38 protein-coding genes (1 of these 38 running past the window's edge) are annotated in these 57,671 nt (G+C 30.8%); 13 read left to right on the top strand and 25 right to left on the bottom strand.

Going from position 1 to position 57,671, the window contains the following annotated elements; genetic code table 11:
* On the top strand, positions 1 to 995 hold the 3' end of the coding sequence (locus G4D72_RS00190) for a lantibiotic dehydratase family protein (protein WP_166075560.1). Its footprint begins 1,222 nt before the window's first position; the window shows 995 of its 2,217 coding nt (coding positions 1,223-2,217); its start codon lies beyond the left edge, outside the window; it ends in the stop codon at positions 993 to 995.
* Positions 988 to 1,875, top strand: coding sequence for a thiopeptide-type bacteriocin biosynthesis protein (locus G4D72_RS00185; protein WP_166075559.1), 888 nt, complete (start codon positions 988 to 990; stop codon positions 1,873 to 1,875). The genes G4D72_RS00190 and G4D72_RS00185 overlap by 8 nt, the downstream gene beginning before the upstream one ends.
* 89 nt (positions 1,876 to 1,964) lie before the next feature.
* Here the strand turns inward: G4D72_RS00185 and G4D72_RS00180 are convergent, their stop codons facing one another.
* From G4D72_RS00180 to G4D72_RS00170, 3 genes are all read right to left on the bottom strand, one after another.
* Entirely contained in the window at positions 1,965 to 3,623 is a 1,659-nt protein-coding gene (locus G4D72_RS00180) for a peptide MFS transporter (RefSeq protein ID WP_166075558.1), read from the bottom strand.
* A gap of 84 nt (positions 3,624 to 3,707) precedes the next feature.
* Positions 3,708 to 5,618, bottom strand: coding sequence for a peptide MFS transporter (locus G4D72_RS00175; RefSeq protein ID WP_235922414.1), 1,911 nt, complete (start codon positions 5,616 to 5,618; stop codon positions 3,708 to 3,710).
* A 32-nt stretch (positions 5,619 to 5,650) separates the two neighbouring features.
* Positions 5,651 to 7,822: a S9 family peptidase gene (locus G4D72_RS00170; RefSeq protein WP_166075557.1), complete on the bottom strand. Its 2,172-nt coding sequence runs from the start codon at positions 7,820 to 7,822 to the stop codon at positions 5,651 to 5,653.
* Between the two features lie 184 nt (positions 7,823 to 8,006).
* Between G4D72_RS00170 and G4D72_RS00165 the strand changes: the two genes are divergently transcribed.
* The 6 genes from G4D72_RS00165 (at position 8,007) to G4D72_RS00140 (ending at position 20,300) form a co-directional block, all read left to right on the top strand.
* Positions 8,007 to 14,429 (top strand): PAS domain S-box protein, encoded by a 6,423-nt coding sequence (locus tag G4D72_RS00165; RefSeq protein ID WP_166075556.1) that lies wholly within the window; start codon positions 8,007 to 8,009, stop codon positions 14,427 to 14,429.
* Between the two features lie 39 nt (positions 14,430 to 14,468).
* Positions 14,469 to 15,773 (top strand): hydroxymethylglutaryl-CoA reductase, degradative, encoded by a 1,305-nt coding sequence (locus tag G4D72_RS00160; RefSeq protein ID WP_166075554.1) that lies wholly within the window; start codon positions 14,469 to 14,471, stop codon positions 15,771 to 15,773.
* Between the two features lie 17 nt (positions 15,774 to 15,790).
* Positions 15,791 to 16,720 carry a GYDIA family GHMP kinase gene (locus G4D72_RS00155; RefSeq protein ID WP_166075553.1) on the top strand — a complete coding sequence of 310 codons (930 nt, stop codon included), beginning with the start codon at positions 15,791 to 15,793 and terminating at the stop codon, positions 16,718 to 16,720.
* Positions 16,721 to 16,742: 22 nt separating this feature from the next.
* A complete protein-coding gene (locus G4D72_RS00150) occupies positions 16,743 to 18,245 on the top strand; it encodes a peptide MFS transporter (protein ID WP_166075552.1) in 1,503 nt (500 codons plus the stop codon).
* Positions 18,246 to 18,304: 59 nt separating this feature from the next.
* The gene (locus G4D72_RS00145) at positions 18,305 to 18,763 is read left to right on the top strand and encodes a thioredoxin family protein (protein WP_166075551.1); all 459 of its coding nucleotides are present in this window, start codon (positions 18,305 to 18,307) and stop codon (positions 18,761 to 18,763) included.
* A gap of 253 nt (positions 18,764 to 19,016) precedes the next feature.
* Complete coding sequence (locus G4D72_RS00140) at positions 19,017 to 20,300, top strand: S8 family peptidase (RefSeq protein WP_166075550.1); 1,284 nt, start codon at positions 19,017 to 19,019, stop codon at positions 20,298 to 20,300.
* Between the two features lie 2 nt (positions 20,301 to 20,302).
* Here the strand turns inward: G4D72_RS00140 and G4D72_RS00135 are convergent, their stop codons facing one another.
* From G4D72_RS00135 to G4D72_RS00045, 19 genes are all read right to left on the bottom strand, one after another.
* Positions 20,303 to 22,312: a ComEC/Rec2 family competence protein gene (locus G4D72_RS00135; RefSeq protein WP_166075548.1), complete on the bottom strand. Its 2,010-nt coding sequence runs from the start codon at positions 22,310 to 22,312 to the stop codon at positions 20,303 to 20,305.
* 6 nt (positions 22,313 to 22,318) lie between these two features.
* Positions 22,319 to 22,990, bottom strand: coding sequence for a C40 family peptidase (locus G4D72_RS00130; RefSeq protein ID WP_166075547.1), 672 nt, complete (start codon positions 22,988 to 22,990; stop codon positions 22,319 to 22,321).
* Positions 22,991 to 23,026: 36 nt separating this feature from the next.
* A complete protein-coding gene (lpxB, locus tag G4D72_RS00125; protein ID WP_166075546.1) occupies positions 23,027 to 24,142 on the bottom strand; it encodes a lipid-A-disaccharide synthase in 1,116 nt (371 codons plus the stop codon).
* A 21-nt stretch (positions 24,143 to 24,163) separates the two neighbouring features.
* On the bottom strand, positions 24,164 to 24,508 hold the full coding sequence (locus G4D72_RS00120; RefSeq protein WP_166075545.1) for a HepT-like ribonuclease domain-containing protein: 345 nt from the start codon (positions 24,506 to 24,508) through the stop codon (positions 24,164 to 24,166).
* Positions 24,498 to 24,785, bottom strand: coding sequence for a nucleotidyltransferase family protein (locus tag G4D72_RS00115; RefSeq protein WP_166075544.1), 288 nt, complete (start codon positions 24,783 to 24,785; stop codon positions 24,498 to 24,500). Before G4D72_RS00115 ends, G4D72_RS00120 begins: the two co-directional genes overlap by 11 nt.
* A 25-nt stretch (positions 24,786 to 24,810) precedes the next feature.
* Positions 24,811 to 26,127, bottom strand: a complete 1,317-nt coding sequence (locus G4D72_RS00110) for a serine hydrolase domain-containing protein (protein ID WP_166075543.1) — start codon at positions 26,125 to 26,127, stop codon at positions 24,811 to 24,813.
* A 107-nt stretch (positions 26,128 to 26,234) separates the two neighbouring features.
* Positions 26,235 to 26,897: a methyltransferase gene (locus G4D72_RS00105; RefSeq protein WP_235922413.1), complete on the bottom strand. Its 663-nt coding sequence runs from the start codon at positions 26,895 to 26,897 to the stop codon at positions 26,235 to 26,237.
* On the bottom strand, positions 26,897 to 28,420 hold the full coding sequence (locus G4D72_RS00100; protein ID WP_166075541.1) for a B12-binding domain-containing radical SAM protein: 1,524 nt from the start codon (positions 28,418 to 28,420) through the stop codon (positions 26,897 to 26,899). Before G4D72_RS00100 ends, G4D72_RS00105 begins: the two co-directional genes overlap by 1 nt.
* Complete coding sequence (locus G4D72_RS00095) at positions 28,420 to 29,142, bottom strand: class I SAM-dependent methyltransferase (RefSeq protein WP_166075540.1); 723 nt, start codon at positions 29,140 to 29,142, stop codon at positions 28,420 to 28,422. Before G4D72_RS00095 ends, G4D72_RS00100 begins: the two co-directional genes overlap by 1 nt.
* Positions 29,135 to 30,208, bottom strand: coding sequence for a polysaccharide biosynthesis protein (locus G4D72_RS00090; RefSeq protein ID WP_166075539.1), 1,074 nt, complete (start codon positions 30,206 to 30,208; stop codon positions 29,135 to 29,137). Before G4D72_RS00090 ends, G4D72_RS00095 begins: the two co-directional genes overlap by 8 nt.
* Before the next feature lie 58 nt (positions 30,209 to 30,266).
* Positions 30,267 to 31,310: a glycosyltransferase gene (locus G4D72_RS00085; RefSeq protein WP_166075538.1), complete on the bottom strand. Its 1,044-nt coding sequence runs from the start codon at positions 31,308 to 31,310 to the stop codon at positions 30,267 to 30,269.
* 1 nt (position 31,311) lies between these two features.
* Positions 31,312 to 32,232, bottom strand: a complete 921-nt coding sequence (locus tag G4D72_RS00080) for a GNAT family N-acetyltransferase (protein WP_166075537.1) — start codon at positions 32,230 to 32,232, stop codon at positions 31,312 to 31,314.
* Between the two features lies 1 nt (position 32,233).
* Complete coding sequence (locus G4D72_RS00075) at positions 32,234 to 33,220, bottom strand: polysaccharide deacetylase family protein (RefSeq protein ID WP_166075536.1); 987 nt, start codon at positions 33,218 to 33,220, stop codon at positions 32,234 to 32,236.
* Positions 33,220 to 34,626 carry an ArnT family glycosyltransferase gene (locus G4D72_RS00070; protein WP_166075535.1) on the bottom strand — a complete coding sequence of 469 codons (1,407 nt, stop codon included), beginning with the start codon at positions 34,624 to 34,626 and terminating at the stop codon, positions 33,220 to 33,222. The genes G4D72_RS00075 and G4D72_RS00070 overlap by 1 nt, the downstream gene beginning before the upstream one ends.
* Before the next feature lie 85 nt (positions 34,627 to 34,711).
* Positions 34,712 to 35,830, bottom strand: coding sequence for a hypothetical protein (locus G4D72_RS00065; protein ID WP_166075534.1), 1,119 nt, complete (start codon positions 35,828 to 35,830; stop codon positions 34,712 to 34,714).
* Positions 35,827 to 37,206, bottom strand: coding sequence for a B12-binding domain-containing radical SAM protein (locus G4D72_RS00060; RefSeq protein ID WP_166075533.1), 1,380 nt, complete (start codon positions 37,204 to 37,206; stop codon positions 35,827 to 35,829). The genes G4D72_RS00065 and G4D72_RS00060 overlap by 4 nt, the downstream gene beginning before the upstream one ends.
* Positions 37,203 to 37,973: a class I SAM-dependent methyltransferase gene (locus G4D72_RS00055; RefSeq protein WP_166075532.1), complete on the bottom strand. Its 771-nt coding sequence runs from the start codon at positions 37,971 to 37,973 to the stop codon at positions 37,203 to 37,205. Before G4D72_RS00055 ends, G4D72_RS00060 begins: the two co-directional genes overlap by 4 nt.
* Complete coding sequence (locus tag G4D72_RS00050; protein ID WP_166075531.1) at positions 37,963 to 39,408, bottom strand: B12-binding domain-containing radical SAM protein; 1,446 nt, start codon at positions 39,406 to 39,408, stop codon at positions 37,963 to 37,965. The genes G4D72_RS00055 and G4D72_RS00050 overlap by 11 nt, the downstream gene beginning before the upstream one ends.
* Positions 39,401 to 40,303: a nucleotidyltransferase domain-containing protein gene (locus tag G4D72_RS00045; RefSeq protein WP_166075530.1), complete on the bottom strand. Its 903-nt coding sequence runs from the start codon at positions 40,301 to 40,303 to the stop codon at positions 39,401 to 39,403. Before G4D72_RS00045 ends, G4D72_RS00050 begins: the two co-directional genes overlap by 8 nt.
* 235 nt (positions 40,304 to 40,538) lie before the next feature.
* On the opposite strand from G4D72_RS00045, the gene G4D72_RS00040 reads away from it, so the two are divergent.
* The 3 genes from G4D72_RS00040 to G4D72_RS00030 all read left to right on the top strand — a co-directional run bounded on the left by G4D72_RS00040 (position 40,539) and on the right by G4D72_RS00030 (position 48,253).
* Positions 40,539 to 43,853, top strand: coding sequence for a hypothetical protein (locus tag G4D72_RS00040; protein WP_317165214.1), 3,315 nt, complete (start codon positions 40,539 to 40,541; stop codon positions 43,851 to 43,853).
* 111 nt (positions 43,854 to 43,964) lie between these two features.
* Complete coding sequence (locus tag G4D72_RS00035; protein ID WP_166075528.1) at positions 43,965 to 47,435, top strand: T9SS type B sorting domain-containing protein; 3,471 nt, start codon at positions 43,965 to 43,967, stop codon at positions 47,433 to 47,435.
* A 71-nt stretch (positions 47,436 to 47,506) separates the two neighbouring features.
* Positions 47,507 to 48,253 carry an enoyl-CoA hydratase/isomerase family protein gene (locus tag G4D72_RS00030; RefSeq protein ID WP_166075527.1) on the top strand — a complete coding sequence of 249 codons (747 nt, stop codon included), beginning with the start codon at positions 47,507 to 47,509 and terminating at the stop codon, positions 48,251 to 48,253.
* A gap of 169 nt (positions 48,254 to 48,422) precedes the next feature.
* Here G4D72_RS00030 and G4D72_RS00025 read toward each other — a convergent pair whose 3' ends face one another.
* On the bottom strand, positions 48,423 to 49,025 hold the full coding sequence (locus G4D72_RS00025) for a 2OG-Fe(II) oxygenase (protein ID WP_166075526.1): 603 nt from the start codon (positions 49,023 to 49,025) through the stop codon (positions 48,423 to 48,425).
* Positions 49,026 to 49,090: 65 nt separating this feature from the next.
* Here G4D72_RS00025 and G4D72_RS00020 point away from each other — a divergent pair, with 65 nt between their 5' ends.
* Both G4D72_RS00020 and G4D72_RS00015 read left to right on the top strand, forming a co-directional pair.
* The gene (locus G4D72_RS00020) at positions 49,091 to 49,543 is read left to right on the top strand and encodes a 6-pyruvoyl trahydropterin synthase family protein (protein ID WP_166075524.1); all 453 of its coding nucleotides are present in this window, start codon (positions 49,091 to 49,093) and stop codon (positions 49,541 to 49,543) included.
* Complete coding sequence (locus G4D72_RS00015) at positions 49,544 to 50,488, top strand: tRNA dihydrouridine synthase (protein WP_166075523.1); 945 nt, start codon at positions 49,544 to 49,546, stop codon at positions 50,486 to 50,488.
* A gap of 88 nt (positions 50,489 to 50,576) precedes the next feature.
* Here the strand turns inward: G4D72_RS00015 and G4D72_RS00010 are convergent, their stop codons facing one another.
* Together G4D72_RS00010 and G4D72_RS00005 are read right to left on the bottom strand one after the other, a co-directional pair.
* Positions 50,577 to 56,537 carry a GEVED domain-containing protein gene (locus tag G4D72_RS00010; RefSeq protein ID WP_166075522.1) on the bottom strand — a complete coding sequence of 1,987 codons (5,961 nt, stop codon included), beginning with the start codon at positions 56,535 to 56,537 and terminating at the stop codon, positions 50,577 to 50,579.
* A 202-nt stretch (positions 56,538 to 56,739) separates the two neighbouring features.
* Positions 56,740 to 57,671 (bottom strand): OmpA family protein (locus G4D72_RS00005; protein WP_166075521.1); only part of this gene is annotated, 932 nt, incomplete at its 5' end.

Below are 57,671 nucleotides of genomic sequence, written 5' to 3'. Positions count from 1 at the left end.
CGAAAATTGACTATATTTTAGAAAAAAAATTAAAAAAAGCAATTTCAAATTCAGATAGTGAAATAATTTTAACAGAAAAAGATTTCGATTTTAACGAAAGTGAAATACAAAATATTCCAGATACTTTTTCCGTGCTTATTGAAGTTATCTTAGAAAATGAAAATGAAATCATTTCGATAGAATCTTCCGGAAATTATAGCGCCGCAAAACTAATTGGAAGATTTTGTAATGGAGATGAAGCGATTCATAATTTAGCAAAAGAAATTGTTCAAAAAGAAACAACGCTTAATTCAAATAAAATTTTAGCTGAAATTGTTCATCTACCTCAGTCAAGAACCGGAAACATTTTACGTAGACCAAACTTAAGAACATACGAAATTCCGTATTTAGCAAATAGTCTGGTAGCAAAAAAAAATCAAATAAATAGTGAAGATTTGTATTTAAGTATAAAAAACAACGCTGTTGTTTTAACATCAAAAGCATTTCAAAAAGAAATTATTCCATGTTTATCAAATGCTCATAATTATTCCCATAACTCAATTCCTGTTTATCATTTTCTATCGGATTTACAAGGACAAACCAAACAGTTACTCCCGAGTTTCAGTTGGGGCATTTTAGAAAATCATTACAATTATTTTCCGAGAGTTTCTTATTCAAACGTTATCATATCCAAAGCAAAATGGATTATTGAGTACAAAGAAGTAGAACGTTTTACAAAAATTAACGATATAAAAAAGGCTTTTCCTGATTTTATAACATGGAAAAACAACAAAAAAATGCCGAAATATGTCAACATAGTAAACGGCGACAATACTCTTTTAATTGACATAGAACTTGAAATTGGTTTCACAATTTTTTTAAACTCTATCAAACCAAAATCTAAAATTATTCTAGAAGAATTTTTATTCGCAAATAATTCTCCTGTGAAAGATGTTGACAATAATTCTTTCGCAAATCAATTTATATTATCTTTTTATCAATCAAAAAATGAGTAGAATATTAAGTTTAGGCAGTGAATGGATTTATTTTAAATTATATTCTGGCTATAAAACAGCAGATATCATTCTTCTTAACTTTCTGAAAGAAAAAATTGAAGAATTACTTACCCAAAAAATAATAAAAAAATGGTTTTTTATAAGATATAATGACACCGACAGTCATTTAAGAATTCGTTTCCAGCTTCTTAATTCAGATGATGTTTCTTATGTTATTAAAGAATTACATCCCATTTTTAATGAATTATTAGCAATTAATTTTGTTTGGAAAATTCAAAGCGACACGTATTTAAGAGAAATTGAACGCTATGGTTTGGAAACTATGGAAGATTCTGAACAACTTTTTTATTTTGATAGTAAAATGATAATGAACTATTTAAACATAAAAAATAATTTTAAAAACGAAACTGTTCAACTTCTCTTTAGTTTACTTGCTATCGATTCATTTTTAAATAGTTTTTCTTTATCAATTGATGAAAAATTTATTTTACTTTACGATATGCAACAAAGCTTTAAAAATGAGTTTAAGGCTACTAAAGTTTTGAGAAGTGAGCTTGATATTCATTATAGAAGTTTAGAATGTGACATTTTAGATTCTTTTAGTAAAAATTTAAACTCCAATTTACATGCACTTTATACAACAATATATGAAAAAGAAATACAAATAAAACCAATTGCTGAGACCTTGAAAAAGAAACTTCAAATTAACATGAATTCCTTTTTATCAAGCCATATTCATATGATGATAAATCGGCAATTCACCTCTCGTCAAAGACAATACGAAACTGTAATTTATGACCATTTATACCGTTATTATAAAACTTGCCGCTTCAGCAAAAAAACAACTTCAAGCTTAAAATTAGAAGAAATTGAAAGCTAATACTTAGTTTTTTCACTAATACCTTCATAAAAAAAGAACGATAAGTGTTGTACCTATCGTTCTTTGAAAATTATATTTAAATTTAAAATTTAATTAATTCCGTGATCTTTCATTACTTTATTTAAGTTTTTAACTAACGCAAACATTAAAAGTGTAGCAAATAATAACAATCCGAAATTTACCCAAAAGAAATTGGCTTTATCTTCATAAGTATCCCACATACTCGCTAAAACTCCCGATAATTTATTTCCAATGGAAGTTGCCAAAAACCATCCACCCATCATTAAAGCTGTAATGTTTTTTGGAGATAGTTTGGAAACAATAGACAATCCCATCGGACTTAAAAAGAGCTCCCCGATTGTAATTACACCATAATTCGCAACTAACCACCAAACAGATACTTTTTCGGTTCCATTATTTCCAATATGAACAGCGGCTACCATTACTAAAACAGATAAAGCAGAAATTAATAATCCAAAGGCAATTTTAGTTGGTGTGGTAGGTTCTTTCTTTCTACTTCTCAAATAAGTAAAAAAAGCGACAACTAGTGGAGTTAAAATAATTACCCAACCCGGATTTATAGATTGACTGATACTAGTAGCCCAAACCGAAATGGTTTCGCCTTCTTTAGGTAAAGTTTCTTTTGCAGAGTTTCTAAAATAAACAGGATAATCTATAACTTTTTTAACTTCACCATTTTCTTTTTGAAGTCGGAAACTGGAATCGTATAATTCTGTAGAATCTTTAGAATATTTTACTTCTTTAGATTGTACTAATTTTTTAAATACTTGTTCAGTTGTACCGGTAACTTGTCTATCTGTATATCTATCTGCCCAAGTTGTTAACGCCGAACCATTTAATTTAAAGACAGCCCAAAATAATATAACTACGGCAAAAATGGAAAGCAACGCTCCAATTGGTTTTTTCTCTTCAGTTTTCGCTTTAAAATATAAACTTCCATAAAAATATACTACCGGAATACAAGCAAATATAAACGCATCAGTACTATCTGAACCAAAAATTGCACTATCTAAATTTACATCAGAAGCTACGCCTTTTAATAACCAACCAATAATTCCAAATATTACCGAAGGAACTAAAATGTAAAGAACGATTTTAGAAAAAGGCATATCTCCTTCTTGAATTCCTTTTTTATCTGTTTTATTTCCGTAATGTTTGGTTCCTAATAAAAATACAAGTACTCCAATAAACATTCCTAAACCAGCGGCCATAAAGGCATATTGCCAACCTAATAAAATTTGCAATGCAGCACCAAAAAAGTTACAAATGAACGCACCTACATTAATTCCCATATAGAAAATATTATAGCCTTCATCTTTCTTAGCCAAATATTTTTCTTCATTATAAAAGTTACCTAATAAAGTTGAAATATTAGGCTTAAAAAATCCATTTCCAATGATAACAAGAGTCATCGCAACATATAGCATCGGTAAATTATGAATTCCCATCATAAAATATCCGGCACCCATCATTATTCCACCTAGTACAATAGATTTTTTATATCCTAAATATCTATCTGCCACTAAACCTCCAATAAAAGGAGTAAGAAAAACTAATGCAATGAAAGTTCCATATAAATCAGCGGCTTCCTTTTCTGTCATGGCAAAGCCTGATTTTACATCTTTAAGATATAGCGTAAAAATTCCAATCATTAGATAATAACCGAAACGTTCCCACATTTCAGACAAGAACAAGTAAGGCAATGCTTTTGGGTGTGACTTCCACATAATATTTTTGATTTATTAATTATAAAAAAAAGCCCCGATTACTTCGAGGCTTGAAAGATATAAAAATATTTTGATTTGTGCTACTTATACTCCGTTCATCATTTTTTGTAATCGTGGAGAAATAATAGCTAAAATAACTGCAGCTATTCCACATAATATTACAAATACCATAAAAAACTCGAATAAATTTTGGATACTAAAACCTGCAAAAGTTTTATGTTCGCATTTAATAAGTTCTTCAGATTTGATTTTGTTTAAATCTTCATCTGAAGGGTACTTTAATTTTGATAAATCTGTTTTGAATGTCTCTTTTGATTTTGATTCTTTTTGTTTACTTTCAAAATCTTTTTTCTGATTTTCAATAATTTTTGCGTTTTCAGACATTATTTTTTTCATGCTTTTTTGGAAAACTTTATCCTCTCCAAAACTTGTTTCAACAACATTTGCTTGAGCTAATAAAAACAATTCTTTGGAAGTAGGTTCGTACGTTTTATCTAATACTTTTTGCAGATCAATACTTTGTTCGGCTGCTGCTAAAAATTTGTCGCCTGTAGCAGGCATGATAGCACCCAAAGAACCAGCTAATGCATAACCTGCTGCATTTGCAATAAAAAATACGCCATATAATAAAGAAGCAAATCGTTTTGGAGCTAATTTACCAACTAATGACAAACCAATTGGCGATAAACATAATTCACCCATAGTTTGAATAAAATATAATAAGACTAACCACTTGATCGCTAATAATCCAGAATTCCCTAAATCTTTCACATTATAAGCAATAATTAAATAACTTATTGCGATTAACGCTAATCCCATGGCTTGCTTCATTGGAGATACTGGTTCTTTATCTTTGGCTCTTAATTTATCCCACATTAAACTAAAAGGCACAGCTAAAATTACAACGAAAAGGCCGTTAAAAATTTGAACCATTGAAGCTGGCATTTCCCAACCAAACAAGAAAGTTCTATCTGTTTGATTAGAAGCGATAAAGGTTAATGAAGATCCTGCTTGTTCAAAAGCAGCCCAAAAGAAAATAATAAAAAAAGAAACAATGTATATTACCCAAATTCTTTCTCTTTCAATTTTATTTTCTGCAGAACTCATAATTAAGAAAGCTAGTGAAATTCCTGCAGCATAGATAATTGGATAGATAATCCCTTTTACTAAAGTTCCTATTTCAAAATTACTAAATCCAATTTCAGAAACTAACAAATATCTGAAAGTAAAAAATAAAATCACAAACAATACTGCTGCAATACCAATGGATTTGCTTGAAAATTTAGCTTGTTCTTCTACTTCTCCATTTGCACTATTTTTATTTGGTTTAGCGCCAATTGGAAGTCCTTCTGGAGAAATAACATATTTATCTTTTAAAAAGAAAAACACTAAAGTTCCAAGAACCATTGCAACACCCGCCATTAAATATCCCCATTTGAATACTGTTGGATCTTGAACACCATTTACTTTTACGTCAGCAAAAAGCGGTACAAAATACTGACTAAGTAACGCGCCAATATTAATTCCCATGTAAAAGATTGTAAAGGCCGAATCTAATTTACTTTTCTCTTGAGGTGGATACAAACTTCCAACCATTGATGAAATATTTGGTTTAAAAAAACCGTTTCCAAAAATAATTACAAACAATCCTAACCAGAACATTCCTTTAGAAAAATCTAAGTTACTATCATAAATAGTAGCACTGTAAAATAAGGAAAATTGCCCTATAGCCATAAGAATACCACCTAACATGATACAACTTCTATTTCCTAAATATTTATCAGAGATAAAACCACCTAAAAGAGGTGTTAGATAACAAAGGGCTAAAAAACCTCCGTATATAATTGATGCATTTGATTCTCCTAACATTAAGGCATTTACCATGAATAATGTTAAAATTGCTCGCATTCCGTAGAAATTGAAACGCTCCCACATTTCTGTTCCAAATAATACCCAAAGTCCTTTTGGATGTCCTTGTTTAACTGTTTCGCTCATTTGTTTTTAATTTATTTGTAATATTGGTTAGTTTATAGTTTTTCTAAAATAAAGTTAGTCATTTTGGTATATAACTGTAAGCGTGTTTTACCACCTGAAATTCCGTGGTTTTTATCTGGATAAATAGCCCAATCGAACTGTTTGTTGGCTTGTACTAAAGCTTCAACCATTTTCATAGTGTTTTGAACGTGTACATTATCATCTGCTGTCCCATGAACTAATAAAAAGTTTCCTTTTAATTTATTTACGTGTGTAATTGGCGAATTGTTATCATACCCACTTGCATTTTCTTTTGGTGTTTGCATGTATCTTTCTGTATAAATACTGTCGTAATACCTCCAAGAAGTAACTGGTGCAACTGCTATGGCTGATTTAAAAACATCTGCACCTTGAAAAATACAATTAGAAGCCATAAATCCACCATAAGACCAACCAAAAATTCCGATTCTTGATTTGTCAACATAAGTGTATTTTCCAAAAACTTTTGCAGCATCAATTTGATCTTCTACTTCATATTTCCCTAATTCTTTTTGTGTACATTTTTTAAATTCTGCACCTTTAAAACCTGTTCCTCTTCCGTCTACACATGCAACTATATAGCCTTTTTGTGCTAACATCATAAACCAATAATCATTAATCCCATTCCAAGTATTGGCTACTTGTTGTGAACCTGGACCAGAATATTGAAACATAAATACTGGATATTTTTTTGTAGGATCAAAATCTTTAGGCTTAATCATCCAAGTATTTAAAACATGTCCTTTTTCAGTGGTGATAGTTGAGAATTCTTTTGGAGATACATTGTACTTAGCTAACTTTTCCTCTACCGCTTCGTTAGATTGAATTTTCTTAATTTCTTTTGAAGTTTTAGAATCATTTAAAGAATAATATGGCGCTGAAGTTGCACTAGAATAAGTATTGATAAAATATTGGAAGTTCGGACTAAAAGTAGCATTATTAGTTCCTGTTTTTACTGATAATCTTTTTTTAGATTTTCCATCAATTGAAATTGAATAAACATCTCTATTAATTGAACCATTTTCAACCGACTGGTAATAAATTGTTTTGTTTTTTTCGTCGAAACCGTAATAGGCAGTAACTTCCCATTTTCCTTTTGTAATTTGATTTTTCAGCTTTCCAGATTTATCATAATGATAAATGTGATTGAAACCGTCTTTTTCAGAAGTCCAAATAAAACTGTTATCTTTTAAGAATGTTAAGTTATCCGTAACATCAACATAAGCCTTGTCTTTTTCGTTTAAAACGACTTTTTTAGCTCCAGAATTCCCATCTATAAATAACAAATCTAAATTATCTTGATGGCGATTTAACACTTGAGCACTTAAAACATTCGCGTCATTTGTCCATTTTAATCTTGCGATATAAAAATCACTATACGTACTTAAATCTATTTTTTGAGTTTTAGAGGAAGTTACCTCGTAAATATGCAAAGAAACCTCAGCATTTTTTTCACCAGCTTTTGGATATTTGAAAACAGTTTGTGTGGGATAATCACCTTTCAAATACATGTCCATTGAAAATTCTGGAACATGGGTTTCATCAAAACGGATGTAACCTATTTTGGTACTGTTTGCGTTCCAATCGAAAGCACGAACAAAAGCAAACTCCTCTTCATAAACCCAATCTGTAATACCATTAATTACGAAATTTTTCTTTCCATCAGTAGTAATTTGAGTTTCCTTATTGGTTAGAAAATCGAAAACATATAAATTGTTTTCAAAAGCATAAGCCACTTTTGTGCCATCAGGTGAAAAAGTAGGTTCTTGAATGGCTTTCTCAGTAAATTTTGATAATTTTTTTGAAGCAATATCAAAAACAAAGTAATTCGCTGTAAATGAACGTCTAAAAATCTGACTGGAATTGGTAGCAATTAAAATCTTTTTTTCTGCATGGTCAAACGTATAGCTATCAATTGACTCTAAAACTTTAAAATCTTTAGTATCAATTAAAGTTGCTGTCTTAGTTAATGTAGCATAATCATACAAATCTATCTGTTGGGTTCGAGCAGCTCGATCTGTATTTAAAATCGTATATTGATTGGAATTTTTCATGGCATTTAATTCATTCATGCCTTTGGTTCTGAAAGCGCCGCTCCAGATTTCTTCTAAAGTTAGTTTTTCTTGTGCAACTACTGATATAGAAGTTGTTAGTAAAAGTACAGCTACTAATATTCTTTTTTTCATGTATTTTGATTGTAATTAACCCCCAATTTTAGTGAAAATTTACGACATATCCATAAAAAAGACTCATATTTTGAATTTTAACATTTTTTTTATACATTTATCAGTTCAACACTCACAAAACTAAATGACCCAATTTTATAAATATATTCTTCACCTGTTTTTAATTTTTCTGGTACAATTTACTGTGGCCCAAGAATTTAAATTTGATGTCATAAACCACGAAAAAGGTTTGTTCTCATCAAGTGTCAATAAAATTTATAAAGACAGCAGAGGTTTACTATGGGTAGGTGGCGATGGGGCTGGATTATTTAGTTATAATGGTAATGAATTTAAAAACTATAACAAAATAAATAAACATGAAAATTTATTTATTAAAGACATCATTGAAAACGACAAAAAACAGCTTGTTTTATCCTCGGATTTTGTTGGAATTTTATTTTTCGAAGGGTCAAAATTCATAAAAGTTACAAGATTAACCAGGACTGACACTGAAACTCCAACACATATTGCAAAGTTTTCTAAAACAAAAAAAGGAATAGTTGGATTTAGCACGCTCAACATTTACTTCATTGATAAAAACAACATAGTTACACAAAAGAAAGACTTAAAAAAACTATCAATTTCTGAAATAACTGCAGCAGAAACTATCAATGAGAACACGATTTTATTAGCCACAAATGTAGGTTTATTTCGATACGATATTCAAAAAAACAGCATTCATCGTGTTACTGAATTTAAAAATCAGGTTACTATATGTAAAGGATTACAAAACACAGTTTTAGTGGCTGACCTTGAAGGAAACATTTTCAAAACCACTTTTAAATCGAACATTTTACATCAAAAAAAATTGATGGCTACCATAAAATCTAAAAATGGTGGCGTTTTTGGAATTACAAACATTTTACAAAATTTAAATGGAAATATTTGGTTTACAGGAAACAAAGAAACCGGTATAGGCATTTTATATGACGAAAATAATTATACTGTTTTAGACCAAAAAAACGGTGTGCCATCCGCAGAATATTTATGCATTTTATCTGATAATGGTATTGTAAATATTGGGACCGATTATTTAGGTTTTTTTCAATTTGGCAAACAAAGCTTTATTAAGTATAATGCTACACCTGAATTAAATAGTCCTTACTTATTTAATATAATCGATGTAAAAGACAAACTTTACATTGTAGCTGACAAAAAAGGAATTCTTGAATTTGACAATTCTAACCTAACCGACTTAGAATATAACAAAACAATTCCTACTACTGAACGAATTGCTGAACTATACAAAAATAACGAAAACACACTTTTTACAGCCTCTAAAAGCGGAATTTCGGCCTATGACGGAAAAAAATTAAATGTAAAATTTAACCAACCAACTAATTGCATTTATCAAGACCCCACAAGTAAAAATTACATAATTGGTACACCGGGTAAAGGTATTTATGTTTTAGATGAATCCTTTAAAATTACTGATCAATACATTAATAAGAAATCAAATATTGTTTACATTTATTCGATACAACCCTATCAAAAAAATCAATATTTAATTGCTACAAATACAGGTGTTATTTTATTTGAATACAGAAACAAAAAATTAAATTATGTAAAATTAATTACTGATAAATTTACTTTTTTAAAATGTAAAGACCAATACGGCACTTTTTGGTATTCGTCTGAAAACTCAATAATTTCAATTAACAACAGACTTGAGGTTAAAAGTTTTTCAACAACAGACGGCTTGTCTTCTACTCTAATTTATAGTTTAAATTCATTTAAAGAATATTTATATGTAGGCTCTAATAAAGGAATCGATAAAATTGAAATCACTAAAAATGGTGCCATTAATAAAATCGAAGCATTAAATAATACCAACGGTTTTGATGGTTTAGAAACCAACTTCAATTCTGGTTATGTAGACAAATATGGTAATGTATATTTTGGAACCATCAAAGGTTTATACAAATACATCACTTATGTTTATCCTAAAAACAACAACAAAAACAATTTAAAAATAACGTCTTTATCTGTATTTAACGACGAATATATTAAAGACAACTATTGGTTTAATGTGCCAAAACAAAATTATCAGTTTGAAAGCAATCAGAATTTTTTAACCTTTAAAATAGGCCAATCTACTAGTGAAGTTAATAAAAAAATACACTACTCCTACAAATTAGAAAACTACAATAAACAGTGGAGCCAACCACAATCTGACAATGAAATTTCTTTCAACAATTTATCTCCTGGCTACTACATCTTAAAAATTAGAGAAGCCGATTTATTTTCTAACCATTTAGGCGTTATTTCAACGTATTCGTTTTCTATAAAAGAACCTTTTTATGCTACTTGGTGGTTTTTTTCCATATTAGCACTTATTTTCGGTGGAATATTAAATTTCGCATTTCAGAAATCATTAAAATTTAATAAAGAATATGTAAAATCACTTTCAGATAACAACTTTATTGAGTACAAAAGAAACTATTTATTATATTATGGAATAATTGTAATTGTAACAGGTGCTTTCTATTTTTTACTAAAAATCTTAAATGAAAACGAACTTATAACCCGAATACTTTTTGGTTCTTCCTGCTTAATCATGTATTTTTTATCTAATTACAGTATAGTACTTAAAAATTTAAAATACATTTTTATAAGTTACTTTGTTTTACTTACAGCTATCTGTTTCCAAAAACTTTCATTAAACTCTATTCCAACCTATGTAACTATAGAATTTTTAATGATTTTATTTTTTGCCTATAATGTATTTGATAAATTTAAAACATACATTATTTTTTCAACACTAATTTTATTTGCACTATTTGTCTTATTCTTTAAAATTAAAACGAATAGAGACATATTTTTAATTCTAATTATTGCTAATGTAATCATCTTAATTATTAACTTTTCTCGACGCTCTTACTTATTAAATGCTAATGAAAAACTCATCTTTACCAACAACATCATTAACCAATCTAACACGATAACATTGGCATGTGATAGTTTGGGAAATGTAAAGTTTTGTAGTGACTCCATTACCAAAATATTAGGGTTTTCACCACAAGAAGTTTTAGATAAAAGATTCTGGCTATTAACAGGTGACGCAGAGTTTAAAGATATAGATTACAATCAAATTTTTAAACCAAATGCGGTTTATGTTAGAAAAGTGAAAACGAAATCTGGCGAAACAAAATACATTCAATGGAGCGATTCAAAATATAGTGATAACCTTTTTATTGCTTCTGGTTATGATGTAACCGAGAAAGTAGAAGTTGAAAAACAATACCAAAATTTAATTCAAAACGCATCAGATGTAGTTTACGAAACGAATGTGGAAGGCTATTTTACATATGTAAATCCGTATGGTTTAAATTTATTGGGGTATGAAGCATCAGACGTTGGAAAATATCATTTCTCTGAAATAATTGATCCTAGCTATAAAAAAGAACTTTACAATATCTATTTAACAATAAACCAAGATAAAAACGAATTTGATAATGTACAATTTCCTGTTTTATCTAAAACCAATAAATTAATATGGTTGTCTCAAAAAGTTCGAATTAAAAGAAACGACCAAAATGAAATTACAGGTTTCTCTGCCATTGCACGTGACATTACTAAAGAAAAAGAACTCGAAATTAAAAACAACCTCAAGAAAGAACGAATTGAAGAGTTTAACAAAACACTTAACGTCTTAACGTCAAAAAAATTCAAAGACGAGCAATCTATCGAAAATATTATTTTAGAAATTTTTGAGGAAACTTACAAAACAATTCGTGTAGACACCTTAAGCTTCTGGAAAAATTATGAAGATAAAATTGAGCTACAATGTATTTTCAATAATGACAATATCACTCCAAAAGATAAATTTACATTCTATAAAAAGGATTCTGTAGAATACTTCCAAGCTATTGAAGAGCAAAATTATATTGAAATCAATTCATTTGAAAAATTTCCGGAAGAATCATTTTTTGTTAAAGAATATGTTAAAACATTTAACGTTAAATCATTATTAGATTTCCCTATTTATTTACAAGGTACTTTACAAGGTATTTTTTGCATGGAAACCACTAAAAACGAGTACCATTGGGACGAAGATGAAATTAATTTTGCCAGAACAATTTCAGATATAGTTGCCATTTCTATAGAATCATTTAACAGAAAAGCTCTAGAAAAACAAGCTATTTACAAAAGCGAAATTTTATTAGAAGTTGCCAAATTTACAGAACAGCTTTTAGCTAGTAATGACATCTTACAAGTATTTAAAAATGCCAATAGTTTTATTGGAGATGTAATTAAGGCAGACCGTTTTTATTATTATGAAAATGATGAAAACAATTTACTTAGTCATAAGTTTGAATGGATAGCCAAAGGCAATACTTTTGCCATAGACGATCCAGAATATCAATTGGTTCCACATTCTTATTATCCAGAATTTATTGATGTTATTTTAGCTAACAAACCCTACAAAGCTTTGTGGTCTAAAATAGAAAAAAATGGTGTAATGTATAATTTCTTCAAGGAAAACAATATTAAATCTAAACTTATCATTCCTATTTTTAGAGATGATACTTTAATTGGATTAATTGGCTTTGATGATATGAAAAATGAGAGAGATTGGACAGAAGAAGAAGTGCATACTTTACAAATTTTAGCCAATAACATATCGTCTACAATCATAAAAATTAAAAATGAAAAAATTCTTAAAGAAAGTGAAGAAAAATTTAAGCTTTTAGCCAATAATATTCCCGCTACAGTATATCTAATTAAAGAAGACGAATCGAGAAATATTGTATTTATTAACGACGAAATTGAAGTTTTAACTGGCTATTCTAAACAAGAAATTTTAAATACTAATTTCCATATTTATAATTTATATCATCCAGAAGATAAAAAAAATGCAATAAAAATTATTCAAAAGGCATTAAAAGAAAAAAAACCCTACAAAGTATCTTGTAGAATTATCAGAAAAGATGGCGGAATTGTTTGGATTGAAGAATATGGTGAAGGGATTCTTAAAGACGGGAAAGTAGAATATTTAGAAGGCGTATTAATTGATATTACAGAAAGGAAACAAGCTGAAAAAGCTGTAATCGAAAAAGAATTAGCCGAATCATCCAATAAATCTAAATCGGAATTTTTGGCCAATATGAGTCATGAAATCCGAACACCTTTAAACGGAATTATCGGATTTAGTCAACTTCTTTTGAACACCGATATAGACATGCTGCAAAAAGAATATTTACTTACAGTTAACCAATCTGCTGAATCATTGTTAGATATTGTTAACGATATTTTAGATATTTCGAAAATTGAAGCTGGAAAACTAGCATTAGATTTAAAGAAAAACAAATTATATCCAATTGTTTATCAGGCCATAGATTTAATTAGATTTAATGCCAATGTGAAAAATATTGAACTAATAGTTGACATTAAAAATAATGTGCCTTGCGATATTATTGTAGATGACATCAGACTGAAACAAATTTTAATCAACCTTTTAAGTAATGCCGTAAAATTTACGCATGAAGGACAAATTGAATTAATCATATCCAATCAAGGTCAAATTAATGATAAAACCAAACTAAAATTTGAAATTATAGACACGGGAATTGGAATAAAACATGAAAATACCGATAAAATTTTAGATGCCTTTTCACAAGAAGATTCTTCAACTACCAGAAATTATGGCGGAACTGGTTTAGGGCTTTCAATTACCAACAGATTATTAGATTTAATGGGTTCTAAATTAAAAATTGAAAGCAAAATTAATCAAGGAAGTAATTTTAACTTCGAAATAGCCGTGGAAGCTAAATTTTGTAAATCGCACAATAAAACAGAAAACATCAGCATTCAAAATGCCATAATAATTGATAAAAATGAAAAAGCCGGAACTGTATTAAACGATTTATTAATCAACTATAACATAAACAGTAACTATTTTTCAAATTATCAAGAATTGCTATTAACTGAAAATGACGCACTTTTTGTAGACTATCATTCAATATCTGAGGTGCAGTGGCAAAACATTCTTCAAGCACAAAAAACAAACAACTTCTATTTATACATTTTACAGCCTATAATTTCAACCAATGTTGAAAATGTATTAAATGAAAAAATTAAAATTTTATTAAAACCTTTTAAAATAGATGCTTTACAAAAAGAATTAAACAATTTAAAAACAACTAACATACCAGAGCCCATACTTCGAGAAAGAAACAACCATCTTGAAAACGAAAATACCATAAAAGTTTTAGTGGTTGAAGACAACAAAGTAAACATGCTTTTAACAAAAACACTGTTACTAAAACAGTTTAAAAATGCTGTGGTTATTGAAGCCGAAAATGGTGAAAATGCTATTGAAAAATTCAAACAACATAAGCCTCACATTGTATTAATGGACATACAAATGCCAATAAAAAATGGCTATGAAGCTGCGGAAGAAATTTTACAAATAGATCCTAAAGCTATTATAATCGCATTAACAGCAGGAATATTTACAGGAGAAAGAGAGAAATGTATTGAGATTGGAATGGTAGATTTTGTGGTAAAACCTCTAAACAAAGAAATTTTTGATACCAAACTTTTAAAATGGATTAAAACACTTTAAACCTAACTTTTACTACCTTTGCTAATCAATTCGTAACAAATGACTGAAAATAAAATAGGTTTTTCAAAACTAACAAAAGAAGAAAAAATTAATTGGATTGCCAATCAATATTTTGCCAACCCAAAAGAAGCAATTTCTGTTTTAAATCAATATCAAAATTCAAATGAAGCACTGCAAAAACTTCACGACGAATTTATTGAAAACACACTGACTAATTTTTATTTGCCTTTAGGTGTAGCACCCAACTTCAACATAAATGGTAAAAATTTTACAATTCCATTTGCTGTTGAAGAAAGTTCTGTTGTAGCAGCTGCCAGTAAAGCCGCTAAGTTTTGGGGCGCTCGTGGCGGATTTAAAACTACAATTTTAGGAACCGAAAAAATCGGGCAAGTGCATTTTCTATATGAAGGCGATAAACAAAAATTAAAAGAATATTTTAACTTCATACAACCTGTATTACTTACTGAAACGGAAGAAATTACCAAAAACATGCAAAAACGTGGCGGCGGTATTTCTAAGATAGAATTAATTGACAAAACAGAAATATTAGAAAATTACTACCAATTACATGCTACTTTTGAAACAAAAGATAGCATGGGTGCTAATTTTATCAATTCGTGTTTAGAACAATTTGCTAAAACTTTTAAAAACAACTCAGAAAATTTCGGTTTACCTTCCATTCAAATTATCATGAGTATTTTAAGCAATTTTGTACCAAATTGCGTAGTTAGAGCAGAAGTTTCTTGTCCAGTATCTGAATTAAATGAAGATGCGAACATTACATCAAGTGAATTTGCAGAGAAGTTTGTAACGGCTGTTAAAATAGCTGAAGTAGAACCTTTTAGAGCAGTAACGCACAACAAAGGCATCATGAACGGAATCGACGCAGTTGTTTTAGCAACTGGTAACGATTTCAGAGCTATTGAAGCTGGCGTTCATGCCTTCGCAAGTAAAGATGGAAAATACACCAGTTTATCCCATGCTAAAATTGAAAACGGCATATTTACTTTTTGGCTAGATGTACCGTTAGCATTAGGAACAGTGGGCGGATTAACCAATTTACATCCATTAGTGAAATTTTCTCTGGAAATGTTAGGCAATCCATCTGCTACTGAACTAATGGAAATTGTTGCCGTTGCAGGTTTAGCACAAAATTTCGCCGCTTTACGTTCATTAACTACATCTGGAATTCAACAAGGACATATGAAAATGCACCTTAATAATATTTTAAACCAACACCAAGCCACAAAAGAAGAAAAACGACTAGCTATTGCACATTTTGAAAATCAAACGGCTTCACATAATTTAGTAGTGGATTTTTTGGAGAACTTAAGAGCCAAGTGAAAAGTAAAAAGAACCAAGTGAAAAAAACATTCTACTCTAACGGAAAACTGCTAATTACAGGAGAATATTTGGTTTTAAATGGTGCCAAAGCTTTAGCATTGCCAACAAAATTCGGACAAACTTTAACGGTTTCATCTTTAGAAGAAAAAAAAATAATTTGGACAAGTTTTGATGCGGATAAAAGTATCTGGTTTGAAACGGAATTAACTTTCGAAGACATCCTTTTACAAAAAAACTTTGAAGAAGAACACCCAATCAAACACACGCTTGTTGAAATTTTACACCAAGCAAATCTTCAAAATCCAAGTTTTTTAACAACTCAAACAGGTTATAAAATTGAAACCGAATTAACTTTTCCAAGAAATTGGGGTTTAGGGACTTCCTCTACACTAATCAATAATATTGCACAATGGTTACAAATTGACGCTTTCGAGTTACTAAGAAAAAGTTTCGGCGGAAGCGGTTATGATATTGCATGTGCACAACATGATACAGCTATTATGTATCAGTTAAATGAAAATGAAAAACCAGTTGTGCATGTCGTAAACTTTAATCCAACCTATAAAAATGCTATTTACTTTGTGTATTTGAATAAAAAACAAAACAGCAGACATGCCATTCAAAACTACATGAATAAACAACAATTTTTATCTCAAAAAAAAGCATCAATATCAGAAATTTCAAACCAAATTTTACTTTCTAAAGATTTCGAAACTACTAAAAATTTAATTGAACATCATGAAATTATTCTGAGTGATATTCTTGAAACACAAACTACGAAAGAACGTTTATTTTCCGATTTTAAAGGTACAATTAAAAGCTTAGGTGCTTGGGGCGGCGATTTTGTAATGGTACTTTCAGAAGAAAACCCTACCGATTATTTCAAATCAAAAGGCTATCAAACAATTTTACCGTATCAAGAAATGATAATGGATCACCCAATCTGATGCTAATTTTAAAATAAAAAAAATGCAAACAATAGAAGAAATTCAAAATTTTAAAGGCAAATATCCCAAACAATTGTGGTATTTATTTTTCTCAGAAATGTGGGAAAGATTTAGTTTTTATGGAATGCGTGGCATGTTGTATTTCTACATGGTACACCATTTATTAATGGATAAAGAGACTGCAAATTTACAATATGGCGCTACACAAGCCTGGGTATATGCTTTTACGTTTATTGGAGGTTTGTTTGCAGATAAAATTTTCGGGTTTAGAAAATCGCTTTTTTGGGGTGGCTTATTAATGATTCTTGGAAGTGTCATTTTAGCTGTAAATCCAAAAACTTTTTTCTTTGTCGGTGTTAGTTTTACAATTGTTGGAACCGGTTTTTTTAAACCAAATATTTCATCAATGGTTGGAAAACTATATAGAGAATGCGACACAAGAACAGATGCCGGTTTTTCATTATTTTATGCAGGTGTAAATCTTGGTGCATTAATTGGCGGATATTTATGTATCGCTATCGGAAAAAATCAAATATTTACAACATTAATTCCAAATCATTTAAAATGGAATGTTGCGTTTGGTTTGGCTGCAGTTGTAATGATAATTAGTCTTTTAACTTTCCTTCAAACCCAAAAAAGTTTAGGAGAAATTGGCCTTTCACCACTATTACATCTTAGTGCGTCTAAAAGAAAGCTATATGAATGGTTAACTTATCTAGGATCAATTCTCATTGTTCCAATCATTATTGCAATGGTTTCTAATACTGTTTACACGGATTATTTCATGTATGCCATTGGTCCAATTTCTATTATTTATTTAGCTTATGAAATGAGAGGATTTTCTGTAGCAGAAAATAAAAAATTAATTGCTGCAGTAATTTTTATGTTATTCTCTATTGTCTTTTGGGCATTTTTCGAACAAAGCGGCGGTTCATTAAGTGATTTCGCAGCAGAAAATTTAAACCAAACAGTTTTAGGTATACAACTCGATCCGAATGGGGTGAATAACTCGGCAAATTCTTTCTTTGTAATCGCTTTTGCTGCTCTAATAGGAATGGTATGGCTATGGATGGCAAAAAGAAAAATTGAACCTAACACTATTGTTAAATTCGGAATCGCTTTCTTGTTTTTAGCTGGTGGCTTTTGGATTTTCTATTACACTAAATTTTTTGCGGATGCGTCAGGAAAAACTTCATTAGATGTATTTACTTTTGGATGGTTTATCATCACTTTTGGAGAATTATGCTTGTCCCCAATAGGAATGAGTGCTATGACAAAATTATCACCTCAAAAAACTCAGGCAGTAATTATGGGAATGTGGTTTTTAGCAAGTGCTTATGGTCAATATTTTGCTGGAATTTTAGGTGCTGGAATTGCTAGCGCATCTGAAAATGCCACGAACATACAAAAACTAAATACCTATGCTGATGGTTATTATCAATTGGCCATTTATGCTTTAATTGCTGGAGTCATTTTAATAATTATATCGCCTTTGATAAAAAAATTAATGCAAGATGTTAAGTAACTTACTTTTTTAGGCATAATAATTGAATATATTTGTAACATAATTTAATGAAAAATAAAATGAAAAAAATAATTTTAATATTCACATTCCTATTAAGTGGATTTATAGCACAAGCACAAGAGTTAAATTGGCATACCGATATGGCAAAAGCAACAGAACAGGCTTTAAAAGAAAACAAACCTTTAATGTTATTTTTCACAGGTTCAGATTGGTGCGGTTGGTGTATTAAACTTCAAAAAGATGTTTTAAAAACCACGGAATTTGCCAATTGGGCGACACAAAATGTTATATTAGTAGAATTAGATTTTCCTAGAAGTAAACCTCAAGATGCTGTATTGAAATCACAAAACCAGCAATTGGCTCAAACTTTCGGAATTCAAGGTTACCCTACAGTTTGGTTTGTAAAACCTGTAAAAGGCGATGACAATAAAGTGAATTTATCCGGTTTAGGTTCATTAGGGTATGACAAATCTGCCGTAAATTGGATTACTAATGCCAATACTTTTCTAGCGAAGTAAAAAAACAAATTACAATTTACATTCCCTTTTTTAAATTTTTAGAAAAGGGAATTTTATTTTACACCAGTCTATAAAATTATAACTTTACCTACAATTACATAAAATATCATTTTTTGGTGTTTTTTTTAACATTTAATCTGTAAAATTTGTTTTTTATAGATTATTTATTAATTTTTAATGTTTTTTATTATTAATATGATAATTATTTTTTAGTTTAGTCCTTATTAACTAACCAAAAAATAATAATATTTGTATGAAAAAAATTTTAAAACCATTGTGTATTGCGATCCTTACCTTTTCGGTAATGTCATGTAATAACGAAAAAAACGAACAAATTGTTGAAAATCCACAACAGAAAATTACCGAGCCTTCTAGTTTAGAGGGGAAAATTATTCCAAACCAATATATCGTTGTCTTAAAAGACGAGGTAATAAAATCAGCTCGAGCACGATTCGAATGGAAAGCGAACTCAACTAGAGAATCAAAAGCACAAGAAATGGAAGCGCTAAACCTAATTGTTGAAGGTGAATTAAACAATTGGCTAGCGAAAAATAATATCCCATCAACAGCTGTAGTATTTAAGCATAAAACTACTTTTGTTGGCTTTACAGTAAATTTAGCACCTGATGCTTTTAATACACTTAAAAGAAACCCAAGTATCAACTTTATTGAATGTGATAGAATTGAAGAAATTCCAACTTTTCAAGTAGAAGAATCGAAAACTGGTAATGCAACAGAAGCTGTATTAGCTCAAACTACTCCTTGCGGAATTACCAATGCAGGTGGAGCAGCAACCACTGTTAGTACAGATCGATGGGTTTGGGTAATCGATTCGGGTATTGATTTAGATCATCCAGATTTAAACGTGATTACAAACACAACCTATGCCAAAACTTTTGCCACAGGAACTACTACTCCTGATGATGAAAACGGGCATGGAACGCACGTGGCTGGTACTATTGGAGCAAAAAACAACACTATTGGAGTAATTGGAGTTGCACCTAATGCACCTGTCGTTCCAGTTAGAGTTTTCGGAGCAACTGGCGGAAGTTCAACATCTGTAATTATTAATGGAATTAACCATGTAGCAACTTATGATGCTCCCGGCGATGTAGTAAATATGAGTTTAGGTGGTTATTTTGGTAGCAACTGCGCTACAAATTCATCTTATAAATCAGCAGTGACTTCATTAGCTGTAACTTCTAAAATTGCTATTGCAGCTGGAAATGATGCTGCAAGTTCGACTTTATATCAACCAGGATGTTTAAATGGAACTAATATATATACGGTAGCTTCAATGACATGTTCTAAAACATTTAGTAGTTCTTTTTCTAATTTTGGAACTTCAACTGTAGATTGGATTGCGACAGGTTCTAGTGTTTATAGCACATACAAAAATGGCGGATATGCAACACTATCAGGAACAAGTATGGCTACACCACACGTTGCAGGTATAATGCAAGTTAGAAATGCAGCACCAGCTCAAAATGGTAGCGTAACTTACAACGGAGCTACGTACAAAATAGCAGTAAGATAATTTTATTTTAAACTATAAAATCCCTTTTCGGCTGTAGCATGAAAAGGGATTTTTTCTTGCTTACAAGTTGCTTTCCAAAGTTTGATATCGCTTTTATAATTAGATCCGTCTGCAATTATTTGTTTCGGATGTAAGGTAGAAATTAATCGTTCTAAATTAATTTTTGGCGATTGAGCTAACACTATAATTTCTGGCTTTTGTTTCGGATTATAAACCCCTAAACTATCAATACAAAGAATTTTTCTTTTAAAAGCATAAACATTTTTTATCGAATCAACGCGATACTTTTGAATAAACTTTCCACGTGTATAAGCGGTAATAATGGGTTGAGATTTTTCTAAATTATTTGTGTAAAAAACAGCAAAGTTATTTCTAGTTTCTACAAATAAATTGTTTTTCATCACATTAAAAACTACAAATTCATCATTGCTTTTTTCAGTAATATTCAAAAAGAAATAACCCATTTGAAACATAATAATCGCAATCAAAATTGGTATCATAAATTTAATTTTTGGATGGTATACAAAATAAATGACACAAGCCATAATGAGATATAAAAGCGCAACTAAAATTTCATGAAAAGCAATGTTTCGGATAATAAAAGCATCAAACTGAACTATCCAAGTTGTAAATGCATTCATCCAATCTATGAATGCATTTAATAAAACAGCCAAATAAGTTGCTGCTTCTGGAATTATAAAGTTTAAGGGCAGCATTATCAATCCTAAAACTAAAATCACACTAGATAGTGGAATCGCAATTAAATTGGCCAACAAAAACAATAAAGGAAATTGTCCAAAATAATACAAAGTTAAGGGTAAAACACCTATTTGAGCTACAAATGAAATTAGTAACAACGCTTTTGTTTCTCTCACTATATAATATTTCGAATAACTAAATTTTCTAACGAAGGGTTGAAAAATAACGATACTTAAAACTGCTGCAAAACTCAATTGAAAACCAACATCAAACAAATAATTGGGATTATATAACAACAAAATTAGTGCGGATAACGCTAGTGAATTATAGATATTAGATTGACGATTTAAAATTTTAGCAAAAGCTATTACTGAAAACATTACGGCTGCTCGAACTATAGAAGCTGAAAATCCGGCTAAAACAGCATAAAACCACAACACACTTAATGAAATAAAAAATATATAAACTTTCCCTTTTTGTAAGCGTTGTAAGGGTTTGGTTAACCAAAGTACAATACCATAAATTAAAGCAATATGTAAACCTGAAATCGCCAAAATATGAATAATTCCAGCTTCTGTATAACTGGAACTAATTTCTTTGGATAATTCGGTTTTTTCTCCGAAAAGCAAGGCCATCAATAAGTTGTAATTGTCTTTTTTGAAACTTTCAATTGGATAACTTTTTAATAATTTCGATTTAATAAAATTAATATAATGATAAAAATTATTCGCAACAGAAACCTCTAATGTCTTGCTTGTTTTGAGTTTTAATTCGTAAAAAATATTCTGATTTTGTAAATATTTCGAATAATCAAATTGATGTGGATTGAACGAATTTTGCAGTAAAGTTGGCGTTTCAAATACCTTAATTTTATTACCAACCTCTATATGCTTTTTACTCTTTTTTGGCACATAAAATATGAATGTTCCTTGGCAGTTTTGATGGTCAACCGATGTAGTTTTTACTATATATTTATTGTAATAAACAGTCGATTTTAATTTTTCTGTAACAATCCCTTGAACTATATTTTTATCCGAAAGGAAAGTAGAAAAATGATTTTTAGAATTAATTTCTTTATGCAAATAAGCTGAAAAAACACCTAAAAAAACACTAACCAAAATCACAAAAACTTCAAAAAAAAGGCTTTGTACTTTTTTCTTAGTATTTAAGAAATAGAAAATGGAACATCCTAAACTACTACTAAAAATTAAAATTAGAATAGCAAAAAGAGAAACATCGTAAAAATGCTGAGTTAAAATACCAATTATTAATCCCGCTAAAACAGGAACAATTGGAAGCTTAATAAACTTCATGTGGATTTATTCAAGTATCCTGTTGACACCAACAAAAGTTCTGGCATAATAACTTTCTGCCGTTGATGAGTAAATTACACCGCTACTGGTTGATGAATGAATAAACTTTATAATTCCGTCATTATTTTCGGTAACAATACCAACATGACTAACGCCACCACCGCTAGTATTGAAGAAAATTAAATCGCCTGCTTTGGCTTCTTTTTTTAGAATTCTTTTTCCACTTCTTGCCATTTCATGAGAACTTCTTGGCAACTCAATATCAAACTGACTCATCGTGTAATTTACAAATCCAGAACAATCAAAACCAGCAGGAGTAGATCCTCCACCACGATAAGGTGAACCTAAATTTTCGGCTGCAACATTTAATATTTGTTGTTTAATATAATCGGAAACTTCAAAAGTGGGTGTGAAATCTTGTGGAGTTTCTTCTTCTACCACAACTTTAATTTTGGCTTTTTCCACACTATCATTATAAGCTATTTTTTTAGCTTTTTCGATAGCTTTTAATTCTTTTTTAGTCGGTTTTGGTGGTTTATTCAATTCTGGTTTTTCAGTAAATGAATACGTTCCCGTTTTTTGAGCTACTTGTTTAGAAGTTACAATTGTAGGTTTTTGAACTGTTTTACAACTGTATAAGAAAATTGTGAGTGCGAATATGTAAATAGAATTTCTCATGGTTTTGATTTTTTTTATGGCAGCTAATTTACTAATTTATTTTTTTATGGCTTTGATGATATAATCGGCAGTGGTGGCACTAGCGCCTACTCCACCGAGTTTTTGTTCTAAAATTTCATATTGAGACAACATCTCTTGTCTGTGTTTTCCAGTAATAATTTTATTTAATTCTAGCTCTAAGTTTTTAGTTTGTAACTCCGATTGAATTAATTCTTTGACTACTTCTTGATCCATGATCAGATTAACCAAAGATATAAATTTTAAAGTAATTATCCGTTTGGCAATTTCATAAGAAATTCTGTTGGCTTTGTAACATACAATTTGTGGTACTTTAAACAAGGTGGTTTCTAATGTAGCCGTTCCAGAAGTAACTAAAGCGGCGTGAGAAACGCTTAACAAATCGTAGGTTTTATTACTTACAAAATTGACATTTTCTGTAGTTAAAAATTGCTGATAAAATTCATAATCCTGACTTGGAGCGCCAGCAATTACAAATTGATATTCGGAAAATGTATCGACTACAGAAAGCATAATAGAAAGCATTTTTTCAATTTCTTGTTTTCTGCTTCCTGGCAATAAAGCTATAATAGGTTTTTGCGATAATTTATGTTCTGAAGTAAATTTTTCAAAAGTTGTTTTTTCTCTGTTCGAAATGGCATCAATTAATGGATGACCTACAAATTCAACAGGAAAATTATGTTTTTTCTCGTAGAAATCTTTTTCGAAAGGTAAAATCACATACATTTTATCTACATCGCGTTTGATATCTTTGATGCGATTTTCTTTCCAAGCCCAAATTTGAGGCGAAATATAATATTGATTTTGAATACCTAGTTTCTTAGCCCATTTCGCAATTCGCATATTGAAGCCTGGGTAATCGATATAAATAATAGTATCAGGTTGAAACTGCAAAATATCTTTCTTACAAAACGAAATATTCCCTAAAATGGTTCGTAAATTCATAATTACCTCAGCAAAACCCATAAAAGCTAAATCGCGGTAATGTTTCACTAAAGTGCCGCCTACATTTTGCATTAAATCGCCACCCCAAAAACGAATTTCTGCGGTTGGATCTTTTGCTAAAATAGCCTTCATTAAGTTAGAACCGTGTAAGTCTCCAGATGCTTCACCAGCTATGATGTAATATTTCATTTGTAGTTTTTATTCAAAAAATTAATTCAATGATTCAATAATTTTTTGAATCTGAGATTGTAGTATTGGTAAATCATAAACGGCAGTTTCCCAAATGGTATCTAATTGTAATCCAAAGTATTCATGAGTAATAAAATTTCTCATTCCTTTTAATTCTTTCCAAGAAACTTCTGAATGTTTTTCCTTAATTTCGTTTGAAACATGATTGGAAGCCTGTCCAATAATTTCAAAATTTCTAATTAAAGCGTCTTGTTCAATCCATTCCTTTTCAAAATTTTCTAAAGAATTTAATTTCGATACAAGATATTGAATTTTATTTATACTTTCTAAAATATGTTCTAACCTAAAAACATCTTTATTGTCCATAAATTAAATTTAATTCGTTTAAAATTTTTGACTTTAATTTTGGATTAAGATATTTTTCAGAAACTAAATCAACTTTTTTATTTAGTTTCTTTTCTAATTCTTCTTTTAACGCGATAAGAGAAAAAAGTCTAATTGTTGTATTAAATTCATATAAAACATCAATATCACTGGATTCATTATTTTCATTACGTGCAAAGGAACCAAATATTCCAATTTTTTTTGGATTATATGGCTTTAGCGTTTCAATTATAATATTTCTTTGTTCCGTTGATATCATACAAATACAAAAATAAATAAAAAATCTATTCTTTCGTGAAATTAAATTTTTTCTGACCTTGTTTTAAAACAAAACTATTTTTGGAGAATTCCATTTCAATTCCACCAGCTTGAAAATAAAAAAGGTCTTCACTTGCATAAGTCATTGGAAATTCTGGTTGCCCGGTTGCTTGACCATATAATGCGCCACTTTTTTCGAAAATTTTAACTTTCAAAGGAATATCTTTTGAAGCATAAGTTCCTACATAATCTTTAATTTTCTCCGGATTTAAGGTTTCAAAAACCGGAAAACGATAAGGTGATTTGTAGTAAATACTCAAAATACCCAACATAATATCATTTTGACTATAATTTACACCGTTTGAAATTAATGAAATCGTCATGTCGTCTTGCTGGTAATATCCCATAGTAGCTTCAAAACCTTCAATTCTTCCGTTATGTCCAAAAAACTTTCTTTCACCAAAAGGAAAACGAATTAACGCCATTCCGTATGTATCTTTTAAAGTTTTCATCAATTCCACTGATGCAGGTGAAAGCAACTTTCCTTTTAATAGCTCACGAATAAATTTGGTTAAATCTTCTGGTGTAGAAATAATTCCGCCTGAAGAAAAAGCAATATCATTGTTCCATTCGTCCACTTTGTCCCAATATTCTCCATTAAAAGTATACGAATAACTTTCTCTTTTTGTCACATCCGTTTTTTCAGTGGTATAATACGTGTTTTTTAAATATAATTTTCCTGTAATTCTATTTTTTAAATTTTCTGCATAGGTTTTTTTGGTTACTTTTTCGATAATTTCACCTAAAATAAAATAGTTAGAATTGCTGTATTCATGTTTAGAATCGGGTTCGAAAGTAGACGTGTAACTTTCAATTTTCTTCATAATTAGCGCTCTCATGTTGGGCTTATCTAAAACATCTGTTAAAGTCGCATCTGCATTTGCATAGTCTTTAATTCCGGTTCTTTGATACAGTAATTGTTCGATGGTGATTTTCTCGGCATTGTCAATTTTAGGAAAAAAACGATTTAATTTTGTTGTTAGCAGAATTTTTTTCTCTTCTACCAACTGCATAATCATAGTCGCTGTAAAAGTTTTTGTTATAGAACCAATTTTATACTTTGTACCAACTGTAGCTCGAATACCTTTTGTGGCTTCAGAATAACCATAAGCTTGTTTAAAAACTACTTCATCACCCTGCATGATACAAAGCGAACCCATAAACTTATCATATTCATTCAAATGCGTTAAAAGACTATCAATTCGACCTAAACTTGCCGTTAACTCTTGGGCAAAAGTACTTAGTGAAAGCAATAAAAATAAAATAGAAAGCTGTTTTTTCATAATTTTTATGTTTTGTAATTTGTGTGTGAATTTTTTAAAATGTTACACTTCTTTTAAACGATTTTTTTTATAAAATAGTATGATTTACATTAGAAAATTTCGATGATTCACGCTTTAGTAATTTGATAAATATAGTTCATTTCAAAATTACTTTTTTTATTAAAAATAAGTTGAAAGTTTACATGATTCTTTGCTGCTATTTGAATAATTTTTTCAATTTCACAATCTTGAGACAGAATCATAAAACAAAAATTATTCTGGTTTAGGAAACTTGGTAATTGTTGAAATAAATTTTCAAAATACTCAAAGTTTTCGCCACAAAACCAAGCTTGTTCTTTAATATTTTTTGCTTTTTTGGGATAATAAGGCGGATTTATAATGATGTAATCAAAAGTATTATTTTCTAATTTTTCAAACAAATCGGAGGAAACAACGTTTACATTTAACTTGTTTTTCGTTGCATTTAATTTAAGATAGTTTAATGCTGTTTCATTAATATCAGTGGCGGTTACATTGGCTCCTTTTTGGGCTGCAAGTAAAGAAATGATGCCACTACCACAACCTAATTCTAATAACGTTTTAGTTTTTAAATTGATGGGTTTTATAAAATCTAACAGTATTTTAGTGCTTATTGTTAAATGTGGCGGAAATACATCGGGATGTACTTTAATACAAATGTTGTCATAACAATAAGTTCTTGGTTTAGAATAGAATAATTTTAAACCATATTTTAAAAAAGGATGCGTTATTTTTTTTATAAAATTTCTCATCATTCCGAATAAAAACCTTCTATTTCAGGTTGACGGTATTTCCATAATTTATGTAAAGCTTTGATTTCGTATGGAAAATGATAAATGCCTGTATTATATCTTAAACTAGAAACTGTTTTTAAAATAGTTTTTTTATATCCTGCAATTCTGAAATCGGAAACGGTTGGATAATAGCCATTTAAAACCGTTTCGAAATTTTTAATCGTATCAATCATATAGGGTTTTAACCAAGGCGTTAAGGGATTTTTTCTCAGGTCGAAATTTTCCCAACTTGGAGAAATCCAATCTTCTAATTGTTCTGGAAACGAAAACCCGGCAGCTAAAATTTGTTGGTACAAATCGGAGCCTTCAGTTGGAACTGGACTAAACAAGTAAATAATAATTTCTGCATTCGGATTAATTTGTTTGATTTCTTTAATAAAATTAATATCCCACAAAATTTGATCGTATACTTCTTTTTCAGTTGGCGCAGGCATTCCCAAAACAAAAGACAATTCCGGAATTATATCTGCATTTTTCATTCGCAACACAAAATCTTTAATCATTTGTCCAGTTTGTGTACCGCCTTTATTCATTTGTTTTAAAACGACATCATTACCGGTTTCTGCTCCAAGAAAAATCATTTTACAACCCGCTTTTCGCATCAGTTTTAAGTCCTCATCAGAATACATGTTAATGGTATCAATTCGTCCTTCACCCCAATAACTAATGTTATCATTTACTATTAATTCCGAAAACTCTAACACTCTTTTTTTGGAGGTGAAAAAATTATTGTCATGAAATTCTATAGCATCAATGTTATATTTTTCTTTGAAATATTTTACATCTTCATAAATTCGAGACGCCGACATGCCTTTCCACTTCGCATTATAAATAGGCACAACAGCACAAAACGAACAAGAAAACGGGCAACCCATACTGGAATGATACGATAAGGTTTGGTTTCCCATGAAGGTTTTAGCCAGATACTTCCTAACCGAATAAAAAGTATCTAAATACTCATATGGAAATTTTGGAAGTGTATCCTGATCTAATAAGGCTTCAACCGCAGTTTTTATAATTTCGCCATTTTCATTTTTATAGATTAAATTTTTTATAGAAGCAATTTTTTCTAAATTATCACTTTCGATCGCAGTGATTAATTCGGGAAAAGTGTTATCGCCCGGTCCATTAATTACATAATCTACATAACCAGAATTTAGAGAAACTTGATATTGATTAGAAGCAAAATAACCACCCCAAATAGTTGTAACATCAGGAAATTGTTCTTTGATTTTTTTGGTAAACGGAATCGCTTGACGTAATTGTGGGCCAGGCATAACGGTAGAGCCAAAATATTTAAATTCACCAGTATTAAGATAATTTTTAATGGTTTGCCAAGGATTTTCTTCTAAATTTCCATCTACAAAAACATAGTCATATTTACCATGAATAGATGCTCCAACTTGTAAAATAGAATTGGGAATTCGGTGCTTACTGTTGGCACTTTTTGGGTTGAATAGGATGATTTTGTTAGTGGGCATTAGTTTATTTTTTGAAATAGAAAATTGGGATTTGAATCGATTAATTTGAAATCTTTATTTTTTTGAATTTCCTTAATAAATTTCGCGCTTCCAAAAGTCATGTTTTTAGCTGAATCATCTATTAAGACATAGCCGTTAACCATTAATCTTGAAGCAACATTTTCAAAATCTTTTTTGGTTTGTTCATAAGAATGATCACCATCTATATAAGCAAAAGCAATTCTTTCGTTAATTTTAAAATCTCTATCAAATACATCCGTAAAAACTTCATTATGTTGCCATTTATCAAAAAAAAGATCAGATGTTAAATGACAAGTATGTGGTAAATTTTTAGCATGTAAAAATAAAGTTGATGTGATAAAAGCGTTTTTAATGTATTGCGTATAAGCAGTTCTACTAATATCGATTCTGCCGTCAATATAAGTATCCTTATTTCCTAAATGATCGTGATATCCTTCGTAAACCCAAGCATCACATCCCATAAATGGATTCCCTTTTTTGTGTTTTTTTAATAAATGTATAATTAAATTTGTAGAAAGGCCACCATAACATCCTATTTCTAGAACAATTCCTTCGTTAGGCATGTTTTGAATGGCGTAATCCAGTAAGAAAATATTTCCTTCGTGCAACATGCCTTCGCCAATCACTGAACAACGTAGTCTTGAAATAAAATCATCTTGTTTTATTTTTTGGACCGATTTAGACCACCACTTTTTAAACATTTTTAGACCTTTTATAAATAAAAAACAAATATACCCATTGTGCAATACAAACCGACAAAACCATTCCTAATATTTTAAATATTGGAAGCAACAGCCACATAAAAAAAAGCGTTACTAAAAACAGCATAAAACAAGAATACATTATAGTTTTTTCCTTATTTTGTTTATAAAGGCGTGTGACTTCTACCGTATAAAAAAAAGTGGGCAAACAAGAAAGAGCGGCAAAAAAGTAAATTAAAAAAGAAAACTTTATATGCATAAAAAATACGAGTATACACCAAATTACTAGACTAAAAAAAGCTACAATTGGCAAGGCTAACCAACTTATTTTTCTTTGTATTTTATTAGTAGAAACATCCGACATACGGAATAAATGAGTAGTTATTGGTAAAATTAAATACGCAGGTAAAGCTTGTAGCATTAGAAAACTCGACATAAGAATCTGATATTCTGAAATTTCTTTTTTTGTGAAAAAAATACTCACCACATAAATATCACATTTAGACGCCAACCATCCACTAAAACCAATTAAAAAGTAGGGAAAAGTTTTGATTAAATTTCGTAATGAAAAACTCAAAAAAACAGGTTGACACGAAAGTCTAACACATGTTACTACCAAAATAATTTTCACTAAATAACTTGCTGAAAACAGATAAAAAATGGTCGTTAAATTAAATTCAGGAAATAAATAAAAACCAGTAAAAAGTGACACAATTCCTGCAAGTTCAATAAAAAAATGAAGTTGTAACTTTTGTTTAAAAATAAGTAGTGTTTCAAAACTTGTAGACACAAAAAGCAACAATAAAGTAAGTAATGCCGAACAAGCTAATGGAACAGGCAATAAGAAAAACAACACCAAACTGGGCAATAATAAAAAGGCTCTTTCAAAAAGATTAGAATAAAAAACACTTAAATAATTGGATACGTTTTTGCTTAACTCTTTAATTAAATAGTGTTGACCCGACCACTTTGCCACAAACGCGATAAAATAAATCCAAATCGAAATAGAAATGAATTCGCCCCAATTTTCTTTACCATAAAATTTAATCCCTATAAATAGTGTCAAAAAATTTAAAAGTGGCACAGAAACCATTTTTAGCAAACTGAAAAATAATTGCAAATACCTATTCATTATATACTTTTAGATAATTTTCAACTGTCTTTTCTATCAAAAATGGATTATCACAATTAGTTGCAAACGATGAAATTAATCCTTTTTTACAAGCCAAAATCATTTCTTCAATTGTTTCTGCAATAAACCAATTTTCCGAAGGAAACGCACAACCCACATTTTTAGAGACAATAAGAGTTTTACTTTCTAATGCCTCCGGAAATATCATACCGAAACTTTCAAAATGACTGGTATGCAAAAGTACTTTAGCTTTTGAAATGTATTCTAAAGTTTTTATATAGGATAATTTCCCGGTTAATGTTATAGCATTTTCCAGTTGTAATTGCTTAATTTTTTTCTGAAGTTTTTCTTTATCCTTTCCATCGCCAAGTAAAACTACTTTTAGTGGCAATGTTTTATGTATTTCAAAAATAATATCGATAAAAAGTTCATAATTTTTTACTGGTATTAAAGAACCTACACCAATTATATCAATGGTTTTTTGTGTTGACGGTAAAAACTTAGTTTTGGTAATTCCCCAAGGAATAATTTTGGGTTGAAATGAATCGTTTCCTAGAAGGTATTGTTTTTGAAACGTACTCAAACAAATCAGATTCATGTTTTGTAAAGGAAGCAATTTTAAATAGAAATTTTTTTTCTTTACATCTTGTCCCATGAGAGTGCAAATGTGTTTTATTCTGAATCTGTTTGAAAATAAATTCCCTACAAAAGCACATTCACCCAACCAAAAACTATGAATTATGGAAATGGGTTGTTTTTTATTTAGTTTCTTTAATGACTGAAAAGCGGAATTCCAAATTAGAATCTTTTTCCATTTTTTATTTTTACCATTTAAAGGAATGACATTACAATTATGCCAATCGTAACTGGATTTTGTAAATGGAAATTGAAACGCAATTATTGTAATTTTTAATTCGGGTTGCTCTTTTTTTAAAGCAAAAATATATTCTTGTAGTGCAGGAATAGTAGTCGTGTCTTGTTCATTTTGAGCAAAACCAGGTGTTAAAAAAACGATATGTTTAAGTGTATTTTTCAAATTAAAAAGTATCTAAATCGGCATAATTAAATTCTACATCATTTAAATTAATGGTGTCAAATGGTAAATAACCAATTAGCCAAGAAGGTTTTCCTTTTTCTAACTTTGAAAGAAATTGAAACTCTTTAGAATCCTCTAAAACCTGAAATAATATTTCATTTACACCTAAAAAAAAGGCGATTTTTTTTAATTTGCTAATGGCTTTTTTGAAATTTTCATCCGTATCACATGTAAAAAAACCAACATGTAAAACAGCATCTATTTTAATCCAAAAGCTACAAGAATTCAATTGAATAAAATAATGCGAATTAAAACCATTTTTATATTTAATAAAATCTTTATTGTAGGCTTGTTTTAACTTTTTTGATGAACTGTCAGTTTCCTTACTATTTAAATATTTCTTCAAATAAACAGCACAAAACTTAGTATAAATTCTTTCTAAATTTAATTTCTGAATTACTTTAGCTAATGGAATTGTATGAATATAAAAATGAAACCTTTTCATATTTTTATGTTCTAACCAACCTAGCTTTTTTGTACTAAAATAAGTATTTTCACTATGATAAGCATACACAAACTTAATGCCTTCAGCTTTCATTAACTCATAGGATTTCATAGCTAAATTATAATGTAATCCTTTGCCTTGAAAATTCTTTAATGTAAATGAATCACAAGCATGTGCCACTAAAATTGACTTTGAATTTGAGGTGAATTGTTGCGGAATTGTTCCGTAAAAAGCTACCGGTTGATTATTGTGATAGGCCAAATAACAAATGTATTTACTTCCTAAAAAAGACGTGTTGTATTTGTTTTTTAAATAGGTAATTGATTTTTTCTTGTTAAAAACAGTCAGAAACAAAAATTGAACATCTTCAAATAAATGGTCTTCTAATCTTTTGTAAGTAAATTGTAAATCGTCCATATCAAACATATTTTCCTTTTAACAAATACAGTATTTGCATTTCAAAACCAACATACGGATTCATTACAAATCTACTTTTTAATGCTGCAATTCTTTGATCCTTTTCAGAGTTGTAGTCAACTAAAAGTACTCTTTTAAAACCAATATTTCGACAATAATTAACTAATTCTAAGTTATAACTACCAAAAGGAAAAGCGAACTCTACAATAGATTTTGAACCAATAGTCTCTAAAATTTCTTTCCCTTTTAAAATTTCAAATTTGGCTTCTTCAAAAGGAATCATAGTCAAATTTGCATGTGTATAACTATGTGATCCAATTGTAAAAAGTTTATTTTTGGCGATTAAATTGATTTGAGTATCATTCATTAATTGCCAATAATCTTCTAATGGTTTTTTTTGAATTTTTTCCCATTCTTCTTCGAAGATAGTAAATATAGATTTTAGTTCATCAAAAGTTAATTTTTTGCACCTGTTTTTTAAGGAAACACCATTAAAAACAAACTCTTTTTTTTTGTTTTTAACATAAAGATTATTTTCAAAAATTATTTCATTTTTTGAGGTATAAAAAGAAACTAAATCTAAAAAATCGGGCCATAAATAATTCGCCTTATTTTGAATTGTAGTAATGAAAAAAGTAGCAGGTACTTCATATTTTTCTAAAATTGGCACTGCATATTTGTAATTGTTCAAATATCCGTCATCAAAAGTAATCGCAATATTTAGAGTGTTTGGCTTAAATTTTTTAGCATAAAAATCCTCTAATGAAATAACATTATAATTAGCTACTACATATTGAATAAACTTTTCAAAAAATTGAACAGAATGGAACCGACTATTGTATTTAGTTTCTCCAGTTTCATCAATGCCATGGAAAACTATAATTCGTTCGCCAAAACGGTTTTTAAGCAACCTATTTGCAAAACCTAATTGGAACAAAAAAGTATGTACGTATAAATAAAATCTGTATTTAATTTTGATCCAAATCATTATTTTAATGCGCTAATTTTATACAAACTCCAATTTTTATCAGATGTTTTTAATTTAACAAGTACACACTTTTTTTGAATATTTTCCCAATTAATTAATGGATTTTTTCCTTTCCATTGTTTTTCTAATTGCTTTTCATTTATCAAAACTAAAGCATCCTTTTCAAATTTGATATATTTATCTGAGAATAAGTTTTTATAATTAAACTGCAATCCTCGCCCTTTCATTGCAACATCAATGTCAAATACATATAACGTTTTGTTTTGATACGGTTTCATCACGTTTACTATTGCTTTTTCTAACAGATTTCTATCATAGTATTGTTTACCAACATAAATAGCAAGTGTAATTTGAATTAAAAATAGTATAGAAAAAACAATATTTTGTTTTTTAAGTTTTAAAATTATTTTCTGCAAATACGGATAAATAAAAAGTAGTAGTAATGGAAAAGACTGAATTAAAAATCGTTTGTTTTGAAAAGGAATTCCTCCTAAAAACAAAGCATATAATACTATTGCAATTAGTAATATCTTTTGGTATTTAGTAAGGATAAATCTTCTTTTTTTCAAATAGTATATGATAAGTGGTATTCCGAAGACAAAAAATGCTGGATGAACTATTTGAAAAAAAACATAAATTAAATTGATACAATTATTAGAATTTTCCCCATCAACTGTAATAAAATGACTTTTAAATAAATTTAAAAAATCCCATGAGGTAAGCCAATTATGAGATAAAAAATTTAAACTATTTTGAGACTTCACTAAAACATGTGGTAAAGAGAGTGCGATGATTAAAGGAATTGAATAAGCTACTAATTTAAAATGCTTTCTTGCTATAAGTTGAAATAAAACTATAAGACATATTGGAAACAAAATAACTGCAACTGCATATCTGGTAAGTATAGCTATTAAACAAAATGCAACTCCGAATAAAAACGAACTTTTTTTGGAGTAAGATAAATAAGAAAAAAAATAATAAATGGAAACAAGTAGCAAAGCACAGGTTAACATGTCTGACATTACCAAAAAACTATGGATTAGTATAATTGGCGACATACAAAAGAACAAAAATGTGATATATTGATTTGTTTTTTCTTTATAAATTAATTCGATAATTTTATTCAGGTATAGAAAAGATACTAATAATGAAAAGCATGAAATAAGTTGTAAAGCCAAAGCGGAATTTCCAATAATAAATGATAGAAAACTACCAAAAAGCGGATAGTAAACGCCCCAAAAATAATCACCTGGTGATTTTCCAGTTTTAAAATAATACTTTAAAGCTTCTGTGTAACGCAAATACTCATAGGCATCTTGTCCGTATAAACCATCGAATTGGAGTCCAAAATAACAAATAATCCAAAAAAATATTAGAATAAAATATAGGATGTGTTTTTTTGTCATAATTTGTAATTAAACTTCATTAATTCGTGTGCTATTTTAACTTTTTTACTTTTATTTTTTTCAATTTATATTGAAGCACAACATTTTAGTAAATATAATTGACTTCTTTATTGCTTTTTTCTCTAATATTTCCAGAAACTGGTAGGCTTTTTATCGGAGCCAAATGTTCAATTTCGTTCCTGTAATACAATTCACCTAAAAAATCAAATTCGTGATGTTGATGTGTTGTATAGTTTTTCAATTTAGTTTGTACTTGTTTTTCAGTCATATTCCATTCCAAAGCTAATCTTTTAGCTGATGGTTCCATAAAACTAGTGTATAAAATTTCTGTAAATGTATGCTCTTGAGTTTGTTGGTAATCAATATAATTTAAGACGTCAATGAATTCTTTTTTATCCTTTTGGTTTGCTTCTCGATAGGTATCAAATGTTTCTTGTAATTTCATGTAAGGAAGAAATCCTTTTATATTTTTTTGATCGTTATACATGGGTTGAATATTCGATTCATGACACCACATACATTTGGCTGGTTTCCCTGCTTCTGTATGTTTACTATCTGCTGCCATTTTCCTTTTCCCATTTGCATCAAAAATACCAAATCGAAGTTGTCCATTTTTAAGAAGTTCTATAGTTTCAAATTCATAAATTTTACCTGTAACTGAATCAATTTCCTGAGAAAAAAACAATTGATTAAATCTTTTTTGTGCTGAAAATTGTATGATGCGATGCACTTTAGAAACACTTGAATTGTTAATATATCCTTTCTCAGGAAGTAACGTATAATTTTTAGTGATTTCATCAAGTGTTTTTGGTGTTCCGATTAAAGCATAATAATGTTCGGATGAACCTAGTAATAAAGCTACATATCGACCAACATCTATACTCTTATTCAATTTGTATTCTTCAGATTCTTTTACTTTTTGGTGAATTTTTCGAAGTGCTTTTTCTGCATTTTTACTAAAACCCATTTTGGAAATTTCTATTGTAAAAAAATCCTTTTCTTTTTTTATATTATTTGAATTTAAAACACTAGCTCCAACTTGTGACAAAGCCCATTTTAAACCAATTTCAACACTTTGAATAGTTTCATCTGGATAAGACTTGTTCCATTTTAGCAGAATGCTTTCTTCTATTATATTTTCCTTGTTTTTAGAACAAGAAAAACATAATATTAGTAAAAAAAAGAGTGGTATTATTTTTTTCATAATGATTTAAAAAAAGGCAACATACAACTTAATACGAAAGATTTACTTTTTTGAAATATCGCTTTTTTATATTTTTTTTGCTTCCAATTTCTGGAAAACTCTACTTCATTTACCACTTTACTAACGGCGTATTTATAAAATTTTCTCGAATACGTTCTTTCAAAATCTATTTCCCTATCGGTTGATGTTTGCCATTCGGGTTGAACCGTAATTTTATCTTCAATTTCGTTGTATAAACTTGTACCTTTTATTGGATAGGCAATTGTAATCGTATATAAAGTAGGTTGAGCTTCTTTTAGATAAGTAATTGTTTTGTTTATATCTTCTATTGTTTCTTCTGGATAGCCCACCATTACAAAAGTTCCTGTTTCAATTCCGATTGCATTCGTATCCTGAATCATCTTTTTAACATGGTTAATATCTACGCGTCGGTCCATCAAATCAATGATTTTTTGAGAACCACTTTCGGCACCAATCCAAATTCTGAAACAACCCATTTCTTTTAAAAGTTGTAATATTTCATCGTTCAAGCGTTCGGCTCTTGTGATGCATTCGAAAGGAATAATAGCCTTTTGCTTGATAACTTCCGAATGAAATTCGGTTAACCATTTATGACTCACGGTAAACACATCATCCACAAACCACAACGCATCAGGATGATATTTTTCTTTAAGAAGTTTCATTTCTTCCACCACCAAATGAGCAGGTCTTCTTCTGTAACTTTGTCCATAAACCGCAGTACTACACCATTTACAAGTATAAGGACAACCACGTTGTGTAGAAATCGTCATAGAACTTTTTCCGTGATTGTTTTTCCAAGTATCTAAATACTTTTGCATGGAAATTGCCTCACGATTGGGTAAAGGCAATTGGTCTAATTCTTTAAATTTTGTTCGGGCTTGAGTTTGAATTACTTGATTGTTTTCTAAAAAAGCAATGCCGTTGATTTGATGAATATCTGAATTATTAATTATAGCTTGATACAATTCAAATGTCGTTTCTTCTCCTTCACCTATAACTAAAAAATCAGCACCAGCTTTTAAATAATTTTCTACATTATACGTTACATCTGGTCCACCTAAAACTATTTTTGGAAAATGATAGGATTCAGATTTTAAAATTTTCATCAACTTAATCACCTCAATTTTGGTCATTAAATTGGTATAAATGCAAATAACTTTAGGCTTATTTTCAAGAATAAAATCAAGTTGTTCGGTTAAACTAGAAAAAGTACTATCAAAAACAGTATTACTTATATTTTTACTTTTCAAATAACCAGAAACATATAACAAACCCAATGGTGGATAAGGTTTCATTATCTTTTGCTCCTTAGGATCATCGGACAAATAATAAGCATGTGTGAATAGAATACTCATTTTTTTTGTAAAGTTATGATATAATGATCGGCATATTTTGAAAGAAATGACCACTCTTTAATGCCCTTTTCCAAAAAACGCAACCCTTTTAAAAGTATTTTTTTGTTTGTAAAAAAAGGCTCTAAATACGATGGTGGAATAAAAAAACCAATCGGCTTGATGGCTACAATTTCAAAATATACTTTAGCTAAAAGTACAACATCTTTTGGATTATAATAGTATGTGGCTACTTTTTCACCCTCAACATTAGCGAAAACCACTTCTTTCTTTCTTCTGAAAGCATTTTTAAAATCGAATTTTAACAAAAAATATAACGATTCCCAAAGCGTATTTTTGGGCATAATTACCAAACTAATTTTCCCTTTATCTGTAAATACATTAGTTGCTGCAGCAAAAAAGAGTCCTAACTCAGATTTCGTCAAACAATTTAATCCGCCAAAATTTGAAAATATCATATCAAATTTTTCTGATTCTTTCGAAATTTTATTGATGTCAAGAACTTTAAAAGTAAGATTTTCTACATTTGATTTTGATTGGGCGACTTCAATCATTTTTTCAGAAATATCCGTTGCTGTAACTTGGAAATTCTGCATGGCCAACCAAATCGCATCTTCACCAGTTCCGCAATTAATTTCTAAAATTTTCTTTGTGTTTTTTAGTTGTTTTTGAAGTTGATTATAAACTAAGTGACGCTGCATTTTTCCTATTTCAGAAAAGGTGAAATGGGAATCGTAATTTGGAGCCGCTTGGTCGAAATCAGCTTTCATGTTGTACTTTTTTCAATACCATTTTATCTATAAAACTACTTGGAATGTAATAGCCTAATTTTAATATTGATACTATTTTCCCTTTTGTAAAAGAGAAATTCCTAAGGTTTTCAAGGCCTTGACTTATTCTGAATTCTTTATGCACAAAACGTTGTAACTTTCTGTAATACTTTGAGTTATACGTCCCTTGAAACATCATGTCAAAATCGTCAGAATCGGTCCAATTTGACTTTAATAGCAAGTCGTCTTTTACTTTTTCATAAAACTTGGTACCTGGCAAAGGATAAGAAACAGAAATACCAATGTTGTGTGGTTTCAATTCTTTAACCATGGCAATTGTTTTTTGAATATCTTCCTGATTTTCATCTAAATATCCAAATTGCAAAAAGAAAGCTACTTTAATTTTTTTTGATTTTAACAATCGAGTCGCTTCATAAATTTCTTCCACTTTAGTGCCTTTATCCATAGCATCTAAAATTTTTTGTGACGCACTTTCAGCACCCACCCAAACTTCTTCTAAACCCGATTCTGCCAAAGCTTCAATGGTATCTTCTTTTAATAACAAATCGACTCGACTTTGAATAAAGAAGCTAATTGTTATATTTTTTTCTTTTAAAACGGCATTAAATTCTTGTACCCAATTGGGTTTTAAACCAAAAATATCGTCGCACATCCAAAAACGAGACACCCCAAATTTTTCCTTCAGAAATGCAATCAGATTGACTATATAGGTTGGTGAATGGGCATTGTATCGGTTTCCGTAAATTGGTTTGGCACACCAATTGCATTTATACGGACAACCGCGTGTAGTAGCAATATTTAAAGTGAAAGGTTGTTTACTTTGTTTCCAGATTGTTTTGTAACTTTCGATGTTTACTAAATCCCAAGCTGGAAGTGGTAATTCATCTAAATTTTGTAAAACAGCTCGGCTTGGATTTTGAATAATTTCTCCATCTTTTTTATAGACAATTCCGAGAATGTTATCAGTTGTATTTTCGTTCTCAATAGTAGCGATTAATTCTAATAATGTAATTTCACCTTCACCTCGAATGACAAAATCCGCACCTTTTTCTAAATATTTCTCAAAATGATCTGATGCATCTGAACTGCAAACTACAATTTGACAACCGTATTTTTTTCCAAGTTGAATCATTTCAAAACAGGCTTCACGCATGTTGGTCAAGCACATTTTGGTTAGATAATTAAAACCATCATCATAAATAATAAGATATTTAGGTTTCGTTTTAACTAAAAGAGTTTCAATTTCAAAAGGATTATCACGTAAATTCGTATCAAACAAATCAACTTCAAATCCATTTTCACGAAGTAAAGAAGCAGCATATAACGTTCCCAATGGTGGGAAAGGCATTTTGTTTTTCCACTGTTTAGGGTCTAATTTATAATAATACGAATGTGAAAATAAAACCTTAGACATTTTCTTTGGGTAAAATAATGTTGAAATTAGTTGCAACTTCTTCAATTTTGGCATTTAAAGCTTCAATTACTTTTCTCTGAAAGTTGGATGGATGGTGTTTAGATATGTTTTGCGTTGATTTTAGTGCAATATTAAAATCATCCGCATTTAAAAATTCGAATTTAGACTTCCATTTATTTAGGGTAATTTTTTTGAAAACACCATCAATATAAAAACCTATTTTGTTATTCAAAATACTTTCTATACAAGTTGGAAATACCGCTTTTTTTATATTTGGAACCGTTTTTAAATTTACTTCAAATTTTGAAAAATAACTTTCAATCCATTTATTTGAGCGATAAAATTCTTCAAAAACAACTTTTCCTTGCATTGGAATTAGCGTTTTTAATTCGGTAGCGGTAAATCTGTTTTTTTCTTCAAGCTCTAATTGTTGCGTTGAAATAAAATAATTAACACAAAAATACTTTCTAGAATTCAATAAAAAAATCTTTTTGTATAGCATTAATAACGTTCTACAAATCCATAATTTGTTTGGTGTTGTAATCACAAAAAAATCGATATCACTTTCATTATCATAATAACCTTTAGACAGTGAACCAGAAACACCTACTGCTTTTACATAAGGAAATTGAAAAATAAATTTCGCTTTTTTTTCTGCAATTTTTAGAGCTTTTTGAGCATTTAAATTGCCTTTTAATCGTTTCGTAACACTTTCTAAATCGTTGGCATACACATAAAAATCATCTACTTTTCTAAGAATTTTATCCAGGATTAAGTTTTCTAATTCTTGGTTAGTTTCCACAATATTTTTATGATTCGTATAACTATGAATTTCTTCGAGCGTTAACGGATACCTAAAAATAGAAAAGTATAAAATGGTTTTTAAAGATTCCAAATTCAATGTTTTATAAAGCATCAAAAATACTAAATTGAAACTTAAGAAATACGCTATTTTTTAAAATAACGCAGAATTCAACTCAACTAAATACCAAAAACCAAAATTTTCTCGTTTATACAATTATCAGTACTTTTACCGTATGTTGAAACCGCTATTTCTTTTTTTACTTTTATGTGTATTTTCTGTTGGCTTTGCTCAAGAGAAAAACCAAGCATTTAAAAGTAGAAAAATAGTGTATACCAAAGAAGTAATTCAAATTGATACGATTGCCTTAAATCCGAATTCCTTTAAAATTTACAATCAAAAAAATCAGGAAATTGACACTTCTTATTATTCATTTAATTACCAAACCAAAAAACTACTTTTTAAGAAAGAATTTCAAGATTCAGTAAAAATAACCTATTATCAATTGCCAGAATTCTTAACTAAAACTTATACGATTTACGATGAGAAAAAAATTGTACCGAATGAAAATGGCAGGTTATTAACTTTTTCAGATAATACAAAAAAACCAACATCTCTTTTTAATGGCTTACAAACTAATGGAAGTATTTCTCGTGGCGTTACCATTGGTAATAACCAAAATACGGTATTAAATTCGAATTTAGATTTACAAATTTCAGGAAAATTAGCCGATAATGTAAGTTTAAAAGCCTCTATTCAAGACAGCAATATTCCTTTACAAGAAGGCGGATATTCGCAAAAACTGGATGAATTTGATCAAATATTTATTGAACTATCATCAAAAAACTGGAACGTACGCGCAGGCGATTTATTTTTAGAAAATAGAAAAACCTCATTTTTAAATTTCAATAAAAAAGTACAAGGTTTATCTTCTAATTTTAACTGGGGCACTACCAATAAAAACGATTTATTTTTTGCAGCTTCATTAGTTCGTGGACAATATGCAAGAAGCAATTTTACGGGACAAGAAGGCAACCAAGGTCCTTATAAGTTACGTGGAAATAACGGTGAATTATTTGTGTTAATTATCTCAGGTTCAGAACGAGTTTATGTGAATGGAATTTTAAAAGAACGTGGTGAAAACAAAGATTATATAATCGATTATAATGCTGGTGAAATTATTTTCAATGCTACTTTTCCGATAACTTCAGAAATGCGAATTGTTATGGAATATCAGTATTCGGATAGAAATTTTACGCGTTTTTTAAGTTATGGTGGATTCAATCATGAAGGTGAAAAATTAAGTATTGGTGCTTATGTATATTCAGAAAACGATGTGAAAAACCAGCCTTTGCAACAAAGTTTATCAGAAGAACAAGTGGAAATTTTACAAAATGCAGGTGATGATGCTACTTTAATGAATGCACCTTCTGCCTTTGAAGATTCGTTTTCTGAAAACAAAATTTTGTACAAAAAAACACTATTTGGCTCAACCGAAATATTTGAATTTTCAACAGATCAAACTCAAACGTTATTTCAAGTTAGGTTTACCTTCGTGGGCAATAATTTGGGAAACTACGTTTTAGCCAGTAATAATACTATTGGAAAAATTTACGAATATGTAGCACCAATTGCAGGAATTCCACAAGGAAATTACGAACCGATTGTAAAATTAATTGCACCTACGAAAATTCAAATTGCAACTATTGTAAGTAAATATTCGCCATCAGAAAAAACAGAAATTGAAACAGAAATTGCCATTTCTAATAATGATAAAAATTTATTTTCCGGTTTAGACGATGCTAACAATCAAGGAATTGCTTCCAAATTTAACATCAAGCAACAATTATTTTCCAAAGGATTGAATGTACAATCTTATGCGAATATCAATTACATTCAAGAAAATTTCAAACCCATTGAACGTTTGTACAACATTGAATTTAACCGCGATTGGAACATCACAAATCCGCTAGGAAATCAGGTTTTAATTGTTGGTGGCTTAGAATTTAACACGGTTCAAAATGATACTTTAAAATGGCAAACTTTTGGGAAATATCAGTTTGAAAAATTAGACTATACCACTAATTTTTCTGGAAATAAACATAGTTTTCAGGCTTTTGCAAAAAACAAATCATTGGTTTTTCAAACGCAAAGTAGCTTGATGAATAGTCAAAGTGACACGAGCAAATCAGATTTTTTTAGAAATCAGAATGTAGTTAAATATCACGTAAAGAAAAATTATATTGGTGGAAGTTTTAGAGCCGAAAACACGAAAGAAGTGGTTGCTCCAACACAAACATTAAGCAATTTTAGTCAACGTTTTACCGAATTTGGTAATTTTATTGGTCGAGGCGATTCTACAAAAGTTTTCACAGAGATTGGATATTTGACTCGACAAAATGACAGCATTCAGAACACAATTTTACAACGTGTAAATACTTCTTTTTCCACTTATTTGAAAGCAAAACTGATTAAAAACGACCGAAGAAATTTAGGCATTTTTATCAATTACAGAACCTTAAAATTTACAGATGATCGTGCTACGGAACCTTCCATTAATTCGAGATTAAATTATTCTGATTCCTTTTTTAATAATTTAATTCAAACTACCACATTTTACGAAAACAATTCGGGTAGTATTGCTCAGCAAGAGTTTACTTATTTAGAAGTCGACCCGGGCCGAGGCGTTTACATGTGGAACGATTATAACAATAATACGATTCAAGAATTACAAGAATTTGAAATTGCTACTTTTTCCGATTTAGCCAAATATGTAAAAGTTTTTTTGCCCAATCAGACGTTTATTCGAACCTATCAGAATAAATTAAGTCAGACTTTAACTTTTAATGGAAATGTGTGGCAAAACGAATCAGGTTTCAAGAAATTTTTATCGAACTTTTATAACCAAACATCTTTAATTATTGATAAAAAAGTGGCTAGAAATTCTAATTCTTTTGAATGGAATCCGTTTTCAAAAAGCGAAGAAGATTTAATTGGTTTGAACAATAATTTCAGAAACAGTTTGTTCTTTCACAAAGGCAAACAGCGAAATTCTATAACGTATACCTACAATTCAAGTTCGTTGAAAAACTTGTTGAATTTTGGAAGCCAAGAAAATTACATCAAAAGTCATCAATTGCAATATGTACATTTGATCAAGAAATTTTGGTTGTTGCAATTGCAAACTAGTACTTCAAATTCTGAAAGTATTTCTGATAATTATACCAGTAGAAATTTTAATATTGCTAGTTTAGAAGTAGCGCCGAAAGTCTCTTATATTTTCTCTAAAAATGCAAGTTGGGATATTTTTTACGAAAACAGCAAAAAAGAGAACACCATTAATAACGTAGAACGATTGACACAAAATCAGTTGGGAACATCATTTAATTGGAATACTGAAAAAGGTTTTTCTATGAACGGAATTTTCACATACATTAACAATGATTTTTCAGGAAGCGCTTCTTCTCCTGTTGGTTTTCAATTATTAGAAGGTTTACAAAATGGAAAAAACACAACATGGCAATTGTTATTTCAGAAAAACATCACTCAATTTTTAGATATTTCAATCAATTATAATGGTCGAAAATCGGAAACGAGTAAAACCATTCATACCGGAACGGTTCAATTAAGAGCTTTTTTTTAACAAACAAACCCTTAATTTTTTGTTAAAATAACCTTCTTTTTTCACCTTTTTTTTGATAAAAATTTGATTTCACTAAAAATAGAATAAATTTGTTGTAAATTAAAAATCATAATGAAAAACTATCTGTTCCTACTCTCATTTTTAACGTTCTTTATTAGTCAAGCTCAATTAAGTAATAAACACTGGTTACCACCTTTACATACAAGAGAAAGTTCTGCTATTGAAGACCATTATATTTACATTTCAACAGCAGAAGCTACCCCTTTTCAAGTAAATGTAACTACTGGTAATGGTACGCCAATTGTAGGATCTCCATTTACAATTTCTCAGTCTGCACCTGCAATGATTTTAATTGGAAACGGACAACCTTCACAAATGTTCTTAGATGTGAGCGATGTAAATGTTGTAAAAAGCGACAAAGGCTTAATTTTAGAGGGCGCAAAAGATTTTTATGTTAGTTTTAGAATGCGTCAACAAAATCATGCTGAAACCTTAATATCTAAAGGAAGACCTGGAATTGGAACTAATTTTCGTTTAGGAAGTACGCCACAAGGCGGAGACATATCAATTCGAAATTTTGTATCTAGTGTTATGGCAACAGAAGACAACACCACAATTGTACTTTCTGACTATAATACTAATGTTGAATTTGTTTCAGGTGCAGGATTAGTGACAGCTGATACGCAAACTTTTGTATTGAATGAAGGCGAAACAGTAACTTTTAGTGGTTATACTGATAATATAGACAATTGGACAGGTTTTATTGGAGCTTCTTTAACTGCCACAAAACCAGTAGCAGTAAATACAGGTAATGCCACAGGTGGTGTTTCGAATAATGGATCGGATTTTACTTTAGACCAAATAGTTTCTTCTTCTCAAATCGGAACTGAATATATTTTTATTGAAGGAAATGGTTTACCAGCAATGGAATCTCCTTTAATTATAGCAGATGAAAACAATACACAAGTTTTCGTAAACGGAAGCACAACGCCTGCTGTTACTTTAAATGCAGGTGATTATTACTTAGTTCCAAATTCTCAATACCAAGGAACTATCAACAGAAATATTTATGTAAAAGCATCTAAGCCTGTTTTTGCTTATCAGTTGATTGGTGGTGCAGCTTCTAATCCTACTTCTGGTTTAAATTTTATTCCACCCTTAAGTTGTTTTTTCCAAAATTCTGTATATATCCCGTCAATTAATCAGATTGGTTCTTCTTTTTATACTGCAGATTTGATGATTTTAACGTATTCAACTGCTTCAATAACTGTAAACGGAACTGCAATTCCAACTTCACAAGCACAAACTGTTTTAGGAAATACAGATTGGGTAACCTACAGAATTGCGGGTTACAGTGGAAATGTAAATGTAGTTTCAACCGGACCTTTGGCAGTTGGCGTTTTTGGTGCTAGTGGTGCAGCTGGTTATGCCGGTTATTATTCAGGATTTGGTAGTGCTCCACAAGACACACCAGTAACTGTTTGTTCTTCAACTACTACCAACTTATTTGATGCCATCATAGGAAATCCTGGCGCAGGTGGAAACTGGACAGTTCCTGCGGGTGGCGCTCCATTAACAGGCGATGTTTTTGATCCTGCTAGTAACATTCCTGGAGAATATATTTATTCATTTACAAAAACTTGTAATACCGCTCTAACCTTTTTAAGCGTAAAAGTGAATGTAACTGTAGAACAAGCAGGAAATACAGGAACAAGTACTACAAAAAACACTTGTAAAAACGAAAGTACATTCGATATGTTTCCATTACTTGGAACAGGAGTAACAACTGGCGGAACTTGGTCTTTTAACGGGGTAAACAGACCTAATGGAGATTTTAATCCTGCAACCGATTTAAGTGGGACTTATACTTATACTATTCCAGCAAGTGGCGTTTGTCCTGCACTATCATCAACTGTTCAAGTAACAAATTTTGATATCCCTACCGTTATTGCTATTTCAGACTTTAAAGTTTGTGATGATGCTGCCGATGGTAATGATACAAACGGACAAACAACTTTTAATTTAACTTCTAAAAATACGGAGATTATTAATGGTCAAACGAATGTTTCTGTCACTTACCATTTGTTACCTAACGAGGCTATTTCTGGAACTAACGCCATAACGAGTTATTCAGGTGCAAACAAAATAATTTATGTTAGATTATTTAATACTTTAACAAATTGCTACAACACAACTAGTTTTAATGCGGTAGTAACTCCATTACCAATGATTTCAAATCCAATAACTTTAAGACAATGCGATGATGATACTGATGCAATTTCTGATTTCAATTTAACTGAAGCTAACGCATCCATTTCTACTCAAGCCAACTTGGTATTTTCTTACTTTACTTCTCCAGCAAATGCTCAAAATAATGTAAATAGAATTCCGAATGAAACCGCATATACTTCTCCAAATAACGGAACAGTTTGGGCAAGAATTGAAAATGAAAATAATTGTATTCGAGTGGCGCAGGTGAACTTAATTGTTTCAGCAACACAAATTCCTGCTACATTTCAAAAAATTGTTTTAGAAGAATGTGATGATTTTATTGATGCCACAGATACAGATACAGACGGATTTGATTATTTTGATTTTTCAAGTGCCACAACAACTCTTTTAGCTCAATTTCCAAGTAGCAATAATTTAATTGTTACCTACTATGAAAATGAACCTGATGCATTAGCGGAATTGAACCCAATTGACACCACTGATCCAGATGGATACAGAAACATAGTGCCGAACCTCCAAAATATTTGGGTTAGAATTGATACTAACATAAACAATGCTTGTGTAGGATTGGGTCAGTATGTTGATTTAAGAGTCAATCCTTTACCTGATTTTAATCTTACAGGATTGGAAGTTTTGTGCGTTACACCAGGAACTGGAGTTGGAAGCTTTCCTATTAATGCTACACCAGCTACACCTGGAAACTATTCTTATCTTTGGACACCTACAAATCCAGATACCACAGCCGGACAAGAAAACGCGGTATTTATGGCCTCTGCAAATGGAATCTATAAAGTAGTGGTTACAAATATGAATACGATGTGTTCAAAAGAAGATCAAACTGAAATTGTTGTTTCTTCTGCGCCACAAACCGTTCAAGTAGAATTAGTTTCAGAAATTTTTGCCAGCGGTTTATCAACCATTCAAGCAGTTGTTGTTGGTGGATTTGGTAGTTACGAATACAGTTTAAATCAAATCGATTGGCAAACAAGTCCGGTTTTTACTAATTTAGAAAATGATATTTATACCATTTATGTAAGAGATATTAATGGTTGTGGAGAAAAAAGTTCAAATGCAATTACAACTATCTCGTATCCAAATTATTTTACACCAAACGGAGATGGGTATAACGATACGTGGAATATCAAAGGTTTAACACCAACATTTGATGCGAAAATTTACATTTTTGACCGTTACGGAAAATTATTAAAACAAATTGATGCCTACGGAAATGGTTGGGATGGAAAATTCAACGGACAAGAAGTGCCTTCTACGGATTATTGGTTTAAAATTGAATACAAAGAAGATGGTGTTCAGAAAGAATTTAAATCACACTTTAGTTTAAAAAGATAATTAAATGTAATAATACAAACCGCAACTTCAGAGTAACATAAAAGTTTGAAATTGCGGTAAAATAAAAAACCATGACAGCTTTCGTAAAACAAGAAGTAAAAAATACTATTGGATATATCACTTTTTATCATCCCGCAGGAAATTCTTTTCCAAGTTCGCAGTTGCAACAATTGGTGGAAACGATTCAAAATTTAGATAAAAATGAAAACGTAACTCTTATTGTTTTACAAAGTGAAGGAAACACCTTTTGTGCCGGCGCTTCCTTTGATGAATTATTACAAATTGACAATTTAACTGACGGAAAACAATTTTTCTCTGGCTTTGCTAACGTGATTAATGCGATGCGAAATTGTTCGAAACTAATTGTAGGAAAAGTGCAAGGTAAAGCCGTTGGTGGTGGCGTTGGAATTGTGGCCGCTTGCGATTATGCGATTGCCACTACAAAAGCCGATGTAAAACTTTCAGAATTAACCATTGGAATTGGACCTTTTGTAATTGAACCAGCTGTGAGTCGTAAAATTGGACAAACTGCCATGAGCGAATTAACCTTAGCTGGAAACGAATGGAAACCCGCTTCTTGGGCTTTTGAAAAAGGTTTATTTGCCAAATTAGTACAACCAGAAGAATTAGATACTGAATTAGAAAAATTTGCTTTACAATTAGCCAGCTACAACCCTGAAGCTTTATCAGAAATGAAACAAGTGCTTTGGCAAAACACTTCACATTGGAGTTCTTTATTATACGAACGTGCCGAAATTTCTGGAAAATTAGTGTTGAGTGCTTTTACGAAAAAGGCGTTGGAAGGGTTTAAAAAGTAGTCGAAAAAATACCATTTTTGTATTCTAGCCCTGATAGGAGCGGCATCTCCCGATTTTTCTTCGGGAATATAACGGATAGCGGGACAACAAGTGAACTGAAATACAAAACGGCTGCTTCAAAAAAATAAGAAGTTGAAACAAGTTCAGCATGACAAAGCAATAATAAAACCTAACTCGTTTTCAACCAACCCGTAATACTAAATCTTTTTCTTTGAACGGGTTTGACTTCGTGTTCTAAAAGTTGACTTTCAAAAATGACTACTCTACCTTTTAAGGGGTAAATTTTGATTTCCTCTTCGGGTTTGTAAATGACTAATTCGCCACCAAATTCGGGTTGCCAATTTTCATCGTTTAGATAACAAACTATAGATAATTTTCTTCGGGTGTCATTCTTAAAAACATCTAAATGACGTTTGTAAAATGTGCCTTCTGGATAAATGGCATAATGGAATTCTTTGTTTGAAATCCCTAAATAACAAGTTGCATTAATGTAGGCTACAAAATCGTTGATTTGATGGAAAAAGGTTTCTGAAGCTTCGTTTTTGTCTTCTTCATTCAGCCAAAAAATATAATCGCCACGAATTTCTTCTTTTATAATTTCATCCGAATTTTGCCCAATTGCCGATTTCTTAAATTCCGACGTTTCGTATTTTTGATCCAATTCGGCACGCATAATTTGCACGGCTTCTTCTGAAAAAAAAGCATCGCAAACCGCGTATTGGTTTTCTAATAAATCGGTAATTATAGTTTCGTAAAGTGGATTCAATTCCATTGTGATAATATTTAAAGCAAAGATATGTGAATATTTTCGTAATTTTGCAGTTCAATAATCACATCATGAGTAAAATTAGAATTACCAAGCAGTTCAATTTCGAAACCGGTCATGCCCTTTATGGTTATGATGGCAAATGTAAAAATGTTCACGGACACAGTTATAAACTTTCTGTAACCGTTATTGGTGAACCAATTACCGATTCGAATAATGTGAAATTCGGAATGGTAATTGATTTTTCTGATTTGAAAAAAATTGTGAAAGAAGACATTGTAGATGTGTTTGATCACGCTACTGTTTTTAATCAAAATACACCTCATGTTGAATTAGCCAAAGAATTAAAAGACAGAGGTCATCATGTAATTTTGGTAGATTATCAGCCCACCAGTGAAAATATGGTAGTTGATTTTGCCGAAAAAATTAAAGCTCGTTTACCAAAAGACATTCAATTGCATTCGTTACGTTTACAAGAAACAGAATCGTCTTTTGCAGAATGGTTTGCTTCGGATAATCTATAAATGAGCATTACATTATTATCTTCGCCTTTACAAGGTTTTACCGATTTCAGATTTCGAAATGCCTTTCACAAACATTTTGGTGGTATCGATACCTTTTATTCTCCCTACATTAGATTGAATGGGAAATTAGAAATTAAAGCTTCCTACGAACGTGATATTCTTCCAGAAAATAATACTACTTTAGAAGTCATTCCTCAGGTTATTACCAATGATCCCGATGAATTTTTATTCGTGGCGAAATACGTACAATCGTTAGGTTACAAAGAATTAAATTGGAATTTAGGTTGTCCGTATCCGATGGTTGCAAAATGTGGCATGGGTTCTGGATTAATTAGCAATACAGAAAGAATCAACAATATTTTAGACCGCGCACATAGTGAAACTGATATTATCGTATCGATGAAAATGCGAATGGGTTATGAAAATCCAACAGAAATTTTAGATGTGTTTCCGATTTTAGAAAAATATCCGATAAAAAATATTGCCATACATGCCAGAATTGGAAAACAGCTTTATAAAGGTGATGTAGATTTAGATTCGTTTCAACGTTGTTTAGAGGTTTCTAAACATAAGTTATATTATAATGGTGATATTACTTCAGTTGAAAAATTTAGAGAAATGCGAGAGCGTTTCCCAAGCATTGATCATTTTATGATTGGAAGAGGTTTGATAGCCGATCCGTTTTTACCAAGTATGATTAAAAACAATACAACTGAATATCCTGAAGATAGATTCAAGATTTTCCAAGCTTTTCATGATGAAATTTACCAGGCATATGATGCGTTTTTACAAGGTCCTACTCCCATTCGAATGAAAATGTTAGGGTTTTGGGAATATTTTTCTCAGGCTTTTCCAGATACACAAAAAACGTTTAAGAAGATTAAAAAAGCACAAAACAGCAGAGTTTATGAACAAGCAGTAAAAGAAATATTCGCCGCTCGTTAAAAAGCTTGCATTATTCGAAAAAATAGTCATAAAAAAACCTCTCACTCTAATTCTAGAGGAGAGGTTTTTAAATTTATTTAAACCTGTATTAGTTTTTGTAAACTTTCAATTCAGTTATTCCATCAACTGATTTTAATTTTACAATGTACATTGCGCTAGACAAGTTTGTCATATTCAATTGTACTTCTAATGTATTTGGTTTCATTTCGATTACTTTTCTACCTGTTAAATCATATACGTCTACCGAAGTAATTTCTTTATTGTATTTCACATTAAAGATATCTTTTACCGGGTTTGGATAATAATTCAATTGAGATAAATCGAAACTTGCATTTCCTAATACTACTGTTACAGTAACTGCTAAAGCAGTACTTCTACAAGTTCCATTAACTGAAACCGCATAATAAGTTGTATTGTCAGTTAATACTGTTCCAGCTAAAATAGCATTAGTTCCAGCATTTGCATCTGCTAATGTAGGATACCAAATAATTCCAGTTCCTGAAACTACTATATCTTCGATAGTTACATCTGAAGCTACACCACCATTAAGTGTTTGTGTAGACGCACCAGTTGGAGTTGCAGCTGAATTAATTGTTAATACACCACTATTTTGTGTTGTACCATTCCAGAATCCATTATTATTTCCACCATATTGCCAAGTTGAACAACCTGTTAATCTGTATCTGAAAGTATAATAATAAGTTCCACCTGTTAATGCATTACTAGTAGTAAACATGTATTCATCGTTATTTCCAACTTGAACGTTGAAAGTAGCTGGTGTCCATGTAGACCAAGTATTTGGATTTGTATTTGTGGTATTATAACCAAACTGAACTTCAATTCCTGCAGCTTGACCAGCAGCTTCAGTTAATCCAGCTTCATAAACCTGACCATAAGCAGTCATTGTTCCACCTTCACAAATTGTAGCAGATGCTGGGAATTGAAGATTTGCAAAATCAATTGAAGCATTTGTAACTACTAAATTTAATGTAGCAGTATTTGGACATCCTGCACCATTTGTGGTTACATTAGTGTAAGTTCCACTTGTTGTATAAGTTACACCATTTTCAGCCCAAGTATAAGTATCACAAACAGTAACATTTGTTGTAGTTGTAGTACTTGCATTAATTGTTAAATTTAAAGTTCTTGTCACACAGTTTACAACATTTGTGTAAGTTCCACTTGTTGTGTAAGTAGTTCCATTTGCTGCCCAAGTGTAAGAATCACATGCAGAAACAACTTCTGCTGGTAATGATGAACTTGGAGTGATAGTTAAATCTAAAGTTCTTGTTACACAGTTTACCACATTAGTGTAAATTCCACTTGTCGTATACGTTGTTCCATTTGCTGCCCAAGTATAAGAATCACATACTGAAACTACTTCTGTAGGTAATGATGAACTTGGTGTGATGGTTAAATCTAAATTTCTAGTCACACAATTTACAGTAGAAGTATACATTCCACTAGTTGTGTAAGTAGTGCCATTTGCAGCCCATGTATAAGAATCACATGCAGAAATAACTTCTGTTGGTAAAGTTGAACTTGGTGTGATAGTTAAATTTAATGTTCTTGTTTCACAGTTTACAACATTAGTATAAGTTCCACTTGTTGTATACGTTGTTCCGTTTGCAGCCCAAGTGTAAGAATCACATGCAGAAACTACTTCTGCTGGTAATGAAGTATTAGCAGTAACAGTTACTACTGATGCACTTGACAAAATTGATCCACAAGCGCCAGTTACTAAAACAGTATAACTTCCTGAATCGGCTACAAGAGCTGAAGGAATCGAATAGGTTGCAGATGTTGCTGATGGAATATCAACAGTGTCTTTTTTCCATTGGTAAGTTAAACCTGTACCTGTAGCAACTACAGATAAGTTTACAGCAGTGTTTTCACAAACAGAAACTGTAGCAACTGGTTGTGTTGTTATAGCCGGAGCTACACATGCCGTAATATTTACAATATAATCTTCAGTTTCTCCCCATACACTTGAAGATGCTCCACAAGGAGTATTAGTTAAAACTGTGTCATTACCACCACGTATACGCATTAAAGTATTTCCTAATGCGGCTCCAACAGGTACTGTAAAGTTTAAATTTGAAGTTCCATTAGCACCTGCAGAGGTAGTATTATTTGCAACAAACTCTCCTGCGTCTGATAAATCACCATCTTGATTGTAATCTATCCAAACTCCTGAAAATTGTGAACCATCCGAACCAAATGAAATTGAAATAGTTTGACCAGAACCTTGGGTTAAATCAGGAATAGTGACAGCATTATAGAAAGTATAATAAGGTGATGGCGTTGGAGTAGCTGCAGCATTTGAAGAATTATTTAATGTACCTAAAGTTACATTAGTAATTGCATCACCAGCTGTTGCTCCAGTTCCATTTGAATAAGTAGAGGCACAGTAACAAGCATATATTGAATTCATGTTAACCTGAATTGGTGTACTAATTGTAGATACACCTGAAGAAGTACAAGTTACTATACATTGGTAAAAAGTACTTGCAGTTTGAGAAGTTGTTAATGTTGCACTAGTTGCACTAGTAATATTTGTATAAGGAGCAATTCCATCGGGAGAGGACTGCCATTGGTAAGTAACTCCTGTTCCTGTGGTTGTAGTTTGCAAACCTAAAGTAAAGTTAACAGATGGACAAACTAATGAACTTGTTGTTGTTGTATTTCCTGGAGTTGGCGCACCATTACATGAATTAGAATCTGCATACGATAAAAACCCAGTATAATCAGCTAATGCTAATGCGGAATTAGATTGAATTAAATTTGGTGTTCCATTAGCAGCAGCAGTGAATGTTGCTGGTCCAAAAGACCCTGTGTAAATTCCTGCAGCACTAGCTCCTACAGCAGGAACTGATGCGCTTACTATACCTGAATCTGCTAATCTTACATTTAAATTAGTTACAGTTCCAGAAATAATTGGCGCTTCCCATCTTCTTGTAGTAGATAAGTTTAATAATGTGGCATCTGCAGTACCTGCATTTGCACCAAAAGTTTCAACCTTCATTTCAACAACTGATGTAGTTGCTGGCGCAAATGAAGCTGGTGCATAAGTACTACCCTTTCCTACTGGGAATAAAGCAAATGTTGTATTTGTATTTGCATTTGCAATTGTTCTTTGTAATGGTCCATTTACAAAGGTATTAACTGGAATTGTTGCAGGCATGGTTAAAGTACCCGCCGCAGTAATTGTTCCATGACTTAATAAATTCGTATTTGAAGTATTAACAATACCAGAAATAAAAGTTAAATTCGTTGCTACTCTAAATGGTGAGGCAAGAGTTAAACCAGCAGAATCCGAATTATTGATGGTTAATGAATTTAAATTAGCTGTAGGTAATGTTGCTGAGTTAGAACATGTTCCATTATTTGTAAAGGTTTGAGCTAATGGAGTTGGAACAAAATTCAGAGTAGAACCAGTATTAGATCCAATTAATGATGCAGATACTCCTAAAGTATTTATAAAAGTACCGCCAACTTCAACATTTAAATTTCCACCAATTACTAAGGCAGAAGTTAAACTCAAAATACTATTGTTTTTGATCGTAACATTTCCGTTTACACCCAATTGAAAAACAGAAGTTACTGATCTTCCTGTTGTTGCATTCCCATTTACTTCAATACTTCCTAGAGATAAAAATGCAGTAGCAACCCAATTGTTTATTCTAAAACCATCTGCTGGAACACCCGCTTGAGTAGTAGAAATACCATCGCCAAAAATTGTAGTGTGATTTGATGATGCCGATAATGATATAGAAGATGCCGTTGAATTATTAAGTCTTATAACAAAATTACTTCCAGATGTAGTACTTGCATGAGGATCTACAAAAGTTAAAGTACCGCCTGTTAAATTAATATTTGTTGATTCAGAATTAAAAATAGCAACAGAAGTAGCCACAGAAGTAGCTACAGTACCTGAGTTTCCGTCGATTATAATTGCTCCACCTGATTGATTAAAAATAGATGTCGTAAGCGCATTATTAATATTTCCATTAACAGTTAATGTACCACCAGATACTGTTAATGTACCATTATTAGTCAAACTAGTGTTGTTATTAGTACATCCGATTGTTAAATCACCAGATGCTACAACTAAAGTTGCTCCAGCTGAAATAACTGTATTGGCAGCAGTATTACCAATACTATTTACTGTTACTGTATGACCTGCACTAATTGTAGCGCCATCAGTACAAGTTGGTGGAACACCTTTACTCCATGTAGTTGGAGCATTCCAATCTCCAGAAGCTATTGATACATTTGAAACATCAGCAGTATTTAAACCTAAGAAAAAAGCTCCAGAAGTTAAATCGGCTGTTGTTATAGCTGTTCTTTGTCCTCCTGGTGTTGAAGTACCATTTTGATGTGTTCCAACAAAAGTACCAGCTTTTAAAACTCTAGTACTTGCATTGGCAGCATTTAATAAACCATTTGCAACAATCGCTACAGTATGTGTTGCTGTAGTGGTTGAATATCCGTTTTCTGCAGTAATCGCCCAGTTAGCATCTGCTCTATCCGTTACTGTGTAAGCTCCATCTACAAGAGACAGTCCTGTTGTTACCGTTGTAGCATTGTTGTAAGCAACTGTTAAATATCCTACAGTATTAGTTCCACCAGTACTTCTGGTAATATATAAAGCTCTTTGAGCACCTGTTGGAGATAAAAATGGATAACGTGAAGTTGTATTAGTTGGATCAGTTCCAGCAGTTATAGTAGTACCTGTTGCTGTTGCTGTCCACCATCTTGAAAAAGAACCACCAATAAACCCTGTCCCAACTGGACCAGTATGAGTAGTACCAGCAGCATAATTTCCATAATAAATTTTATTAGATCCTAAAGCTATTCTAGCTCCAGTAGTGTTTAAGACACCCATAATTCTAATATTGTTAAAATTCCAATTTATATTTGGTGTCGAAGTATTTGTATTTGCACAAATTAATTGTCTAATAACATCTACTTCATTTGTATTTGTGGTATTTAACACTGTACCACCAAAAACTCCAGTACCAGAAACATTTTGTACTTGTGAACCATTTAAAACTAATTGATTAGCTGTACCAACAAAAGTATTTATACGACCATTATTAACTATATCTCTTGCTACATTTAATGTTTTTCCTGTTGTTCCATTAAATAAATTAAATAGACCACCATTATCTACAGTTAGATTACCTAAAACACTAAAAGAAGTTGGAGTTACACCATATCCTAGTACACCTGTATTATTTATTGTTAAATTAGTAGCCCCTTGTCCACTAGCATCAATTGTTACTGTATGTCCAGCTGCAATTGTCACATTATCTCCTAGAGTTGGTACCGCATTTGCATCCCAAGTCGAAGCAGCTCCCCAGTTTCCTGTAGCAATAGATATAAAGTTTCCAGGTGTACTAGAAACTAATGAAATATCGTCAACTGCAGCCGGCGGGTTAGCAATAGTAGAAACATCAGATTTCCATTGGAAAATTAGTCTGTAAGTTCCTGGAGCAGCACTAAATATAATTGTTTCATTATTCCAAGCAGCACTACTAAGCTTGTACATACCACTTACTGCTCCTGGGCCAATAAGTTGGGTTGCTCCTGTTACTGCTGACGTAGCGACTGGAGTTACAGTAGTTGGAGCCCAAAATAATTTAAGATTATCCCAATCGGATGTTGTAGTACCTTCGCCACCAACTTTCCATCTAAAATTTAAAGTTATTTTGCTTTCACCTACTGGAATTGTTACATCCTTGTATATGTGGTTAAAAACAGATAATTGCGAATAGGTCCAAGCTGTTCCTAAATTAGCAGATACGTAAGCACAATTTGCACCAGATGAAACAACTGGTACGGATCCTATCTGCCATGTGTCAGTTGCTGGATTGACAGACGTCCATCCATTAGCTGTAAATGAAGTACCGTTTTCAAAACCACCATCACCTGTTGGAGAAATTAAAGTTGTTTGAGAAAACGCACTATTTACAAACAAAAAAAGTCCAATAAAAAGCACAAAACTTTTTATTGTCTTCTCAAAAAAAGAGTAAGATTTTTTCATTGATAAAAATTTGTGTGTTAAAATAATTTAAAAAGCTAACTAAACTATGATATTTTTTCTTTATTCTTTAATATAATCGACAAAACGTAATATTTATCGACAAAATACACTAAAAAGAATAGTTTATATGAACTTGATATTATTGAAAAAAAAGCAGTTTAAAAATTTAAACTGCTTTTTTAAATACACATGAAATCTTAACTTACTTTTTAATAATCAAGAACTCACTTCTTCTGTTTTGAGCGTGTTCTTCTTCTGTACATGCTGTACATGGAACTTTTGGTTGGGTTTCTCCCATTCCACTTCCTGTGATTCTGTTTTTAGCAATACCTTTCGATACGATGTATTGCACCGTTGATTTTGCTCTTCTGTCTGATAATTTTAAGTTGTAATTATCTGCGCCTCGACTATCCGTGTGCGATTTCGCATCGATTACCATGTTTGGATATTCGTTCATTACTTGAACCAATTTGTCTAACTCCTCTGCACCTTGAGCCGTGATGTTCGATTTGTTGTATTCGAAGTAAATCGGTTGTAAAATCACTTCTTTTTCTGTAATGATTGGTTTGATTGGCGTCATGTTGATCACAAGAGTTTGGGCTCCGTTTTGTGATTTAGCCATCGTTGTGGTTGCGTTTTCATAACCCGATCTTGTCGCATTAAAATTTGCTACTTCTTCACATGGTAAACCAAACTTTACTTCTCCCATTTCATTTGAAACCTGATTGCCTTTCTCTACGCCTTTGCTATTCATTTGTGCTACGCTTGCGCCTGAAAGTAATTTTCCTGTTTCAGCATCTTTTACAACCACAGTAGCATCCACTCCACAAACTGCATTGGCCTGATAAATGTCATCGTTGCCTTCTCTATTACTTGAAAAGTACCCTACATTTTTTTGTAAATTGTAACTAAATGCAAAATCGTCTTTTTGTGAGTTTACCGGCTCGCCTAAGTTTGTGGCTTTTTCATTAGTTGTTGTAGTGTTGTATTTGAACACATCATACCCACCAAATCCTTGTCTTCCATTAGATGAAAAGAATAAGATGTTATCATCCTGAATCGATGGAAAACTCTCGTTAGCTTCTGTGTTTACATTTGCCCCTAAGTTTTCTGGTGTACCGTAAACATCTCCAT

Origin of the sequence: Flavobacterium difficile, from assembly GCF_011392115.1 — a bacterium.
GTDB classification, from domain to species: Bacteria; Bacteroidota; Bacteroidia; order Flavobacteriales; family Flavobacteriaceae; genus Flavobacterium; species Flavobacterium difficile.
This window is presented reverse-complemented; position numbering and strand designations above follow the sequence as displayed.

Excerpts from the sequence above, each read along its gene's own strand:
- G4D72_RS00135 (WP_166075548.1), bottom strand. The coding sequence starts at position 22,312 with ATGAAGTTTATTAAGCTTCCAATTGTTCCTGTTTTAGCGGGATTAATA.
- G4D72_RS00030 (WP_166075527.1), top strand. The coding sequence starts at position 47,507 with ATGACAGCTTTCGTAAAACAAGAAGTAAAAAATACTATTGGATATATC.
- G4D72_RS00070 (WP_166075535.1), bottom strand. The coding sequence starts at position 34,626 with ATGACAAAAAAACACATCCTATATTTTATTCTAATATTTTTTTGGATT.
- G4D72_RS00035 (WP_166075528.1), top strand. The coding sequence starts at position 43,965 with ATGAAAAACTATCTGTTCCTACTCTCATTTTTAACGTTCTTTATTAGT.
- G4D72_RS00110 (WP_166075543.1), bottom strand. The coding sequence starts at position 26,127 with ATGAAAAAACAGCTTTCTATTTTATTTTTATTGCTTTCACTAAGTACT.
- G4D72_RS00105 (WP_235922413.1), bottom strand. The coding sequence starts at position 26,897 with ATGAGAAATTTTATAAAAAAAATAACGCATCCTTTTTTAAAATATGGT.
- G4D72_RS00075 (WP_166075536.1), bottom strand. The coding sequence starts at position 33,220 with ATGATTTGGATCAAAATTAAATACAGATTTTATTTATACGTACATACT.
- G4D72_RS00050 (WP_166075531.1), bottom strand. The coding sequence starts at position 39,408 with ATGTCTAAGGTTTTATTTTCACATTCGTATTATTATAAATTAGACCCT.
- G4D72_RS00150 (WP_166075552.1), top strand. The coding sequence starts at position 16,743 with ATGCAAACAATAGAAGAAATTCAAAATTTTAAAGGCAAATATCCCAAA.
- G4D72_RS00065 (WP_166075534.1), bottom strand. The coding sequence starts at position 35,830 with ATGAAAAAAATAATACCACTCTTTTTTTTACTAATATTATGTTTTTCT.
- G4D72_RS00130 (WP_166075547.1), bottom strand. The coding sequence starts at position 22,990 with ATGAGAAATTCTATTTACATATTCGCACTCACAATTTTCTTATACAGT.
- G4D72_RS00080 (WP_166075537.1), bottom strand. The coding sequence starts at position 32,232 with ATGGACGATTTACAATTTACTTACAAAAGATTAGAAGACCATTTATTT.
- G4D72_RS00100 (WP_166075541.1), bottom strand. The coding sequence starts at position 28,420 with ATGCCCACTAACAAAATCATCCTATTCAACCCAAAAAGTGCCAACAGT.
- G4D72_RS00095 (WP_166075540.1), bottom strand. The coding sequence starts at position 29,142 with ATGTTTAAAAAGTGGTGGTCTAAATCGGTCCAAAAAATAAAACAAGAT.
- G4D72_RS00145 (WP_166075551.1), top strand. The coding sequence starts at position 18,305 with ATGAAAAAAATAATTTTAATATTCACATTCCTATTAAGTGGATTTATA.
- G4D72_RS00170 (WP_166075557.1), bottom strand. The coding sequence starts at position 7,822 with ATGAAAAAAAGAATATTAGTAGCTGTACTTTTACTAACAACTTCTATA.
- lpxB (WP_166075546.1), bottom strand. The coding sequence starts at position 24,142 with ATGAAATATTACATCATAGCTGGTGAAGCATCTGGAGACTTACACGGT.
- G4D72_RS00060 (WP_166075533.1), bottom strand. The coding sequence starts at position 37,206 with ATGAGTATTCTATTCACACATGCTTATTATTTGTCCGATGATCCTAAG.
- G4D72_RS00140 (WP_166075550.1), top strand. The coding sequence starts at position 19,017 with ATGAAAAAAATTTTAAAACCATTGTGTATTGCGATCCTTACCTTTTCG.
- G4D72_RS00120 (WP_166075545.1), bottom strand. The coding sequence starts at position 24,508 with ATGGACAATAAAGATGTTTTTAGGTTAGAACATATTTTAGAAAGTATA.
- G4D72_RS00180 (WP_166075558.1), bottom strand. The coding sequence starts at position 3,623 with ATGTGGAAGTCACACCCAAAAGCATTGCCTTACTTGTTCTTGTCTGAA.
- G4D72_RS00055 (WP_166075532.1), bottom strand. The coding sequence starts at position 37,973 with ATGAAAGCTGATTTCGACCAAGCGGCTCCAAATTACGATTCCCATTTC.
- G4D72_RS00015 (WP_166075523.1), top strand. The coding sequence starts at position 49,544 with ATGAGCATTACATTATTATCTTCGCCTTTACAAGGTTTTACCGATTTC.
- G4D72_RS00020 (WP_166075524.1), top strand. The coding sequence starts at position 49,091 with ATGAGTAAAATTAGAATTACCAAGCAGTTCAATTTCGAAACCGGTCAT.
- G4D72_RS00115 (WP_166075544.1), bottom strand. The coding sequence starts at position 24,785 with ATGATATCAACGGAACAAAGAAATATTATAATTGAAACGCTAAAGCCA.
- G4D72_RS00185 (WP_166075559.1), top strand. The coding sequence starts at position 988 with ATGAGTAGAATATTAAGTTTAGGCAGTGAATGGATTTATTTTAAATTA.
- G4D72_RS00175 (WP_235922414.1), bottom strand. The coding sequence starts at position 5,618 with ATGAGCGAAACAGTTAAACAAGGACATCCAAAAGGACTTTGGGTATTA.
- G4D72_RS00160 (WP_166075554.1), top strand. The coding sequence starts at position 14,469 with ATGACTGAAAATAAAATAGGTTTTTCAAAACTAACAAAAGAAGAAAAA.
- G4D72_RS00010 (WP_166075522.1), bottom strand. The coding sequence starts at position 56,537 with ATGAAAAAATCTTACTCTTTTTTTGAGAAGACAATAAAAAGTTTTGTG.
- G4D72_RS00025 (WP_166075526.1), bottom strand. The coding sequence starts at position 49,025 with ATGGAATTGAATCCACTTTACGAAACTATAATTACCGATTTATTAGAA.